This window comes from Streptomyces sp. NPDC017991, from assembly GCF_044328075.1.
GTDB lineage: Bacteria > Actinomycetota > Actinomycetes > Streptomycetales > Streptomycetaceae > Streptomyces.
This window is the reverse complement of the sequence record NZ_JBIRGP010000006.1, coordinates 1-57,671: the sequence shown is the minus strand read 5'-3', so window position 1 is coordinate 57,671 and position 57,671 is coordinate 1. Positions and strand designations below refer to the sequence as shown.

The window sequence follows — 57,671 nt, the reverse complement described above, 5'->3', positions numbered from 1 at the left end:
GATACGACGAAGACCTGCCGACCTCCCGGCCACGACCTGAAGAACCGTGACCGCCGGGCCGACGAGAGGAAACCCTCCCGTGCCTGCCAAGGGCTCCACACTGCTTCGCCGCGGCATCGCCGTGGCCGCCGCGCTGCCGCTCCTGACCCTCGCCGCCTGCGGCTACGGCTCCGACAAGGACGAGGACACCTCGAAGGTCGCCGCCGAGGGCGAGAAGCTCTCCGCCGACACCGTCCGGATCGGTTACTTCCCGAACCTGACGCACGCCACCGCACTCGTGGGTGACCAGGAGGGGCTGCTGCAGAAGGAGCTCGGGGGCACGAAGGCCTCGTACTCCCAGTTCAACGCGGGTCCGTCCGAGATCGAGGCGCTGAACTCCGGTTCGATCGACATCGGCTGGATCGGCCCCTCCCCCGCCATCAACGGCTACAGCACGACCGACGGCAAGGGCCTGCGGATCATCGGCGGCTCCGCCTCCGGCGGTGTGAAGCTGGTGGTGAACCCGGACAGGATCAAGTCCACGAAGGACATCAAGGGCAAGAAGATCGCCACCCCACAGCTGGGCAACACGCAGGACGTGGCCTTCCTCAACTGGATCGCCGAGCAGGGCTGGAAGGTCGACGCCCAGAGCGGCAAGGGCGACGTCTCCGTGGTCCGTACGGACAACAAGATCACGCCGGACGCCTACAAGTCGGGGTCCATCGACGGCGCGTGGGTGCCGGAGCCGACCGCGTCCAAGCTGGTCGCCGAGGGCGCGAAGGTGCTGCTCGACGAGGCCGACCTGTGGCCCGACAAGAAGTTCGTGATCACGAACATCATCGTGTCGCAGAAGTTCCTCAAGGAGCACCCGGACGTCGTCGAGGCCGTGCTGCGCGGCTCGGTGAAGACCAACAAGTGGATCAACGCCAACCCGGACGAGGCGAAGGCCGCCGCCAACACCAAGCTCAAGGCGCTGTCCGGCAAGGAGCTGCCCGCCGAGGTCATCGACCCGGCGTGGAAGTCGATCCAGTTCACCGACGACCCGCTGGCCTCGACCCTCAACGCCGAGGCCGAGCACGCGGTGAAGGCCGGTCTGCTGGAGAAGCCGAAGCTCGACGGGATCTACGACCTCGCGCCGCTGAACAAGGTCCTCAAGGCCGAGGGCGCGAGCGCGGTCGACGACGCCGGTCTCGGCGTCAAGTAGGCCCGGACAGCAAACCCGGACAGCAAGTCCGGACAGCAAGTCCGGACAGCCGAGAGTTCAGGCCCGCACACCCATGAGTTCCCAGGAGGTGACGACCGTGGCAACCGCCCTCGCCAAGACCGCCGACGCCGAAGCCGGTACGTCGGCGGAGTACGCCGCCCGGATCGAGCACGTCTCGAAGTCCTTCGCCGGCCCCGCCGGGCAGCAGCAGCTCGTCCTGGACGACATCACGCTCGATGTCGCGCCCGGCGAGTTCGTCACCCTCCTGGGAGCTTCCGGGTGTGGCAAGTCGACGCTGCTGAATCTGGTCGCGGGGCTCGACAAGCCGTCCGCGGGCGGCATCAGCACCGACGGCCGCCCGGCCCTGATGTTCCAGGAGCACGCCCTCTTCCCGTGGCTGACCGCGGGCAAGAACATCGAACTGGCCCTGAAACTGCGGGGCCTGCCCAAGGCCGACCGCCGTACCAGGGCGGAGGAGCTCCTGGAGCTCGTCCGGCTGAAGGGCGCGTACGGCAAGCGGGTGCATGAGCTGTCGGGCGGTATGCGGCAGCGGGTCGCGCTGGCCCGCGCGCTCGCCCAGGACAGCCGGCTGCTGCTGATGGACGAGCCGTTCGCGGCCCTCGACGCCATCACGCGCGATGTGTTGCACGACGAACTGACCCGTATCTGGCGCGAGACGAACGTGTCGGTGCTGTTCGTGACGCACAACGTGCGCGAGGCGGTGCGGCTCGCCGAGCGCGTGGTGCTGCTGTCCTCGCGCCCGGGGCGTATCGCGCGGGAGTGGACGGTCGACATCCCGCAGCCGCGCCGCATCGAGGACCCCGCCGTGGCGGAACTGTCCGTCGAGATCACCGAACAACTGCGTGGGGAGATCCGCCGTCATGGCCAGCACTGAGACGAGCGCCGTCAAGGACGGTGACGCTTCCGCCGCGAAGGACGGCGGGAGCGATCTCGCCGGACTGGAAGCCGGCCTCGACGCGCTGGACACGGTCCAGACGAAGAGGACGCCCTTCCGCAGGACCTTCGTGGAGAAGATCTTCCCCCCGATCGTCGCCGTGGCCCTGGTACTGGTCGTCTGGCAGGTCCTGGTGTGGGCGGAGGTCACCGACAGCTACAAGCTGCCGGCCCCCTCCGCGGTCTGGGACGAGGTCCAGGAGGCCTGGCTGGAGGGCACGCTCCTCGAATACATCTGGACGAGCGTCTCGCGCGGCCTGCTGGGCTTCCTGATGGCCCTCGTGATCGGCACTCCGCTGGGGCTGCTCGTCGCGCGGGTGAAGTTCGTGCGCGCGGCGATCGGCCCGATCCTGTCCGGACTCCAGTCGCTGCCGTCGGTGGCCTGGGTGCCGCCGGCCGTGCTGTGGCTCGGCCTCAACGACTCGATGATGTACGCGGTCATCCTGCTCGGCGCGGTCCCCTCCATCGCCAACGGGCTCGTCTCCGGCGTCGACCAGGTCCCGCCGCTGTTCCTGCGGGCGGGCCGCACGATGGGCGCGACGGGTCTGCGCGGCACCTGGCACATCGTGATCCCGGCCGCGCTGCCCGGCTATCTCGCAGGGCTCAAGCAGGGCTGGGCGTTCTCCTGGCGTTCGCTGATGGCCGCCGAGATCATCGCGTCCTCGCCGGACCTGGGCGTCGGCCTCGGCCAGTTGCTGGAGAACGGCCGTACGGCCAACAGCATGCCCATGGTGTTCCTCGCCATCCTCCTCATCCTGATCGTCGGTATCGCCATCGACCTGCTGATCTTCAGTCCGCTGGAGCGATGGGTGCTGCGCAGCCGCGGTCTCCTGGTGAAGAGCTGATCTCTCATGACACGGCCGGTACTCCTCGTCATCGCCCACGGCAGCCGCGACCCGCGTCATGCCGCGACCGTGCACGCCCTGGTACGCCGGGTGCGGGCGCGGCGGCCCGGGGTGCGCGTGGAGACCGGCTTCCTGGAGTTCAACCTCCCTTCCGTCGCGGGCAAGCTGAAGTCCCTGGCGGCGGAGGGCGTACGGGACGTCGTGGCCCTCCCCCTGCTCCTGACCCGCGCCTTCCACGCGAAGGCGGACATCCCGTCGGTGCTGAGCGAGGCACCGGCCCGGCTGCGGATCCGGCAGGCCGAGGTCCTCGGCCCGTCACCACTACTGACGGCCGCGCTCGAACGGCGGCTGTACGAGGCGGGGCTGTCCCCCGCCGACAAGTCCTCGACCGGGGTCGTACTGGCCGCGGCGGGGTCCACCGACCCGGAGGCGATCGCAGTGATCGCAGAAATCGCGCGGGAGTGGCGGCGGACCGGTTGGTGCGCCGTGCGGCCTGCGTTCGCCTCCGCCGCATCGCTTCCGCGGACGGAGGAGGTGGTGTCGTCGTTGCGTGCGGCGGGGTGTGCGCGGGTGGTGGTGGCGCCGTACTTCCTCGCGCCGGGGCGGTTGCCGGACCGGGTCGCTCGGGGGGCGGGCGGGGCGGACCTGCTTGCGTCTGTGCTCGGTCCCTCGCCGGAGGTCGCCCGTCTGCTCCTCAGCCGCTACGACGAGGCCGTGACGCCTGCGACGGCCGCGCTGGGGGCTTGAACCGTCGCCCGCGGGCCGGTGGGGGTGCCGCTCAACGATTGCGCAGTTCCCCGCGCCCCTAGGTGCCTAGGGGCGGACCCAGTCCTTCACTTCGGACCCACCCGGCACACACAACCCCTCCCACCTCGCCGGATTCCGAAATCCGCCCCCTCCCACCCCGTGAATCTGATGGGATGTCGGTCGCAGGCACGACCGGGGGAGCGGTACAGGTGGCAGGTCTGGAGTTCGGGCATCATCTCGGCCTGCCCCAAGCGCTGTCCGCACTCCCCCTGTCCCCCCTCACCCCCGGCTACGCCCACCTGCTGGCCACCCAACGCGCCGCCGGCCTGCGCCACCTCGGCGAACTCTTCGGACCCGGCGCCGGACTGCGCGTCCTGGACGGCCTGTTCGTCCCGGTCGGCGCCCGCGGCCAACGACGGGTCGACCACGCGCTGTTGGCCGGCCTGGGCCGTGGTGCGGGCCCGAAGGCCACCCTCGCGAACGCACTCGCCGAACTCCACCGGCAGGACCCGCAGGCCCTGCGCAGAGTCGTGCTGTACCAACTGATCGAACTGCTCCAGGACCATCCGCGCGGCCAACACCCGGACACCGCACGGGCATTGGGCATCCACGCCGAGGAGGCCGCGGGCCTCGCCGCCGCCGTCCGGGTCCGCCCCGTCCTGGACAAGGCGCAGCGTGCCGCCGCCGAGTCACTGGCCGACGCCTGGGCCGAACACCGGCTCCGTCGCGCGCGCAAACTCCTGGAACGGCTGCCGCCCACCGGTCGCGACCCCTCGCTCGGCGCGCTCCGCACCACCCTCTCCCGGCGGCTGGGCCACGCCGACGCCGCGCTGGCGGCGGCCCGTACCGCCGAGCGGGCGGGCGACACCGAGGCCGCGACGGAGGAGTATCTGCGGACCCTGCGCCTCGCCGCGGACGACCGCAAGGCACTGTTCAGCCTGGTACGCATCCACCGGCCCCGCCACGAGGACCGCGCCGAGCGGCTGCGGTGCGAACTCCGCCCGGAGTCGGTGGCGTTGGCCTGGGACGTGACAGAACCCGGCATCACCTGGCGGATCCTGCGGCTTCGGCGGACCGGCCGTGGCAGCACCGAGGTCCGCGAGGTGCGCCAGGTGCCCTCGGACGCGGGCGGCGCGTGCGGCACGGAGGACCGGGCGGTACCGCTCGGCAGCGTGGTGCGGTACGTGGCTCTCCCCGTGCGCGAGGGCCGCGTGGACGGCGTACCCCTCGTCGCGCGGGAACTGCCGGTCACCCCCGAGGTCAGCGATCTCGTGCTGACGGACGGCCGGGGGCGGATCGACGGCACCTGGCGCACACCGCCCGGTGCCACGGAGGTGACGGTCGAGCACACCGGTCCCGACGGGCCGACCGGACCGCTCCCCTGCGAGGGCGACCGGTTCACCGCCACCGGGCTGCGGCCCGGCCCGCACCGGTTCCGGATCGTCTGTCACTACCGCACGCCCGAGGGGCAGACCGCCACCTCCCCGGGTATCGGGGCGACCCGCACGGCGCACCGCTGGCCCGAACCCGTACGGACGCTCACGGCCACGGCCGAGGGTGAGGCGATCCGGTTCGCCTGGACGGGCGGCGAGGGTGCCGAGGACGGCGTACACGAGGAGGGCACGGACGTACGGCTGGTGTGCTGGCCCGGCGAAGCACCCTCGTCCGGCGCCGAGTTGGCCACCGCCGGGCTGCCCGACCCTCTGCCGTGGGCCCGCCCGCACGACGGCGAACCGGTGCTGTGTCCGCCGCCCGGCACCCACGCCGAGGTGGCGGCCGTCGCCGTGCTCGGGGAACGTGCCGTGGCCGGGCCGACCGTCACCGTGGAGGCGCCCGTCGCCGTGACCGGGCTGAGCGCGCGGCGGCAGGCGGACGGTCAGGTGCAGGTGGTCCTGGACTGGCCCGACGGCACCGGCCTGCTGATCGTCAGCTGGACGGAGAACGGTGGGCGTACGGTCGAACAGGCCGTCGCCGCGCACCAGTACCGGCGCCAGGGTCTGCGGCTGCCGGCCGGCAGGGGCGGTGTCCGGGTCAGGGCCGTGCCCGCGCCGCGTGCCTCGGGGTCCGTGGTCGCGCTGCCGTCGGCCGCCGAGACGGTGCTGCCGCCGGACACGTCCGTCGCGTACCGCCTGGTGCCCGCGCCGCGCCGGATGCTGCGGCGCGGCAAGCCCCTGATCCGCGTCACCCTCTCCTCTCCCGACCTCTCTCCCGGCTCCTCTCCCGAGGAGACTGAGCCTCAGTCGGCGGAGCGGCTGCCGGAGTTCGTCTGTGTGGCGCGCAGTGGCACCCTTCGTCCTCGCGGGCCCGCGGACGGCACGACCGTGCTGAGGATCGCCGGCGCCGAACTCCTGGAACTGCGTACCGTCGAGCACGAGTTGGACCCGGTGCCCTGTCCCGTCCCGTACACCCTGCGCGGGTTCCTGCTCGGCGCGCACGCCACGTCCGTACGACTCGAAGAACCGTCCCCCGCGACCCTGGTGGTGCGCTGAACCCATGACGACCGTCATCTGCCCCTACTGCTTCGCCCGTTCGTCGGCCGCCGGGCTGCCCTACCGCTGTCTGATGATCGCGGGCGGGGTGCGCGGTTCACAGCCGTGCGGGCCCGAACGCGACGACGTCTGGGCCGAGTTCATGGGCCCGGGCATCCCGCCGTCGGCCCGGATGCGCGGCCCGGTCTTCACCCGGCCGCGCTCGCCGGTGTCCAGGCTGCGGCCCGGCTCGAACGCGGGCCCCGCCGTCTGTCCGGGCTGTGGCGTGACCACGACGGTACGGGTGTGCGGCGCCTGCCACAGCGATCTGCCCAGTGACTACTGCGAGCAGGACAGCCGGATCATCGCCCTGGTCGGCGCGAAGGCGTCCGGCAAGAGCACCTATGTCGCCGTGCTGGTCAACGAGTTGAACCGGCGGGTCGGCCAGGCCTTCGACGCCTCGCTCGCCGCGATGGGCCAGGGCACGCAGCAGCGCGACAAGGAGATGGCACAGGACCTGTACGAGCGGCTGCGGCTGCCGGACGCCACCCGTCCCGCCGCGCTGGGCTTCAACGATCCGCTGCTGTACCGGCTGAGTCTGCCCCGGCGCGGGCGGCTCGGTACGGGCAGCCGGCACACGACCCTCGTGTTCTTCGACGCGGCGGGCGAGGACCTCGCGGGCGCCGACGCCGTGGACCGCTACACCCGCTATCTCAGCGCGGCCGACGGCATCATCCTGCTCGTCGACCCGCTGCAACTCGGTTCCGTGCGCGACCGGTTGCCGCTCGGCGATGGGCCGCCGCTGCCCGCCGTGGAGACCCCGCCGCAGCAGATCGCGGCGGATCTCGCGACACAGCTGCGGGCGCACGGCCGGGGCGGCTCGCGCGGCCGGGTCAGCACACCGATAGCGGTGGCCGTGACGAAGACGGACATGCTGCGGCCGCTGCTCGACCCGCACTCGCCGCTGCTGAACAGCGCCACCCACGAGGGCGGGAGGCTCGACGAGGACGACCGGCTCGCGGTGCACGAGGAGCTGCGCTCCCAGCTGGCCGACTGGGACTCGGGGGCGCTGTACCGGCAACTGGAGCGGGACTTCGCGGAGTTGTCGCTGTTCGGTCTCTCGGCGCTGGGTGCGCCACCGCCCGCCGACGCCCCGGCGGACGTACCGAAGTCGGGGCCGCAGCCGTTGCGCGTGGAGGATCCGCTGCTGTGGCTGCTGGCCCGGCGCGGGCTGCTGCCGGTGACCGACGCAGGGAAAGGACAGTCCAGGTGACGCTCCCCCAGCTCCACTACACCTCCGCGCCGCCGGGGCCCGGCGGGTCCGGCTTCCGCTTCACGGCGGTCAGCGAGGACGTGCCGCAGGGCGTGCTCAGAGAGGCGGAGCAGCTCATCGGGTACGAGCCGCCGCGAGACTCCCCCGCACGGCCCGACGCCGACGAACTCTCGGACTTCCCGACGGCGTTCAGCTTCAGCGAGCTCTCCGACGGCGGGCGGCTGCTGAGCCGTTCCGTCTACACGGGTGTCGACTACAGCGGGCGGTGGGGCAACTTCCACGCCCATGCCCTCCATCTGCCCGCCGGGGGCAGGCTGCCGGACGGCGCGCTGCCCATCACGGCCTGGGAGTCCCGGCGTTGGGGCCGGACCACACCGGACGGCGGCAGGCCCGAGCCGATCGACCGCTTCGAGCCGTCGGGGCTCATGCAGCACGAGGCACTGGTGGCCTTCGCGGTGTCCCGCGCCGACCGGCTCGCGGCGGTCCTCGCGGATGTCCGGGCGGTCGCGGACGACCCGGGGGCCGGGCAGGTCGTGCTCGTGGAGCGGGACAGTGCCGCCGTGGCCCAGTGGATCGCGCTGGCCTGCGCGGTGCTGCCGCGCGAACAGGCGCACCGGCTGACCTTCACGACGTACACCCGGCGGCCCGTGCAGGCCAGGCAGCAGATCATCGGCGTACTGCCGTCGTCCGAGACCGTGGCGTACGGCCACCGGCACCGGGTCCACGACTGCACCCGGCCGCCCGTTGCCCCCGCTTCCCCCGCTCACGCCCCGTCTGCCGGGGTCGCGGCGGACCCGTGGGCGGAGGTGTGCGCCCGGGTGTGGCGGGCGGGCAGGCCCGATCTGTTCCGGCGTCACGGGCCGGACCTCGGTTCGCTGGCCGCCGCGGCGCTGACAGCTCGCGTTCCGCTCCCCCCGGCCGCGCTCACCGCGGCCACCCACTGGGTCCGCGACCGTGCGGGCAGCCTGCCCGAGGACGAACTGGCCCAGCTCGTCACGGCCTTGTGCGAGGCACTGCCCGCGGACGACACACGGTCGGCGGACGGGACATGGCCGGCGGACGAGGCACGGCCAGCGGACGGGGCGGCAGCCGGCGCGGCCCCGGCGGGGGACTTCGTCGCGGGGCTGACCTCGCTGTTCGAACGCCTCGACGGGCAGGTGCCCGCCTTCGTCTCCGCGCCGCTCGCCGCGCAGGTGCTGACGGCGGCGGTGCGCGGCGACGGGCCCGTCCCCGTCGTCCACGGTGCCTCGTTCACCCCCGAGGCGCGGACACGGCTCGGCGCGGAACTGGGATACGCGATCCGCTCGGGCGTCGCCGACCCGGTGCAGCCGCCGGCCGGGCGCCCGCTGGGTCTGCTGCGCGTCGCCGATCTGCTGGAGGTCGACTGCACCGACCTCCTCCCGGACCTCGCGGCGCGGCTGGCCCAGGCCCTCATGGACCTCCCCGAGGCTCGGGTGCACGCCTCCGCCACGGGCCCGGAACCCCGTACGGACACCGGGTATCCGGGTCGGCGTACCCCGGCGGCGACCGCCGACCGCGACGGGGCGATCCCCTGGTGGAGCACCCGTACGGGCCCGGCGTACCCGGGAGTTGAAGCGGCGGCCGGGGCCGGGTACGAGGCCGGCTTCGGGGCCGGAAGCAGGACCGACACCGGCGCTCGTACCGGCACCCGTGACGGGGCTGATTCCCGTGTGGGCACCTCCACGGGTGTCGGCCGCGACGACAGCGCCGGTGCGCACAGCGCCGCCGGCCGCCTCGGTGTCGTCGGGCCAGTCGGGCCAGTCGGGCCGGAGGATCTCGCCGTGCTGCGCGACGCCGTCGCCGCGCACCCGACCCTCCGGATCGCCCTCTTCGGCGCGCTCGACGCGATCTCCGCCGACCGCCCGGTGTCCGCCGCGCGGATGCTGGCCGTCGCGGATCTCCCCGTACAGGGCCACCCTGGGTTCCCTCATCTGCGGATGTGCGCGTCGAACGCCCTGCCCACCGGCGCGGGCGACCGGATGACCGCGTTCCACGGCGTGGTGCGTACCGCCGGGGTCTCGCCGCACACCGAACCCGCCGTCCTGCGGACCGCGGTCAACCTGGTGTGGCCCGGCGAACTGCCCACGGGACAGGAGGCGAGCCTGCTGCTCAACGGACTCGGCTCCGATCTGCACCGCACAGCCGGCACCCGCGATCTGCTGATCGACGCCGCGCTCGCGGCGCCCGCCGACGATCGCGACATCCCGGCGCTCGCCGCCGACCTGCTGCGCTGCTTCACCACGGAACTGGCACCGGAACAGCGTGCGGCGCTCCTGCTGCTGGAGTTCGCCGGACTGCTCGGCACCGAGGGCGAGGGACTGGACTGGGTACAGCGCGCGGCGGCGCTCGGCGCGAACGCCCGCCCGGTGCCCGCGCCGGTCCTCGAACGGGTCCACCGCGCCCTCGCGCGCCGTCTGCTGCGCGGCTCGGCGCCGCCGGGTGAGCTGTACGCGCTGGCCCTCTCCGGGGACGCGGACCTGCTGGCCGCGTACGAACGGGCGGCGCTGTCGAACCGGGTGGGCGACCGGCTGCGTACCGTCCCCGGCTATGTCGCCGACTGTTTCTGCGACTGGAGTTCGCACGCGGGCGCGCACCCGGCGTGGGACGCGACGTGTGCCGCCCTCCTGTCCAAGGTGCTGCGGCCCATCGTGCGGGCGCTGCCCGCCGAGGATCTCGCGCTGGTGGAGTCGAGCCTCGACCGGGCGGGCCGCGGCAAGCTCGACGCCTTCCTGGCCTGGAACCGGCCCGGGACGCTCGGCCGCCTCGCGGGCCGGTTCACCGGCCGCGGACGCGGCAAGGACGGCGGCAGGGACGGAGGCCGGGACGGCGTCAGAGACAACGACCCGTCCTCGCGGTACGGGGACGTGGCACCCCCTCCGGGCGACGGCCGGGAACACCGGTGAACGCGGTCGCGCAGTACGTCCTCGGCTTCGTGGCGCTGGTCGCGGGCGCCGTCTGCTTCGGCAACGCCCTGTGGCAGCTCCTCGCCCGGGGTGTGCGGGCGGTGTGCTCCACCCTGGGGCCGCGCCAGGAGGGCCTGGCCGACACCCGTATCCCGGTGGTCGGCAGGAGCGGGAGCGGCGGCGGGAGCGGCGAACCGGCCGAACTGGCCTACTGGTGGCGGCAGATGTGGGTGGACGCGGCCACCGCGGGCGGTTTCGGCATCCGGGTGATCTGGCTGCGGTTCACCGGGCAGTGGACCCAGCACACGACCGCGAGGCTGTTCCGCGGCATCCGTTCCGACGGGCGGCCCGAGCGCAACTCATTCATGCAGCTGGGGATGTGGCTCGTCGCGCCCGGCACGTTCCTCGGCGCCCTGGTGGGAGCCACGCTCGCGACCGTGTTCCTCGCGCTCGCGCTGGCGGTCTTCGCCCTGCTCCTCGGCCTCGTGTGGCTGGGCGCCGCCGGGACCGCGCTCGTCCTGCGGGGCGTGGAGCACGGTTGGGCCGCGGTCCTGCGGATCCGCGTCAAGTGCCCCTATCCGGGCTGCTACCGGCCGGTGCCGCTCGCGGTGCACCGCTGCCCCGGCTGCCGGGAGCCGCACGCCCGGCTGCGTCCCGGACGCTACGGGGCGCTGCGGCACATGTGCTCCTGCGGGCAGCGGCTCGGGGCGAGCAGAGTCGCCGGCCGCGGCCGGCTGACCGCCCTGTGCCCGCACTGCGACCAGGTGCTGCCTGATGCCGTGGGCACCACGCGTGTCGTACACGCGCCGCTGGTCGGCGGCACCTCGTCGGGCAAGACGATGCTGATGGCGGCCATGGTCGAGGGGCTGCACGCCTGGTCACGGCGGAGCGACCTGCGCGTCGAGTACGCGTCGACGGACGACCGGCAGACCGCGAACTCCCTCAACCAGGAGCTGACGCGGGCCACTTGGGCGCACGCCACGACCGGCGGCCAGCCCCGCGCCTTCATGCTGACCGTCACGCTCGGGCGGCGCCGCCGGCTGCTCTACCTCTACGACCCGATGGGCGAGTCCCTTGAGGACGCCGAGCGGGTGCGCGCCCAGCACTACCTCGCGCACACCGACGGGGTCGTCCTGGTCGCCGACGTGCTCGCCGAGCCGACGGTACGCACGAAGCTGAACGCCGCCGACGCCGACCGGGCCACCGCCGCACGGCCCTCGCCGCAGGGCCCCTGGGAGACGTACCAGCGGCTGGCGGGCGAGCTGTCGGCGCTCACCGGGCGGCGCGGCAGGATGTCCGTGGCGACGGTCGTCACCAAGCGGGACGTCCTCGACCAGCTCGACTCTCTGCCGGTCGCCGGTGCCCGGATCGACACCTGGCTCACCGAGATCGGCCTCGGCGGGCTCGTCCGCGCCCTCGGCCACGACTTCAGGGCCGACCGCTACTGGGCCGTCAGCGCCCACGCGGCCACCGGCGCGGGCTCGCTGGACAGCGAGCAGCGACGGGCCGCCGAGCCCGTGCTGTGGCTGCTGGCCGCGTCGGGCCTGCGCACGGGCCCTCTGGTCGGCCCCGACCCTGCCGGCAGCCCGAAGGAGAAGAAGCTGGAGACCGCATGAGTACCGTGACGCGGCACATCAGGTGGGGGCGCCGCATGGCCCTCGGCCTGTTCGTCACCGCACTGGTCCTGACGAGCGCGCTCCTCGTCGCGGCCGTCCTGTACGCGGTGCGCTGACCGACGCGCACCGACGGGCGCACACCGACCTCCGATCCGGAACCGACCTCCCACCGACACCCCACGGAAGGACACGCAGTGAGTGACATCCCCGGCGGGCCCATGGCGAACCGTCCGGTCCACTTCATCTGGCTGCTCGACTGCTCGTACTCGATGCAGGGCGAGAAGATCGCCCGGCTCAACTACGCGATCCGGGAGGCCGTCCCGGAGATGCGTGCGGTGGCCCACGACAACCCGGCGGCCCAACTGCTGCTGCGTACGGTCACGTTCTCCACGACGGCCAGATGGCATCACCAGACTCCCGTCCCCGTCGACGACTTCACCTGGCAGGACGTCGAGGTGGACGGCACGACCAACCTGGGCGAGGCGCTGCACCTGGTCTCGCGCGAGCTGCAGAGCCCGCCGATGCCGCAGCGGGCCCTGAAGCCGGTCCTCGCGCTGGTCTCGGACGGTGTGCCGACCGACGACTGGAAGGCGGGCCTCAAGGCGGTCGACGCGACACCCTGGGGGCGCAAGGCCGTCCGGGTCGCGATCGCCATCGGCCACGACGCCGACCGCTCCGTACTCCAGGAGTTCCTCGCCAACCCGGAGCTGCAGCCGCTGGACGCCAACAGTCCCAAGCAGCTGGCGGCGGCGATCCGCTGGGCGTCGACGGCGGCGGTCAAGGCGGCCTCGCAGCCGGTCGCCGGCTCGGGGGACCCGCTGGCGAAGCAGCCGTTCGCGCCGCCGGTCCTCGACGACGACGATGACGACGACGTGTGGTGACGGCACTCGTACGGCGCTGGGCCACCCTCGCCGAAAGCATCCAGGGGACCGGGAAACGCCAGAACCAGGACTGGTACGCGTTCTCCGGGACCGGTTCCGGGGCCGATCCCCTCGTCCTCGCGGTGGCGGACGGCCATGGCTCGGCCGCGCACGCGCGCAGCGCGCTCGGGGCGCGGTTCGCCGTGGACCGGTTCGTCGCGCTCGCGACGGAGTTCGGCCGGGCCGCCGATGCCTGCCACGAGCCGGGCGGGCTCGCCCGGCTGATGAACTACGCCCGTAACGACATGCCGCGCGCCCTCGTCCAGGCCTGGCGCGAGGCGGCCCTCGGGCACTGGGAGCGGCACCGCCCGGTGGCCGACCTGGGCCGGCCCGAGCCCGGCACCGACGAGAAGCTGACGCTGTACGGGACCACGCTGATCGGCGCGGTGGTGACGCCGTGGCTGCTGACGGCCTGGCAGATCGGGGACGGCGATCTGGCGGTGGTGGGGCACGACGGCTCCGTGGACCGGCCCCTGGCCCCGGCCGAGGACGACCTGGGCGACGAGACCGAGTCCCTGTGCGGGCCGCAGGCCTGGCGCGCGGTACGGACGTACTGGGCGCCCGTGTTCGAGGAGGCGCGGATCCCTCGTCTGGTGGTGCTGTCCACGGACGGCCTGTCGAAGAGTTTCGCCTCGGGCGACGGCTTCACGGAGTTCGTCGGGGACATGGACGGGCGGCTCGCGACGGAGGGCTTCGAGGGGGTACGGGCCGCGCTGCCCGACTGGCTGCGGCACGCCTCCCGGTACTCCGGCGACGACACGACCCTGGCCGCGGCCCTCCTGCACTCGTACGCGGCCCGCCCGCAGCCGAAGCCGGACGCGGAGCCCGGCGCGGAGCCCGGCCCCGAACCGGACGCAGGGACCGTGACCGACACGGAAACCGAACGAAGGACGGAGAGCTAGATGACCGGCATGCTCGACAGCGGAACCCGCCTGACCGTGGAGACCGGTGAGGAGGTCCAGGTCGTCGACATGTTGGGGGCGGGCGGCCAGGGCGAGGTCTACCGGGTGAAGACGTCCGCCGGTGAGAGGGCCCTCAAGTGGTACTACCCGACGTGCGCGACGCCGGAGCAGGAGGGGATCGTACGGGAACTGGTGTCCCGCGACTTCGACGACGACCGCTTTCTGTGGCCCGAGGCGTACGTGCCCTGGCACCACGGTTCGTTCGGGTATCTGATGGGGCTGCGGCCCGACCGGTTCAAGGGGCTGCCCGCCCTGTTCCGCCGCCAGCTGCGTACCAGCACGCGCGCGCTGCTGACGGCGTGCCTCTACACCGTCGAGGCGTACCAGGCGCTCCACTCGCGTGGCATCGCCTACCGGGACATCTCCTGGGGCAACGTCTTCTTCGACCCGGACACCGGCGACATCCTCGTCTGCGACAACGACAACGCGGTGGTGGAGGGCGACGCGAGCGGGATCTCCGGGACGATGGAGTTCATGGCGCCCGAGCTGGTGCGGGCCGATCCGGGCGCCCGTCCCGGTACGCAGTCCGATCTGCACTCGCTGGCCGTGCTGCTGTTCATGTTCCTGATGAACCATCATCCGCTCAAGGGCAGGCGGGAGTTGGCAATCCACTGCCTGGACGAGGCCGCCGAGCGGAAGCTCTACGGGAAGAACCCGCTGTTCGTCTTCGACCCGGCGGACGACTCGAACGAGCCCGACCCGATGGAGCACGCGACCGTGCTGGCCACCTGGGACGCCTCGGCGGGCGCCCTCCAGGAGCTGTTCCGGCGCAGCTTCACGGCAGGGCTGCACGATCCGGCGGTCCGGGTGCGGGAGTCCGAGTGGCGCGACGCGCTGCGGGCGGTACGGGACGCGGTGGTGGAGTGCGCCTCCTGCGGGCGGCAGAACATGACGGAGCCGGGTGAGCAGCAGGCGGGGGCGTCCCGCGCGTGCTGGGGTTGCGGGGCGCTGCTGGTGCTGCCGCCGCGTCTGACGGTGACCACTCCCCCGCCGCGTACCGAGCGGCACATCCGGTTGCCGCGCGCGGCCCGTGTGCAGGCCCACCATCTGCTGGCCGAGCCTGCCCGGCACGACTACTCGGACGCGAGCCTGGTGGCCGAACTGGTGGAACACCCCACGAAGCCGGGCCGCTTCGGTATCGCGAACCGATCCAGCCGGACCTGGGCGGGCACCCGCTCGGACGGTACGTCCCAGCAGATCGGCCCCGGCCAGACGGTACCGCTGCGCGCGGGCCTGGAGCTGGACCTGGGCGACGGCACCCGCGCGGTCGTACGGGCGAGGTGACCGCCCCGGATCACCGGTGAGCAGGCTGAGCGGGGTTCACAGGCCGAGGACCCGGCTCAGCTCGGTTGCGAGGGCGAGCCCTCCGCTGCCGGCCGCGACGCCCACGGAGATCGTGTCCAGGGCCGAGCGGACCCGCCCGCGGTCCGGGGCGGCTCCCTCCTGCTCGGCCCGGGCCAACTCGCCGCGTACGACCTCCGCCTGGGCGACGAGGGGCGGGTTCTCGGTGCGCAGCCGCTCCACGAGTTCGGCGGCCAGGCGCAGCGACTGGGCGGCGTCCGCCCCGTGGTTGACCTCGATGCGGCCGTGGTCGCCGAAGTTGGCGGGGCCGTTGATGTCGCCGTGGAAGTTGAAGGTGCTCATGCCTGGCTCCTGGTCGGGGTGCTGTTCGCCGTACACGCGGGTTCGTCGGGGGTGCGGGTGCGGGTCACGGACCGCCGCCCTGCCCCGCGCCCGGGTGGCCGCCACCGCCCTGCCCGGGCTGCGGCTGGCCGCCCGCCATGTTGATCTGACCCTGGTTGCCGATGTTGCTGGGGCCGTTGATGTCCCCGGAGATGTTGTAGGTCTGGGTGCTGATGATCTGCTGCGCCTTGTCGAACGAGCCGGTGTCGACGTTGTGGTCCTGGAGGAAGCGCTCGGTCGCGACGAGCACGCCCTGCTGGAGCCGGAACAGGAAGTCCTGCGCGTCGGTCTTCTCCGAGTACCCGGCCCGTTCCCAGTCGCCCAGGCTCTCGCGCAGGCTGTCGAACGCCCCGTAGTCGTACACCAGGTGGCGTTCCTTGATCTCGCGGCGGGTCCTGGTCAGGGCGCGCTCCGCCTCGCGGTGGAACCGGCGCCGGGCACGCAGACGCCGGGAAGCGCCGCGCAGCTCGGGCCAGACGTGCGTGGTGGCGTACGAGACGAGACTCCACCAGCTCTCGGCGCGGGCGACGGGCAGGTGGTCCACCCGGTGGAAGCGGCCGTGCAGCGGCGGGATCGCGTACGCGGCGACCTCCCAGGTGAGGCTCGGCCGGTGCAGCCGCGCCCGCAGGTACATGGAGACGATGGTCCGGCCGCCCTCGCCGACGCGTTCGAGACAGAGGTACGTACGCATGCCCGCGCCGGGGCTCTGCAGGCCGGCCTGGACGAGCTGCCGGGGGATCTGGGCACGTGGGTGGCGGGTGCGGTCGGGCAGCAGGTCGGGCAGGTGGAGGGCGTTGCTGCCGAGCACGTAGAGACGGTTCCTGGCGCGCAGCCCGTCGAGGCCGGAGACCCCCTCCATCTCGCGGGCCACATAGGTGTGCAGGTCGACGGCGTCGAAGGGGCGGATGGTGAGTTTGCCGCCGGTGGGCGCGTCCGCGGCCCTGCTGACGTCGATCGGCTGCCAGAGCGTTTCCTTGATCTTGTCACCGCTGCCGACGAACGGGTTGGTGCGTTCCGCGGAGTCGGTGTACGGGATCACGTTGGCCCGCTTGAGGTCGTGCAGCCGCGCCTCGGCCTCCTGTTCGACGGCCGGAGCGAGGTTCTCGGCCTTGTCGTGGCTGCGGTAGACGTCCTGGGCCGCGGCCCAGGCACGCGCCTGGTCGTGGTGGACGAGCCACCAGGCGGCGGCCAGGACGGCCACGGGCCCGTACACGGCGGTCATCGCGATCGGTCCGTGGCCCTTGACGAGGGCGACCAGGCCGGCGAGCACCGCGGCCCAGCCGGCGGCGAAGAGCCAGGCGAGTTGGCGGTCGAGCGCGGCGCGGTGCAGGACGGCCACGCGCGCGTGCCGGGCGAGCGCGACGAGGTTGACGCCGAGGGCCGGGCCCATGGCGTTCAGGCCGTCCCCGGTGAGTCTGTGGTCCGCCTCGTGGGCGAAGTCCGCGTCGAGATGCACCGACGCGCACAGCCTGCGTGTGACCGCGTCCTTGCGCATCTTCGGCAACGACGGCAACTGTCTTCCGACCATTCCGGTCCCCCCACCCCGTAATCGCCCCATCACCCTAGGGATACGAGGGGCCGTGTGTCACGGAGTTGCGGCACCGGAGAGCGGGAGGGCCTGCGCGACCGCCTCGTCGGCCAGCCGTACCAGCTCGGCCACCTCCATCGAACCCGCCGCACGCCGCTCGCGCGCGAACTCGTTCGCGAGCCCTCGCAGCAGGTCGTTGAGTGGCGTCGGGACGCCGTGCAGGCGCCCCAGCAGGGCGATCTCCCCGTTCAGGTAGTCCGCCTCGATCGTGCCCGTGCCACGGCTCAGCGACTGCCAGGACGACCCGCCGCCCCGCCCCTGTCCGTCGAGCGGGACGAGGTGCATCTTGTCGGCGCGGGCCTCCTTCTGCTCCTCCTGCGAGGCGTACGGAATGCCCGCGGCGGCGAGCACGGCCTCGCCCTCCGCGCGTACCCGGCCCTGCAGCGCCAAGGCCTCCTCGCTGTCGACGACCCCGCTGACCGCCTCGATGGCGTTGGCGAGGTTGGCGAGCAGCTTGGCGTACTGCCAGCGCGTCACATCGGGTACGACCGGCGCCTCGAAGCGGGACGCGGACAGGTCGGCGGCGACGGCCCGCGCGGTGTCGTCCGTGCCGTGCGGGAAGCGCCCGAGGTGCAGGATGCCGGTCAGCGGCGTACCGGCCGCCGACACCACGCCCGGCTCGACGAAGGTGGCGGGCAGCCACACGCACACCCCGTACACGCGGCGGAAGCGGCGCAGCGCGAGTCGCTGGCTCTCCACGCCGTTCTGCGCGCACAGCAAGGGGAGCCGTTCGGCGGCCGTACCGCCGCCCGCCACCGGGACGGACTCCCATTCCTCCAGCGCCGCCACGCTGTCCTGCGTCTTGACGGCGAGCACGAGGACGTCCGTGGCACGCAGTTCGCCGAGGGCCGACGGGCCGTCGACCGCGGGCAGTCGGTGGGTGCGTGTCCCGTCGGGGGTCACGAGCCGCAGTCCCCGTTCGCGCAAGGCCTCGTGGTGCGCGCCGCGCGCGACGAGCACCACGTCGTGTCCCGACTCGGCGAGACGTCCGCCGACGGCCCCGCCCACGGCCCCTGCTCCGATGATGATGTAGCGCATACGCCCGAGCCTGCCACAGTCGCGTGTACGACCCAACGATGGGTGGACGTGCTCGACGGCCGCCTGTACGGCGTCGTCGGGTCCGGGCTCACCCACCGGTCGACTCGACGAGTTTCACGACCGTGTTCCAGTTGCGCGTGGTGGCGACGACGCCCTTCGTCACCCGGGGCTTCGCCAGGCTCTCCGCCAGTTTGGAGCGGCCGAGGCCGTCGGGGGCGTACAGGTACAGCGCGCGGTCGCCGAGGCGGAACTCCTCGGGCAGGAAGGCCTGTCGGTCGACCGACGCGAAGCGTGCGGCGTCGACCGGCGCCGAGAAGTACGTGACGTGCAGCTGTCTGGCCTCCAGTTCGGCGGCCGGGAACGGGCAGGCGTCGAGGACGGCCCGCAGATACGCGTGGTCGCGCACCAGCACGTCGACCGTGAAACCGAAGCGCTCGGCGAGGGCTCCCGCCAATTCCCCGGCGAGGGAGTCCTCGTCGCCGTGGTCGCTGGTGAACACGGCGTTCCCGCTCTGCAGATACGTGCGTACGCCGCCGTGCCCGAGCCCCTCCAGGAGGGTGCGCAGCTCGGCCATGGGCACCTTCCGGCTGCCGCCCACATTGATCCCGCGCAGCAGTGCCGCGTACGTCGTCGTCCCCGAGGTCATGCCCACACCCTAGGACGGCCGTCGTGCCCCGTGGGGGTGGGCACGACGGCCGCCGGGCCGGGCCGCCCCGGCGAAACGCAGGTTACCGACCGGTCAGCTCGGGCGCGACCCCCGAGGAGCGGCTTTACATGTAAGGGCCTCTCATCCTCCTCAGTGGGGAGGTCACGGGGGCCGGGGGGAGGACTTCCGACCTCCGGACTTCACCGGATAGCACGAGGAGCGGCCCTTATCCGCGCCATACCTTCATATCGGAAGGTGTCGGCAAGGGGTCGGCGCCCAGGACAAGGGGGCATGCCCGTCATGGGGAAGCGAGACACGCGGGTACGGGGGATAGCGGCCCGGGCCGGTGGCTGGAGCGCCCGGCACCGCTGGGCGGCCGTCGGGATCTGGGTGCTGTTCGTCGTTCTGGCGATGGGACTCGGCTCGGCGGCGGGCACGGTCGAGCTCAAGGACAGCGAGCAGCTCGGGGGCGAGACGGGCCGGGCCGCGGCCATCGCGGAGCAGGCGGGGATCGAGGAGCCGGCCGGGGAGACCGTGCTCCTCCAGGCCAAGGACACCGGTCTCAAGGCGACCGACAGCGAGTTCCGTGCCGCCGTCGCCGCCGTGATCAAGGCGGTCGAGGGCACCGGCAAGGTGACCGACGTGACCTCGCCGTACGACACGAAGACGATCTCGAAGGACGGCCGCAGCGCGCTGGTCCAGTTCGACATGCGCGGCGACGCGGACACGGCGGGCGAGCGGGTGGAGCCCGTTCTGAAGGCCGTGGAGAAGGTCCAGAAGGACCATGGGGCGGTGCGGATCGAGGAGATCGGCGGCGCCAGCATGAACAAGACGTTCGACGACGCCTTCGGCGACGACTTCCAGCAGGCCGAGATCTCCGCCGTGCCCGTGGCGCTCGGGATCCTGCTGGTCGCGTTCGGCGCGGTGGTGGCGGCACTGGTGCCGGTACTGCTCGCGATCACCGCGATCATCGCCACCATGGGCCTGATGATGATCGTCAGTCATGTCCAGCCGATGGACGACACGTCCAGCTCCGTGATGCTGCTGGTCGGGCTGGCGGTCGGCGTCGACTACTGCCTGTTCTATCTGCGGCGCGAGCGCGAGGAGCGTGCCGCGGGCCGGGACCCCGAGACCGCGCTGCGCATCGCCGCGGCGACCAGTGGCCGGGCCATCATCGTCTCCGGTGTCACGGTGTGCGTGGCGATGGCGGGCATGCTGTTCACCGGGATCGCCACCTTCAAGGCGATGGGGCTCGCCTCACTGATGGTCGTGGCGGTCGCCATGGTCGGCTCGGTGACGGTGCTGCCCGCGGTCCTCTCGCTGCTCGGCAAGCGGGTCGAGAAGGGGCGGATCCCGTTCCTGCACCCGGACAAGCGCCGCAAGACCAACGGCGGTCCCGGCAACGGCGGTTCCGGCAACGACAGCCGCTTCTGGACGGCCGTCCTGCGCGTGGTGCTGGCCAAGCCCGCGATCTCCCTGGTCGTCGCGGCGGGCGCCCTGGTGGCCATCGCCGCTCCCGCGCTCGGCATGAAGACCCAGAACCTCACGCTGGACCAGGAGTTCGGTGACTCGCTGCCGATCGTGGCGACGTACGAGCGGGTGAACGAGGCCTTCCCCGGTGGTTCCGACCCGGCCGAGGTTGTTGTCAAGGCCGATGACATCAACTCCCCCGAGGTGAAGTCCGCGCTCGCCGACTTCCGTGCTCAGGCGGTCAGTTCGGGCGCCTCGCGCGGCCCGGTCGACGTCAAGGTGCACGACGCGCAGAACATCGCCTTCGTGTACGTACCGCTGGTGGGCGGCTCGAACCTCGACAAGGCCGAGAAGAGCCTGACGATCATCCGCGACGAGGTCCGTCCCGCGACGCTCGGCAAGGTCGACGGGGTAGAGGCCCCGGTGTCCGGTCAGGTGGCGGGTTCGAAGGACTTCAACGACCAGCTCGGCAGCGCGGTGGCCCCGGTCTTCGCCTTCGTCGTGGTCTTCGCCTTCGTGCTGATGCTCCTGTCGTTCCGCTCGCTGACCATCGCGGTCACCTCGATCGTCCTCAACCTCCTGTCGGTCGGAGCGGCGTACGGCATCCTGGTCGCCGTCTTCCAGCACGGCTGGGGCGCGTCGCTGGTGGGCGCCGAGGGTGTGGGCGCGATCATCACCTGGCTGCCGCTGTTCCTCTTCGTGATCCTCTTCGGGCTCTCGATGGACTACCACGTGTTCGTGGTCTCGCGGATCCGTGAGGCGCGGCTGCGCGGGCTGACGACCCGGGACGCCATCCAGCACGGCGTCGTCACCACGGCCGGTGTCATCACCAGCGCCGCCGTCATCATGGTCGCCGTCTTCGCGATCTTCGGCACGCTGTCCATGCAGTCCATGAAGCAGATGGGTGTGGGCCTCGCGGCGGCGGTCCTCATCGACGCCACGATCATCCGCGGTGTGCTGCTCCCGGCGGTCATGGCCCTGCTCGGCGAGCGCAACTGGTACTTCCCGAAGTGGCTGAACCGGCTGCCGGACCTCAGTCACGACGAGTCGTTCGAGGAGCCGTCGACGCAGCCGCAGCCGCCTCATCCTCCGGCGGTCGAGGGTGAGAGGGTCGGCGTCTGACCGGCCGCTTCCGTACCGAGTGGCAACACTGAACGGCAGCGGGGCCGGGGCATGTGCCCCGGCCCCGCTGCCGTTCGCGGTCGGCCGGTCAGGCCGCGGTGGCGACCTCTTCGCGCTCGAAGGAGTCGATCGTGCGCGTGAAGTCCCGGGTGGACAGCAGCAGCTTGTAGATGATGGCCAGCTCGAAGACGAGGAGCAGGGCGCCGGAGACGATGGTCGCCTTGATGACCGAGTCGAACAGCGGGCCCAGGATGAAGACGCCCATCTGGAACTCGATACCGCTCACCAGGTGCGTACGGATGCGGTGGCGCAGGAAGAAGGAGCGGGCGCGGAGATAGACCGGGAAGCGGTGCCTGAACTCCTGGTGCAGGTCGATCACGCGGGCCGGAGCCTTGTTCTGCGCCTCGGCCTCGGTCTCGGCCCCGGCCTCGACCTCAGCAGCCTCCGTCGCGGTCGCGGTCGCGGTCGCTGCCGCTGCCGCCGTCGGCGCCTGCGCGTGCTCGCGCTCCGCGAATTCGGCGACCTCGGCGCTCTCCGCGACCTCCACGGCGCCCACCGGTGTGACCGTGGCCGTCGCCGCCTGGCGGATGTCCTGCTCGATGTCCGCCTCGGGGTTGTTGCGCAGCAGGTCTTCCATGAAGGCGAGCTCCGCGGAGTTCTCCGCGCGCCGGGCCGCCCGCACCCGTGCCTTGATCTGCTTGCGCATGGTGTGGCGGATCTTGAAGATCTCCAGGCCGTTGATGTAGCGCAGCGTGTCGAGGAAGACGACCGCGGCGGCCAGCCAGATGTAGATCGTCTCGCCGGTGCGGTCGTACTGCCCGGCCATCAGCGCGACGCCGCACACCGCCACCCGGATGCGGTCGAAGACGAAGTCCAGCCAGGCGCCGAAGACCGAGCCCTGTCCGGTGAGACGGGCCACCTTCCCGTCCATGCAGTCGAGGATGAAGCTCAGGTGGTAGACGAACGCGCCGGCGATCAGCCACCGCCAGTCACCGAACGCGAAGAACGCCGCCGAGACCAGACCGAGCAGGAACGCGCCCCAGGTGATCTGGTTCGGGGTGATCCGCGTGTACTTCGCGGTCAACCGCACCAGCGGGGTGGCGACCGGGTCGACGAGCAGCACGGTCCACCAGGCGTCCCGCTTCTTCTCGGTGATGCGGCGCACCTCTGCGAGGGGCGGTATGTCACGGCGCATAGGTCAACTTCCCAAAGTTCGTAACGAGTTCACCTCACGCTAAGAACCTGTTCGGGAAAAGAACAAGAAGATGCCCGTGCAACCTTCTGTGGGGGTCAGAGGTCGAACTCAACAACCCGATCCATGACCCGACAGCACAGACCCTGCGTTACCCGAGCGTTACCGAATGACCTTCCTGTTATACAAAGTGCGCCATGGCTTCACCAATTACATGGAACCGTGACCCGGGGGAATTCCGGGTTCGCTGACGGTCACCTGATCAGGCCTTCTGTGTCCTGGTGCGCCTTGTCACGCCCTTCGGGAATTTCCGCCTCGATCAAATCCGCGGCTCGTGAAGTTCCTCCCTCGGCCGCCATCCCGGCCTGGATCACCTTGAGTTTCCGTGCCACTTCCGGATCGTCGGCGATCGCCAGAACTGCTTCGCGCAGGGTGTCGGCGGTGACCTCTTCCATGGGCAGACGGCGGGCGACTCCGAGCGCCTGGAGCACGTCCGCGTTGCCGAACTGGTCGACGGCCTGCGGTACGCAGACCATCGGCGTGGCGGTCCCCATGCCCTCCTGGCTGCCGCCCGCCCCGGCGTGCGTGACGAAGACGTCGGCCTGCCTGAGGATCGCGAACTGCGGGACCCAGTCGCGGACTTCCACGTTCGCCGGGATCTCGCCGAGTTCGGCCGGGTCGACGTGCTTGCCGATCTGGAGCACCAGGTGCCAGCCCGGCAGTGCGGCGAACGCCTGCACGCACGCGCGGTAGAAGGCGGGCTGCTTGGTGAAGGCGGACCCCAGGGACACCAGGGCGACGCGCTCGGCGCCGTCGGGCCGCCGCCACTCCCCCTGGGCGGCGCGGTCGCCCTGACAGGCGCCGACGAAGGTGTACACGGACTCGTCGACCCGGTCGGCGTTCGGCTGGAGGACCTTCGGGATGAGGACCAGGGAACGGTCGGGGCGCCCGCCGAACGAATCCGGGTCCAGGTCGACCCCGTTCTCGTCCAGCCAGGCCTGGAAGCGGGCGTAGTACGCCTGCCCCCGCTCGGTCTTCCTGGGCTCCGCCCACATGGGCTCGGCGACCTCCTCCTCGTACCCCTCCCAGGCGACGAGGTTCGGCGAGAGCGAGACGGCGGGGACGCCCCAGCGGTGGGCGAGGACGCGGGCCGGGTACGAGGTGATGTCGTGCAGTACGAGGTCCGGCTCGTCGCCCTCGTACGCCTCGATGAGCTGCGGGAGCGCCTGAACGGCGTCCGCGAGGAAGGGCTCCACGTTGTCCAGGAGCGTGCTCCCCCAGGCGCTGGGGTCGTCGTCGGGCGACGGCAGGGTCGACGTCCACGGCTTCGGCTCGGCGCCGGTCTCCGCGACCTTGTCGGCGAAGACGGGCGGGATCGCGTACGTGACCCGGTGCCCCCGGGCGACAAGCTCCCGGATCACTTCGAGACTCGGGTTCACATGCCCGTGGGCGGCGATGGAGAACATGGCGATGTGGGCGGGGGCGGCGCGATGCGGCGTGGTCATGCGCCGACCTTAAACAAGACGAGACGTCTCGTACAACCTAGTTTCCCTTCAGGGGCGCGGGGAACGGCGCGACGAGCCCCCCACCGGACCCCACCCGCCAACCGACCCGACCAAGCGCACCGCCCGCTTTCAGGGGCGCGGGGAACTGCGCGACCAGCCCCCCACCGGACCCGCACCCGACAGCCCGCCGGACCACGCCACCCCCGGGGCAACGGCCCGTCACCTCTGGTAGCGGGCCAACACCAGGTTCCCGTCCTTCACCAACCGCCGCCGCAACTCCCCCATCCCGATGGCCCCGCTGTAGTACTCCTGATACGCGGGCGTGGCCACCTTGTCCTTCCACTCCGGATACCCCCGCACGGACTGCGCGGGAGCGGACCGCAGCTCCCCGGCGAGCGCGGCCCCCACGGCCCAGCCGTTCCTCTCGCTCCGCAGCGCCGGATCCCGCAACGCCTCCGTACCGGTCGGCAGCATCCAGTCCCCCAGCGCGAGCCGCACCATGTTCCGCGGCCGGAGCAGGAAGTCGATGAAGGCCGCGGCCTCCTTCTTGTGCGGACTGTCCTCGGCGACGGACAGCGTCTGCGGGCTCACCCCCTGGGTGAGCCCGTCGGCCCCGGCGGGCGCGGGCAGCACCTGCCAGTCGAACCCCTTCGGCGCCTGCTGCACGATCTGCTGCCGGTAGGAGAACCCGAGCGGAACCATCGCGTACTTGCCCCCGAAGAAGCCGGGCAGCGTGTCGGACCCACCGCTGCCGAGCGTCGAGCCCGACGCGCTGTCGTCGACGTTGACCTGGTCGTGGATCGTGCGCGGCACGACCTCGTCGCCCTTGTCGAACCGGATCCGCACCTTGCCGTCGGCACCGCGGTGGAACAGCTGCCCGCCGGTCGACAGCGACAGGTTGAGCGTGGCCGAGACGGGTTCCTTGAGCGGCCAGGCCACCCCGTACTTGCCCTCCCCCGCGCCCAGTCGGTCGGTGATCCGCCTGAACTCGGCCCAGCTCCAGGGCTTTTCGGGCGTGGGGATCCGTACTCCCGACTCCTTGAGCCACTTGGCGTTGGCGATCAGAACCCGCGGCTCCTGGAGGAACGGCACACCATAGACCCCGTCCCCGAAGGTCGTCGTCTGCCAACTCCGCCCCGGAATGTCGGAGGTGAGCCGCTCGGACAGCAGCCCGCGCAGATCCGCGAGATACCCGCCGTACGCGAAGTCCGCGAGGTCGTCCGACGCGTCGTGGATGATGTCCGGCGCCTCACCGCCCTCGAAGGACGTGAGCAGCTGGTCGTGGACGCTGTCCCAGGAGCCCTGCACGTACTCGACCCGGACGTCCGGATGCGCGGCGTTCCACTCCCGCACCAGTTCCTTGCCGGCGTCGACGGACTCCTTCTGCCAGGCCAGCGACTGGAAGCGGAGCGTGATCCGCCCGTCCTCGGAGCCGCTCCCGTCTCCGGAACAGCCGGAGCCCGCGGCCACGAGCAGCCCCGCGACGAGCGCGGCACTCCACCTCCCACGCAACCGCATCCCCATCCCCATCCGCAACCGCAACCGCGACCGCATCCGCATCCGCATCCGCATCCGCATCCGCATCCGCATCAGCTCTTCACCGCCCCGGCGAGCATGCCGCCCGTGATCCGTTTCTGGATGAGTGCGAAGACGACCAGCGAGGGGATGGTCGCCAGGAACGCGGCGGCGGCGAGGGGGCCGAGGTCCGCCACGCCCTCCGCGCCGAGGAAGTGGGTGAGGACGACGGGCAAGGTCTGTTTCTCCGGGGTCTTGAGCAGCACCAGCGCGAAGAAGAACTCGTTCCACGCGCTGATGAACGCGAACAGGGCCGTGGCCACGATGCCCGGCGCGAGGAGCGGCGCGGTGATCGAGACCAGCGTCCGCACCTTGCCGGCTCCGTCCACCGCGGCGGCCTCCTCCATTTCGGCCGGCACCGCCCGTACGTACCCCACCAGCATCCAGAGCGCGAACGGCAGGGCCCACACCACGTAGACCATGACCAGCCCGCCCACGGAGTTGATCAGGTGCAGGTTCTTCAGGACGAGGAACAGCGGGATGATCACCAGGACGAACGGGAAGGCCTGGCTGACGACCACCCAGCCGGTGGCCGCCTTCGCGAGCCGGGTGCGGTGCCGGGCCATGACGTACGCCATCGGGGTGGCGATCAGTACGGCGATCACGGCCGCGCCGAGCGCCGCGACCAGCGAGTTCGACGCGGCCCGCAGCAGCGGCTGTTCGTCGAAGGCCTGCCGGAAGTTGTCGAGGGTCGGGTCCTGGGGCAGCCAGGTCGGATGCAGGCTCGCCAGCTCGCGCGCCGGCTTGAAGGCCGTGGAGACCAGCCACAGGAACGGGAAGGCCAGGAAGACCAGATACGCGAGGAGCGCCGCGTACTGGCCCGCGCGGGCCCTTCTGCTCGTCCTCACGCGTCCTCGCCTCCCCGCAGCCGGCCGACCAGGTGGACGGCGAGGATCACCGAGATCACCGCGACCATCACGCATCCCATCGCCGCCGCGTAGCCGAACTGGCCGTAGCGGAAGGCCTCTTCGTAGGCGAACAGCATCGGCAGCCGGGTACGGCCGCCCGGTCCGCCGTTGGTCAGCACGTAGACCAGGGCGAACGAGTTGAAGTTCCAGATGAAGTTGAGCGCCGTGATGGCGAGCGCGACCGGTTTCAGCGCGGGCCAGGTGACCGTGCGGAAACGCCGCCAGGCGCCCGCGCCGTCCATGGCGGCGGCCTCATGGAGTTCGCGCGGGGTGTTCTGCAGCCCGGCGAGCAGGGCGACCGTCGTCTGGGGCATGCCGGCCCAGATCCCGACGACGATCACGGCGGGCAGCGCGGTGGAGAGGCCCGACAGCCAGTCCCGGCCGTCGCCCAGGCCCAGATCGCGGATCGTCTCGTTGAGGATGCCCGCGTCCGGGTTGTAGACGAGCCGCCACATGATGCCGACCACGACCTCGGGCATCGCCCACGGGATGATCGCCAGCGCCCGCGCCAGCCAGCGCAGCCGCAGTTCCTCGTTGAGCAGCAGGGCGAGCCCCAGCGCGAGCAGGAACTGCGGGACGGTCACGCCGACCGCCCACACCAGGCCGATCCGGAACGACTCCCAGAACAGGGTGTCGTGCAGCAGATCCTGGAAGTTGAGGGTGCCGATCCACCGCGTGGGCTCGGTCCGGCCGGACTGCGCGTCGGTGAACGCCAGGGCGATGCCGTACAGGAGCGGGCCGACGCTGAGCACCAGGATCGGGATCAGCGCGGGCAGCACCAGGAACCAGGCGCCGTGGTCGACGGGGCGGCCCCCGCCGGCCCGCGGCGAGGGCTTCGCTGACCGCTTCCTTGCGGTCGCCAATGTCACGGAATCGGCTCCTCTGAGCGGTTCGTGTAGATCTGGCCGTCCCGGTGGCCCCCGTCATCGTCGTGATCCGGCGACACGGCGTCAAGACAGCACGCGCGCCCGGCCCGCGGCCCCCACCAGTGCGGATGGGACGCCCGGCGACGCACGGCGTGCTGTCGTGTCCACGGCCCGGGGCAGAATGGCGTGCGAGGGCGTGCGACGCCGTGCGCGGGAACTGCGGGAGCCGAGGGCTTGGCCACAGGCTTGGCCAGAGGCTTCATGGAAGGCGAGTGATGGACGAGGCACAGGCGCGGGACGTACTCGCCGAGGCGCGGATCGGCCCGGCCGGGCGGGACGGCCGGGACGCGGTGCTGCTCGCGCTGGGCGAGAACGCCGTCTTCGCCCTCGGTGACCTGGTGGTCAAGGTGGGCCGCGACACCGAACTCCTCGACCGGGCGCGGCGGGAGCTGGCCGTCGCCCTCTGGCTCGCCGAGGCGGGCGTCCCGGCGGTGCGGCCCGCCGAGCCCGAGGCACGGTTCGTCGACGGTCACCCGGTGACGCTGTGGCACCGGCTGTCCGACCCCGTCCGCCCGGCCGAACCGCGCGATCTGGCCGAACTGCTGCGGGTGGTGCACGCCCTGCCCTCCCCCGCGTTCGCGCTGCCGCCCCGTGAGCTGCTGGGCGGGGTGGAGCGGTGGTTGCGGCTCGCGGGGGACGTGATCGATCCGGCGGACGCGGCGTTCCTGCGGGACCGGCGGGACGGGTTCGCCACGGCCGCCGCCGCGCTCACACCGGAGTTGCCGCCGGGGCCGATCCACGGTGACGCGCTGCCCCGCAATGTGCATGTCGGCCCCGACGGGCCCGTCCTGGTCGACCTGGAGACGTTCTCCGCGGACCTGCGGGAGCACGACCTGGTGGTGCTGGCCCTGTCCCGCGACCGGTACGGGCTGTCCGCCGAGGCGTACGAGACGTTCACGGGGACGTACGGGTGGGATGTGCGGGAGTGGGAGGGGTGCGGGGTGTTGCGCGGGGCGCGGGAGACTGCGAGCTGTGCGTGGGTTGCGCAGCATGCGCCGAGCAATCCTCGGGCGCTCGCCGAGTTCGAGCGGCGGGTGGCGTCCCTGCGGGATGGCGACGACGCGGTGCGGTGGTTTCCGTTCTGAGCGCTCCGTAGCCGAGCCGGTGGGTTGCCTGCGGGCGCGTCGTGGCCGGCCGCGCCGTTCCCCGCGCCCCTGAAAGCGGGGCCGCGCCCCAGCTTTTGCCCCTTCAGGGGCGCGGGGAACGGCGCAGTCCTTCGCCTTTAGGGGCGCGGGGAACGGCGCAGTCCTTTGCCTTTAGGGGCGCGGGGAACTGCGCAGTCTTTTGTCTTGAGGGGCTCGGGGGACTGCCCTGGGGCGGGGCTTCTCAGCCCTGTGTGCGGATCGTGTCGGCCGCCCGGTGCAACTCGGCGAGAACCGTGCGTACCGCCTTGCGGGCTGTGCGTTCGGGGCGGTGGAGGGCGTCGATCTGGCGGCGGGCCCGGACGCCGCTGAGGGGTTTGAGGACCAGGGCGGGGTGCGGGCGCATCGTCCAGCGGGGCATCAGGGCGAGGCCCCCACCCGCGGCGACCGCCTCGGCGACCACCGCGAACTCGTTGATGCGGTGGGCCAGCCGCAGCCGGCGCCCCGCGGCCGTGGCGATCGCGTCGATGGTGGCCACCACCGGGAAGCCGTCGTGCGCGGTGATCCAGGGCTCGTCGGCCACGTCGAGCGGGGTGAGCCGCCGCTTGACCGCCAGCGGATGGTCGGCGGGCATGGCCACGTCGAGCGGTTCGCGCAGCAGGGTCGTGGCGGTGACGGTGCTCGGCCAGCCGGGGGTGTGTTCGAGGCGGTGGGCGAGCACCAGGTCGTACTCCCGGGTCAGCGGCGGGAAGTCGTCCTGCGTCACGTCCGCGTCGGCCAGGCAGAGGCCGGGGCTGCCGGGTGCGGCCAGCGCCCGCAGCAGCAGGGGGAAGAACGCCGAAGCCCCGCTGTGGAAGGCGGCCACCGACACCTCGCCGTCCGGCCGGTCCACGAACTCCTCGACGGTGTGCCGGGCGCGCTCCAGCGCCGTCTCGACCTCGATCGCCGCGCCGGCCAGGGCCTGTCCGGCGTCCGTGAGGGCCAGCCGCCGCCCCTGGCGCTCGGTGAGCGGTACGGGAATCGCGCGCTGCAGCAGCCGCAGTTGCTGGGAGATCGCCGAGGGCGTCACCAGCAGCGCCTCGGCGACCGCCGTCACACTGCCCAGTTCGCCCAGCTCACGCAGGATCCTCAGTTGTCGTTCGTCCATGTCCTCGACCCTCCTCGACCCTCCTCGGCTCCGACCGGCCCTCCCCGGCGCTCCCTCCGAATGCGGTGATGCGCCGATGTAGTGATGCTAAAGGATCGTTTTAGAAGTTGGCTCTGTGCTTCAGAGTCGCGACAGGGCAGGGTGAGCGCGTGCCCGATGCCCGCCGTACCGATGCGGTACTCCTCCTCGTCGCCCTCGTCTGGGGCTCCAGTTATCTGGCCGCCCAGACGGCGACCGCCGTGCTGCCTGTCCTGGTGGTGCTGTTCGCGCGGTACGCCCTGTCCGCGCTCGCCTGTCTCGGCCTGGTCGCCGCCGACCGGAAGTCCGGTCCGTGGACCCGTGACGAGATCCGGCTCGGGCTGCCCCTGGGAGTCACCCAGGCGGCCGTCCTGGTCGTGGAGACGTACGGCGTCGCACATACCAGTGCCGCCAACGCGGGACTCATCATCAGCCTGACCATCGTGATCACTCCTCTCCTGGACCGCACCGGCCGCAGCGGCGGCCTCCCTCCGGCCTTCTACGCCGCCGCGGGCGTCTGTCTGCTGGCCGTCGGCCTCCTCATGTCGGGCAACGGTTTCCACGCGCCCCGGCTCGGCGACCTGCTGATGCTCGCCGCCGCGGTGATACGCGCCGGGCATGTCGCGCTCGTCGGCCGGCTCGCCGTCGGCCGCGCTGTCCGGCCGCTGCGGCTGACCACCGTGCAGACCCTCGTCGGCACCGTGCTGTTCCTGATCCCCGCGTCGGGCGACCTGCCCACCCTCGTGCACGTCGGCGCGGCGGGCTGGGCCCAACTGGTCTATCTCGCCCTGTTCTGCAGCGTGTTCGCCTTCCTCGCCCAGACCTGGGCCGTCCAGCGCACCTCGGCCAGCCGGGCCAGCCTCCTGCTGGGCACCGAGCCGATCTGGGCCGCGGCGGTGGGAATCGCCCTGGCCGGCGACCACTTCACCCCCCTGACGGGCCTGGGCGCGACCCTGCTGGTCGCCGGAACCTACTGGGGCCAGGCGATAGAACGCGCCCACCGGGCCCGCTCGACGAAGGCCGCCTCGCCACGGGCCCCGTCAGGGGCGCGGGGAACTGCGCGGCCGACCACAGCGGACCCGCACGTCACGACCGCGCCCACCCCGCCGGCTCTCACAGAGGACCCCGCATGTCCGAGCACGACAACCACGACACCTACGAGCGTCTGATCACCCTGCTGGACAGCGCCTCCGTCGAGTACGAGCTCATCGACCATGAGCCGGAGGGCAGCACCGAGGCGGTCTGCGCCCTGCGGGGCCACCCGGAGTCCGAGGCCGCGAAGTGCATCGTGCTGCGGGTCAAGCTGGACCGTAGAACGACCCGCAACGTCCTCGCCGTCGTCCCCGGCGACCGCCGCGTGGACCTGGACGCGGTCAAGGCGCTCTACTCGGCGCGCTACGCCGGTTTCAGTGACGCGGCCACCGCGGAACGGCTCGCCCGCTCCGTGCCCGGCACCGTCCTCCCCTTCAGCTTCGACGCGGACCTCGACGTCGTCGCCGACCCGGACGTCGTGGCCCAGCCGCGCCTCTACTTCAACGCGGCCCGTCTCGACCGCTCCCTGGTCGTCTCCGGCGCCGACTACGCCCGGCTCGCCGGACCGCGCGTCGAGCGCATCGCCGGCCCCGGCCCCGCCGGCTGACCCCGGCTCAGACCCGCTCGTCCGTAAGGTCCCGGACGGGCCAGACGCCGTCCACCACGGCCTCCGCGTCCCCCTTGCGGCGCAGGAAGCTCTGGAAGTCCGCCGCCCACTCCGCGTACCACTCGATCTGGCGGCGGTGCAGTTCGGCGGGGCCGAGCGCGGCCACCTTCGGGTGGCGGACGGCTATCGCGGCGGCCAGCCGGCCCGCGGCCAGGGCGTCGGCCGTGGCGTCGTGGGCGGATTCCAGCGAGACGCCGTACTCCGAGCAGACCGCTTCGAGATTCCGCTTGCCCCGGCGGTAGCGGTCCACCGAGCGGTCGATCGTGTAGGGGTCGATGACCGGCCCCGGGTCGATCCCGCCGAGCCGCTCGCGCAGTGACGGCAGTCCGTACCTGCGCAGTTCGGCGGAGAGCAGGGTCAGGTCGAAGGCCGCGTTGTACGCCACGACCGGGACACCCGCCTGCCAGTACGAGACGAGCACCGAGGCGATCGCGTCGGCCACCTGGTCGGCGGGCCTGCCCTCGGCCGCCGCTCTCTCGTTGCTGATCCCGTGCACCGCGACCGCGTCCGCCGGGATCTCGACCCCCGGGTCGGCCAGCCACTCCCGGCGCCCGGCGGGCTCCCCGCCGCGGACCTCTATCACCGCTCCGGTGACGATACGCGCCTCGCGCGGATCGGTCCCGGTCGTCTCCAGGTCGAAGCCGATCAGCAGCTCCCCGTGCCAAGCCATGCCGGCCCCCTTCTTCGTGGTGCGTTCCCCCAGTGATCTCCACGATGCCACGGGCCACTGACAATCCGAGGACCGCGTTCCGCTTACCGGCCACCGCGCCACCGCGTCACCGCGTCACCGCGTCACCCGGGGGAACGGGACCGGTCAGGACACAGGCCGCGAATCCGCCCAGGCCACCTCGAACTCCTCGCGGTACGTTCCGAAAAGCCCTTCTTCGCCCATCTCGTCCGGCTTCAGCAGTCGGCCGCCGCCCCGCAGAACGAGTACCGGCGCCTCCATCCCGCGGGTGCGGCGCAGATACGACTGCACGACCGCCACACCGTCCGAGCCGTCCCCGTCCACGAGGTACGCCGTGAAGCGGGGCGTCTCGTCGTAGACCTGGATCTCGAAGGCGCCGGGATCGCGCAGCCGGGCCCGCACCCGGCGCATGTGCAGGATGTTCATCTCCACGGAACGGCTCAACTCGCCGCGCTTTATGCCCAGTTCTCGTTCGCGCCGCTTCACCGCGCTGGAGGCGGGGTTCAGGAACAGCAGCCGGGTCCGGCAGCCGGACTCGGCCAGCCGCACGAGCCGCCGCCCCGAGAAGTTCTGCACGAGGAGGTTCAGGCCGATACCGATCGCGTCCAGGCGCCGGGAGCCGCCGAAGAAGTCCTCGGCGGGGAACTGCCGCAGCAGCCGTACCCGGTCCGAGTGCACGGCCACCACGTCGGCGTACCGGTCGCCGACCAGGTTCTCGACGGCGTCGACGGGCAGCCGGCGGCCGGACGGCACGTCGCTGCCCGCGCCGAGGATCTCCAGGAGCTTCGCGGAGGCGCGCTCGGCCTGGGCCAGGACGGCCTCGGACAGGGCCCGGTTCCGCGAGACGACGTTACGGGTGACTTCCAGTTCGTCCAGGGCCAGTTCGACGTCCCGGCGCTCGTCGAAGTACGGCTCGAAGCACGGCCAGTGCTGCACCATCAGCTCGCGCAGTTGCGGCAGGGTGAGGAAGCTCAAGACGTTGTCGTCGGCGGGGTCGAGCAGGTAACCCTTGCGGCGGCTGACCTCGCGGACGGCGACGGCCCGCTGGACCCATTCCTGTCCTGCGGGTCCGGCGGCGGCGACCACCCAGTCGTCCTCGCCGTGCACGGGCTCGTAGATCGGGCGCAGAACAGCGGCCACGACCGCGCGCAGCCGCTGTTCGACGAGGTTCAGCCAGATGTAGGCGCGCCCGGCCCGCTGCGCGCGGGTGCGCACCTCACGCCAGGCGTCGGCGCCCCAGTCCAGCTCCGCGCCGATCTCCATCGGCCGGGCGAGGGACACCGCTCCCGGTGGGGCATCTGCGGAGCTCCCCTCGTGACCGCCGTCACCAGGGGGCAACTCCAGCCCTCCGGACCCCACCCGCACACCGCCTTCCGCTCCCCCGAGCACTCCCCCAGCCAACGATCAAGGAAGGGTACTCCGGGAGCGGCGGGCGGTGCAGCCGGATGGACAGGTCGTTTCTCAACTACCGCGTTCCACTTGCCCGTTCTGGTCGGCCAGCTCCGGCGGAGTGAGCGGATTCATAGCGGTGACGTCCCGCGGGGCCAGCGAGAAGCCCTGCCAGTGGACCGGCATGGGCTGCTGGTCCTCGTCCCGGGCGACATGGTGGAAGCCGACGTTCACCCAGGCCACGGGGTGGGTGAGGGTCTGTCCGTTGACCCACTTGTCGACGGACTTACCGCCTCCGGTACCGCAGTTGCGGATGTTGTTGCTGGCGAACTGTTCGCACTTCTTGTACTCGGTGAAGTAGATGTCGCGCTTGGTGAAGCTGCGGCCCGGGTACTTGGAGGTGGCGCCCGGGACGAACTCGTACGAACGGGCGTGTTCGTCCTTGTTCTTTCCGGTCGTGCTGACCACGCGCCACCAGCGCATGTTCTTGGCGTCGCCCGCGAGTTCCTTGGTGACCTTCGTGCGAGTGGTCTTGTTGCGCGGGGCCTCGCCGCCCGCGGCCGGCGGGCTGACCACGGAGTCGTACTGCTCGACCTTGTTCTTGGAGCTGCCGTCGAGGCCGAAGTTGAGCCGCCAGAAGACGTTGTGGCTGTGGCTGGTGGCGTACGCCTTGGCGCCCTTGCCTATCGGCCAGCCGCGGCCGTCGCCGGCGTCGTAGTCGGCGGGCGAGAGGCTGCCGGTGGCGCCGACGTTCATGTTGATCGTGCCGTCGTCCTGGAAGCGCCACTCGGTCATGTACTCGTACCAGCCGACCTGGTTGACCGTGTAGACGAGCAGGTCCTTGCCCTGCTTCTGCCAGACCTTGCCCGCCGTGTCGCCCTGCATGCGGTAGGCGTGGCCGCGCGAACGGGTCGTGGTGCACAGGCCCTTGACGTTCGGGTGCTCCGGGTCCCAGGCGTCCGGGACCTTGACGGTCTTGATGGTGCCGCCGGGGCACTCGCCGGGGGCCATCTCCATCAGGCCCTGCCCGAAGCCGAAGCCCGTGAGGTCGTCGTACTCGACCGAGCCGTCGTCGTAGGGGACGTGGATCTGGGCGAGCTTCGCGCTGGTGAGGACCCGTATCGGCTTGGTCTCGCCCTTGGGCTGGTACGAGACGTTCTCCAGGACGAGCCCGGCCTCGCTCTCGTAGTGCCAGCACATCGTCCAGGTGGTGCCGGTGGCGAGCTTCTGCTCGATCTTGTACGCCGCGCTGCAGTCGGCGGCGGCAGCCGCGGGGGCGGTGCGGGTCTCGGCGGCGGCCGGTCCCGCGGCCGTCGTGACGCCTGCGGTGAGGGCGACCGCCGAGAGGCCGACCGCCGTCCGCCTGCGGGCGCGGCTGATTCTGTTCACGCGCATGAAGAAATTACTCCCTTGCACAAGCAGGAAAGTGGGAAAGGTGAAGTGGGGCCGTTGAACCGATGGACGGAGGCAGGTGGACCGAAGAGACTCAGCCGACCTTGGCGACCTTGCGGGTGCTCAGGTCGACCACCAGGTCACGGCTGTCGATCCAGGACCCGTTCTTCACCTTCACGAAGAGCCGCGTGCAGCGGTGCTTGCCGCAGTCCGCGACGGAGGCCGGCGTTCCCGGGACCGCCCGGAAGACCATGCTGTTGAGCATCAACTGGTCGGGAGTGGTCAGCTCGTTGCCGGTCGCGTCCTTGTAGTCGGCCCTCAGTCCGGCGCCCAGCGGGGCGGCGATCAGGAGCCGCGCGGCCTCGACGGTCTCGTCACGGCTGAGCGGCGGCTGGACGCCGTGCTGGGTGTCGGTCGACTCGACCTTGCCGGTGTCGAGGTTCACCGTCCTGGTGACGAGCGAGTCGTCCTTGTAGTCGTAGAACGACACCTCGGCGCGGCGCGGCGCGTTCGGGTCGTCCAGTTCGCTCGCCTCGGGCTCGGAGAGGTCGACGGTGATCCGCTGCGGCCCCTTGTCTCCCTCGACGTTCTCGCTGCTGCGCGAGAGCCCGCGGTCCAGGGCGAGGTTCTGAACCCGTTCGGTCTCGTCGTCGGTGAGCGGGTCGCGCCCCTTGCCCCGGTCGCCCTCGGCCGGAGCCTGCTCGACGACGCCCGGCTGCACGGCGCCCTGCCCCTGGCCCTGCTCCTGGGCCTGGCCCGCCGTCTGCGCGGTCCGTCCCGTCCCCTGGCCGCCGGAGTCGTCCGCACCCGCCGAGCCCGGCAGGGTGATTCCGACCATCACGGCGGTCCCGGCGACCGCTATGGCCGCGCCCGCCACCACCTTGCCCAGATGGCGGTGCACTATTGTGCGCACATTTCCCCCTACTTCCCCTGTATCCCTAGGAGTCGATCGAGTCCCACTGGTTCGGCATACCGCGTATGCACTGGTCGACCGGTAAGAGGGAGGTAAGTCCTAGGTGGTTCCATCAGTTTCGGGGACACTCGGGCGGGAGTCGCCCTCTGCGACGTCGCACAACTGGAAGAGTTGCATCCATGCAGGTCTGGCCTGGACAGGCGTACCCACTCGGTGCCACGTACGACGGCGCCGGCACGAATTTCGCGGTCTTCTCGGAGGCCGCGGACCGGATCGAGCTGTGTCTGCTGCACGACGACGGCTCGGAAACGGCGATAGAGCTGCGCGAGACCGACGCGTTCGTCCGGCACGCGTACCTGCCCGGCGTGATGCCGGGCCAGCGGTACGGCTTCCGCGTGCACGGTCCCTACGAGCCGGAGCGGGGGCAGCGCTGCAATTCGGCGAAGCTGCTGCTCGACCCGTACGCGAAGGCCATAAGCGGCAGCATCGACTGGGGCGAGGAGGTGTACGGCTACCACTTCAAGTCGCCCGGCAGGCGCAATGACCTGGACTCGGCACCCCACACGATGAGCTCCGTGGTGGTCAATCCGTACTTCGACTGGGGCGACGACCGGCGCCCGCGCACGGAGTACCACCACACCGTGCTGTACGAGGCCCATGTGAAGGGTCTGACGATGCGGCACCCCGGGCTGCCCGACGAGCTGCGCGGCACGTACGCGGCGCTCGCCCATCCGGCCGTCATCGAACACCTGACCGAACTGGGCGTCACAGCCCTCGAACTGATGCCCGTTCACCAATTCGTGAACGACCACCGTCTGGTCGACATGAGTCTCAACAACTACTGGGGCTACAACACGATCGGCTTCTTCGCCCCCCACAACGCGTACGCGTCCTGGGGCGACCGCGGACAGCAGGTCCTGGAGTTCAAGTCGGCCGTCCGCGCGCTGCACGAGGCGGGTATCGAGGTCATCCTCGACGTGGTCTACAACCACACCGCCGAGGGCAACCACCTGGGCCCGACCCTGTCCTTCAAGGGCCTCGACAACGCCTCGTACTACCGCCTCACCGACGACCCCACCTACTACATGGACACCACGGGCACGGGCAACTCGCTGCTCATGCGCTCCCCGCACGTGCTCCAGCTGATCATGGACTCGCTGCGGTACTGGGTCACCGAGATGCACGTCGACGGGTTCCGCTTCGACCTGGCGGCGACCCTGGCGCGGCAGTTCCACGAGGTGGACCGGCTGTCGTCGTTCTTCGACCTGGTCCAGCAGGACCCGGTGGTCTCCCAGGTGAAGCTGATCGCCGAGCCCTGGGACGTCGGCGAGGGCGGCTACCAGGTGGGCAACTTCCCGCCGCTGTGGACCGAGTGGAACGGAAAGTACCGCGACACCGTACGGGACATGTGGCGGGGCGAGCCGCAGACGCTCGCCGAGTTCGCGTCCCGGCTGACGGGGTCCTCGGACCTCTACCAGGACGACGGGCGGCGCCCGCTGGCCTCCATCAACTTCGTCACCTGCCACGACGGCTTCACGATGCACGACCTGGTGTCGTACAACGAGAAGCACAACGACGCGAACGGCGAGGACAACAACGACGGCGAGAGCCACAACCGCTCGTGGAACTGCGGGGCCGAGGGCGACACCGACGACCCGGGGGTCCTGGAGCTGCGCGGGCGCCAGATGCGCAACTTCACCGCGACGCTGCTGCTCTCGCAGGGCGTGCCGATGCTCAGCCACGGCGACGAGTTCGCTCGTACGCAGCACGGCAACAACAACGCGTACTGCCAGGACACCGAGCTGTCGTGGGTGCCGTGGCCCGAGGACGGCAGCGAGCTGCTGGAGTTCACGCGCGCGATGGTGCGGCTGCGGCGCGAGCATCCGGTGTTCCGGCGGCGCCGCTTCTTCCACGGGCGGCCCGTGGAGGGCACCCACGACGAGCTGTCGGACATCGCCTGGTTCACCCCGGCCGGCGAGGAGATGACCCAGGACGACTGGGACTCCACGCAGTCGCGGGCGCTGTCGGTGTTCCTCAACGGCAACGCGATCTCCGAACCGGGGCCACGCGGGGAGCGCATCAGCGACGACTCGTTCCTGATGCTGTTCAACGCCTCGCCGAAGACGCTGGAGTTCGTGGTGCCGGTGAATCACGGGCGGCAGTGGCAGGTGGTCGTGGATACGGGCCGGTCCGCGGGGGTCGCCCCCGGGGCCGGGGCGAAGGTGAAGGCGGGCGACCGCCTGTCGCTGGTGGACCGCAGCATGGTGGTGCTGCAGCGACCTGCCTGAGCGTGCTGGGTCGGCTGCGGGCCGGTGGGGGTGACCCGCGCCGTTCCCCGCGCCCCTGATGGGGCGCGGCCCCTCCTAGGGGCGCGGGGAACGGCGCGAACGGCCCCCGCCGGGCCCGCAGACGGGAACGTGACACGAAACGGCGTGGGACGGGTACGTAAGGTCCCATGACTCCTGTCGTGCCGACCGCCACCTACCGTCTCCAGCTCCAGCCGGACTTCCCCTTCGCCGCAGCCGCGCAGGCGATCCCGTACCTGGCCGGGCTGGGCGTCTCCCATCTGCACCTGTCCCCCGTCCTGGAGGCCGTCCCCGGTTCGGGACACGGCTACGACGTCGTGGACCCCGCGCGCGTACGCGACGAACTCGGCGGCGAGCAGGGTCTGCGCGACCTCTCCCGCACCGCCCGCGAGCACGGCCTCGGGCTCGTGCTCGACATCGTGCCGAACCACATGGCGATGTCCCCCCGGCACAACCGCCCTCTGTGGGAGGTGCTGCGCGAGGGCCCCGACTCGCCGTACGCGCGCTGGTTCGACATCGACTGGGCGGCCCAGGGCGGACGGGTCCTGCTGCCGGTGCTCGGGCAGCCCGTGGGCGCGGAGACGGGCGACCTCGTGGTCGACGGGGACGTCCTGCGCTACCACGACCACGCGTTCCCGCTGCGGGCCGGCACCGCGGAGCTGCCGCTGCCGGAGCTGCTGGACGCCCAGTGGTACCGCCTCGCGTGGTGGCGCCTCGCCCGCACCGAGCTGAACTACCGGCGGTTCTTCAGCATCTCGGAGCTGATCGGGGTGCGGGTCGAGGACCCGGAGGTCTTCGACGCGACCCACGGGAAGATCCTCCAGCTGCTGGACGAGGAGGTCGTCGACGGGCTGCGCATCGACCACCCGGACGGCCTCGCCGACCCGGACGCGTATCTGCGCCGGCTCCACGAGGCGACGGGCGGGCGCTGGACGGTGGTGGAGAAGATCCTCGCGGACGGCGAGCCGCTGCCCGCCGCCTGGCCGGTCGCCGGCACCACCGGCTACGACGCGCTGCGGCACATCGACGGCGTCCTCACGGACCCGGCGGGCGCCGGGGAACTCCTCGGCCAGTACCGGCGGTTCGCGGCCCCCCAGGCAGACCGCGGGGGCGTCTGGGAGGCGACGGTACGGCGGGCCGCGTACAAGGTGGTCCATCACGAGCTGGCCGCCGAGGTCGACCGGCTCACCCGCGAGGCGGACCGGCTGTGCCGCACGTCCGCGGACCCCGTCCTGCGCGACCGCGCCCCCTGGGCCCTGCGCACCGCGCTGCGGGAACTCCTCGTCCGGCTGGAGGTCTACCGGCCGTACACCTCCGGGGACGCCGCGTCCGTCCTCACCGAGCAGGCCGCGCAGGAGGCGAAGCAGGCCTTCAAGGTCCCCGAGGAGGCGCAGGTCGTCGATCTCGTACGGGACCTGGTGCTGGGGCGTGTCGGCGAGGGACCGGACTTCGCGGCGTTCCGGGCCCGGTTCGCCCAGCTCGCGTCGGCCCTGCGGGCCAAGTCGGTGGAGGACACGGCGTTCTACCGGTACGTACCGCTGCTGTCGGCCACCGAGGTGGGCGGCGAGCCGGGGTCCCCCGCGGTGTCCCCGGAGGACTTCCACGCGTACTGCGCGCGCGTGCAGCGCGACTGGCCCGCGACCGGCACCGCGCTGTCCACGCACGACACGAAGCGCAGCGCCGACGTACGGGCCGCGATCTCCGTGCTCACCCAGACCCCCTCGCGCTGGGCCGACCTGCTCGCCGAGGTGACCGGGCGGACGGCCGCCGAGGGCGTGGCCGCGCCGGACCCGCAGGTGGCCTGGGCCGCCTGGCAGACCGCCGTCGGGCTCGGCCCTGCGAACGGCGAACGGCTGCGCGGGGCACTGCTGAAGCACATCAGGGAGGCGGGCCTCGGCACGGCGTGGACCGAGCAGGATCCCGCGTACGAGGAGGCCGTGGCGGACTTCCTGAAGGCGGGCCCGTGCGGGGCGCCCGGAGAGCGTGTCGCCGAGTTCAGGACGTCGCTGGAGCCGTACGTGCGGGCGAACGTCCTCGGGGCCGCCCTGATCCATCTGACGATGCCGGGGGTGCCTGACCTGTACCAGGGCACGGAGGCCGAGTACCGGGCCCTGGTGGACCCGGACAACCGGCGGCCCGCGCACTTCCCGCCGGACGAGAAGGGCCCTCTGTCCGCCGAGAAGGCCGCGCTCACGACAGCCGCACTGCGGCTGCGACAGCGGCGCCCCGCCGTTTTCGGCGAGTCCGCCACGTACGAGCCGCTGCCCGCCCGGGGCCCGGGAGCCGCGCACTGTCTGGCGTTCACGCGCTCCTCCGAGGTGGTCACGGCCGTCTCCCGGCTGTCGCTGCGCCTGGAGGAGGAGGGCGGCTGGCGCGACACCGAACTGCCGCTGCCCGCCGGGCGCTGGACCGATCTGCTCGCGCCCGGACGTGAGTTCACGGGGCACGCACGCGTGGAGGCGCTTTTCGGACGGTCGCCCGTGGTGCTGCTGGAGCGGGTGGGAGACGATCCGGTGCCCGCCGGCTGACGGGCGGCGCCGGGGCGCCGATGTCACCCGCGTCCGCCGTCCGGGTGACATCGGCGCCCCGGGCACCCGTACGTGCTGCTGGGCGCTCCCCGGCGGCGCCCCTCCATGTACTTGACGGTTCGTCCGGGCCGTGGAGTACTGCGGATTGCGACGCCGGGCGGACCAGGTCGGGGGTGAGTCTCCTGCCGGAGCTGCGCTACCCCAGTGTGACCGAACTCGAACGCTCGGCCCGGGCCCTGGCGGCCCACCGGCCGGGCCTGTGCACTCTGCGGCGGGTCGGCGCCTCGCGGGCCGGCCGGCCGCTGTGCCTACTGTCCGTGGGCCGCGCCGAGCGCGCGGTGCTGGTCGTCGCGGGCGCTCACGCGAACGAGCCCGTCGGCGGCGCCACCCTGCTGGCGCTGGCCGAACGGGTCGTGCGCGAGCGGCGGCTGCGGGACGACACCTCCTGGCACTTCCTGCTCTGCGCGGACCCCGACGGCGCCGGCCTCCATGTGACCCCGGCGCCGCGCACCCTGCTCGACTACCACCACGGCTTCTTCCGCCCCGCCGGGCCCGAGCAGCCCGAGTGGTCGCCCTCGGTGCTGCCGCCCGACCGTTGGCCGCCCGAGACCCTGGCCCTCATCCGGGTCGTCGACGAGCTGCGCCCCTACCTCCAGGTGACGCTCCACGGCACCGACCTCGGCGGCAGCTGGGTGCAGCTCACCCGGGACATCCCGGGCCTGGCCGAACCGTTCGGCAAGTCCGCGGCGGAACTGAACATCCCGGTCGAGACGGGCGCCTCGGACGCCGCCGGCTGGCCGGCCTCCGGACCCGGGGTGCATGTGATGCCCGCGCCCGGCACGGACCCGGCGTACCTGAGCATGCCGGACGACGCCCGGGAGAGCACCTGGTACCGCGCCCATCTGTACGGCGGTCTGACCGCCGTCGTCGAGGTGCCGATGTGGGCGAGCGACCTGGTGGACGATCCCACGCCGCACCCCGCGCCCGCGGCGGCGATGGACCGCCTGGCACGCCGGCTCCGCCAGGACGCCCACCAGGTCGAGAGCGTCCTCACCGACGCGCTGCCGCGTCTGCCCGGCCCCGCCGGACCGCTGCTGCGTGCCGCCCGGTGGGCGCTGGAGCTGGTTCCCGGGCTGGCCGGCGACTGGGTCCGGCCGCCGCCGGCGGACACCACGATGGCGCACGTGGGCAGCGTCGACGCGTTCGGCCGTCGGCTCCCGCTGCGGGCCGCGGCGATGCTCCTGCGGGTCCTGCGGGAGGCCGACGACCGTGCCGCGCCCGCCCTGGAACACCTCGTCGGGTCCTGGAGCGAGGCCTTCGCCCAGCGGTTCCGGGCGCGCTGGGTGCCTCTGGAGCAGCAGGTCGAGCACCAGAGCCGCACGGTGGTGGCCGCGGCACGGCACGCCCGGGACGGAGCCCCGTGAGACCGCCTCGGGCGCGGTGTCAGTGCGGCAGGGCGAACACCGCTCCCGTCCGCGCCGCCAGCACACAGGCGTTGGCGAACGTCTCCTCGTACGTGATCGCGTGGCCGCCCCACTCGCCGCGCGCGGAGACGGACACCGGCGCGTAGACCATCGGACAGAAGGTGTCCTTGAGCGGGATCCGGCCGACGTCGCCGTGCGCGGCCCGCAGTTCCTCGCAGGCGCGCACGGCCTGCTCGTGTCCCCGGGGCGGGTCGCAGAGCAGCAGCGTGCCGCGGAGGTCGCCGGAGCGGGGCTCACCGCGGGCGACCGTCACGTAGAGCCAGTCGCCCGACGGCGACTCCGGGAGCGCCGCCGCCCGGGCCGGCACCGGTCCCGCCACGAGGAGTGCGCAGGCGGCCAGCAGGAAGGCCCGTACCGCCGCGGTCGCTTTCTGGTTGTTCGTCATTGCCTGTGCATCGGCACGCGGGGCCCGCGGGCCCACCCCGGCCCACCCCGACTCACTCGAACGGCACTTCGGTCCTCGTCGCGGGCCTGCCGGACGGACGCGCCCCAGCACTGCGGTGGCGGGCCAGGTCGAACGCGGCGAGCACCACCCGCGCCTGGTACTCGGCCTGCCGCGCGACCGGGATCCAGCGCGCCCCGTGGCCGTCGTGGTAGTCCGCGCACCAGCCGTCGATGAGCCGTTCGAGGTCGTCCGCCGCGCCGTACGGGTCCTGTCCGGCGGCGGTCGCCAGCTGATGCAGCAGGCCCGCAGTGCGCAGCGCTATCCGGCGGGCGGAGATGCGCAGCGCGGTCAGCCCGGACGTGGTGAGCTGCGGCAGCGGGCGGACGGCACCGGCGGCGTCCGTACCCGGGCCGGTGTCGGGGTCCCAGGAGTCGGCGAGGCCGGGGCAGACCAGTACGTAGTCGTCGACGGGCGCGAGGAGCCGGTCGACGTCCCCGGCCGCGTTCCCCGCCGTGCCCAGGTGGGGGCGGATCCGGGCCAGCAGCTCCTGGAGCAGGGCCGTGTCGCGGCGCAGGGTCCGGGCGACGTCCCTCAGCGTGCTCTCGCTGTCGACGGGCGCCGAGGGGTCCTGCACGGCCGCCACGCCCCACATGGGCGCCTCGACGACCGCGGTCACCGTTCCGTACGGGTGCGGGTGGAACCAGGTGGACTCGACGGCCGCCTCCGTGATGGCCGCGGCGAGGTCGCCGCGCGTCGGGGGCGGGATGCGGTAGACCGCCGGCCCGAGGACGGGCCAGTACAGCGTGTCGTACGGGGCGAGTTCGAGCGGGATGTCCAGGCGTGCCGCGATGTGCGCGAGCCGGGGTGCCATGCCGGGCAGGTCGCGCGTCAGCTCGACGAAGCCGCCGCCCACGTCGACGCCGTGCAGGGAGCACTGGAAGAAGGGCCGCAGCTCGTCCTGGAGGGCGAGCAGGGCGCGGGTCTCCGGCAGCGCGGCCCCCGCCGCGCCGTCGGGCAGCCATTCCGGCTGTTCCATGAAGCCGGGGCGGAAGAAGTTCCGGAAGTGGTGGCCGAGTGTGTACGGGCCCGCCAGCCAGCCCTCGTTGCGGCGGGAGCCGTCGGGGTCCAGGCACAGCAGGAGGTTCCAGGTCACGTCGGCGCCGTCGCACAGCCGGGGGTCGGCCAGGGCCCGTTCGGCCAGGCGCAGGACGGTCGCGCCGCCCACCGGTTCGTTGGCGTGGGGGCCCGCGACGACGAGGACCTGGCGGCTGCCGTGTCCGACGGACAGCAGCCGCAACGGAAGTCCGGCCCGGGAGGTGCCCACCTGGCGCAGCCGGGCGTCCCTCGGGCGGCGGTTGACGAGCGCGGCAGCCCGGACGCCCAGTTCGTCGACGGAGGGATAGCGGAGGAGTGGCGGCAGGGTCTTACCTCCGCAACGAGTTACCACCGGTTCACTTGGTGTGCATGGTGTACGCACAGTGAGTCACGGCGGCGGAGGTGGCGTCAACACCGGTGCGGATAGAAATATGCAGAGTGCCGACGCCCTAGTCCGCCGCGAGCCGGAAGATCATCCGGCCGAAGCTGACCTGGTCGCCGACCTGGACGACGGCGGCGCCGATCACCCGCCGTCCGTTCACGGCCGTGCCGTTGGTCGAGCCGAGGTCGCGCAGCACCCACAGACCGCCCTGGCGGGTGAGTTCGGCGTGCACCCGGGACACCGTCTCGTGGCTGAGCCGCAGGCCGCTGGCCGGGTCACGGCCTATCCGCAGCGGGTACCGGTTCTCCGGCCGGGGCAGCAGCAGTTTGGGGAGCCGCTCGGCCTGCCACGCCCGTCGCAGTCGCACGGTGAAACCGGAGGCCGCCTCGACCGTGCCGAACAGCAGCCGCGACCACCGGTTCTCGGTGCGCAGATCCGCGGTGAGCGCGGCGAGTTCGTCCGCGGTGCGGGCGGCGAACGCGAGTTCCATCCGCAGGAGGAACGTGTCGTGCGAGAGCCTCCCCAGGGCGGCACCCTCCCGCAGCGCCTTGAGCGTCCTGTCCCGCTCGGCGTCCGACAGCCTCGCGGGAGCGGGATAGGTGTGGAACTCCGAGGACGACGTCACGCAGCCGATTGTCTGGCAGCGCGGCCGGAGTGTCCAGAATGCACAGCACTTCAGGGGAGTACGCACTCCGGGCACGGCCGTTTCGCGTCGCCCGATCGAGGGGATCCGAAGGTGAATTGATCTCGTTTGACGCACCATGGGACCGGCGAGGTCACGGTGAGCAGACGAGGGAGAACCGTCCGTGCAGTTCGAGGTGTGGGCACCACAGGCCGGTCGCATGACGCTCCACTGCGCGGGCACCACGCGCGCGTTGGAGCCCGATCCGCAGCGCCCGGGGTGGTGGACGGGAGAGGCCGAGGCGCAGGACGGCACGCGGTACGGGTTCGCGGTGGACGACGGTCCGGTGCTGCCGGATCCGCGTTCGTACCGGCAGCCGGACGGACCGGACGGCCTGAGCGCGGTCGTCGACCAGGAGCGGTACGCCTGGCGCGCCGACTGGGCGGGGCGCGGGCTGCCGGGCGCCGTGCTGTACGAGCTGCACGTGGGCACGTACACGCGTGAGGGCACGCTGGACGCGGCGGCCGAGCGGCTCGGGCATCTGGTGGAACTGGGCGTGACGCACGTCGAGTTGATGCCGCTGTGCCCGTTCCCGGGCCGGCACGGGTGGGGGTACGAGGGGGTGTCGCTGTGGGCCGTGCACGAACCGTACGGCGGCCCCGAGGCGCTGAAGCGTTTCGTCGACCGGGCTCACGAGCTGGGTCTCGGGGTCGTCCTGGACGTCGTGCACAACCATCTGGGGCCGTCCGGCAACTATCTGCCCGCCTTCGGGCCGTACTTCACGGACACGCACCACACTCCCTGGGGTTCGGCAGTGAACCTGGACGCGCCCGGTTCGGACGAGATGCGCGCGTTCCTGCTGGGCAGCGCGCTCTCCTGGCTGCGCGACTACCGGTTCGACGGGCTGCGCCTGGACGCGGTGCACGCGCTGTACGACACGCGCGCGTGCCACTTCCTGGAGGAGCTGTCGGCGGCCGTGGACGGACTCTCCGGGGAGCTGGGCCGGCCGCTGTTCCTCATCGCCGAGTCGGACCTGGGCGACCCGCGGCTGATCACGCCCCGCAAGGAGAACGGGCTCGGGCTGCACGCGCAGTGGAACGACGACTTCCATCACGCGCTGCACACCGCGCTGACCGGTGAGGCGCAGGGCTACTACGCGGACTTCGGCCGGGCCCCGCTCGCGGCGGTGGCGAAGACGCTGACGGCGGGTTACTTCCACGACGGCACGTATTCGAGCTTCCGGGGCCGGCGGCACGGCCGTCCGCTCGACCGCACGCGGGTCGCGGGGCACCGGCTGCTCGGTTACTCGCAGACCCACGACCAGATCGGCAACCGTGCCCTCGGCGACCGGCTCGCGGCCTCCCTCTCCCCCGGTCTGCTCGCCTGCGCGGCGGCGCTGACCCTCACCGGGCCGTTCACGCCGATGCTGTTCATGGGCGAGGAGTGGGCCGCGGGCACGCCCTGGCAGTTCTTCACGGACCACACGGATCCCGAGCTGGCGGAGGCCGTGCGGCGGGGCAGGCGGCGGGAGTTCGGGTCCCACGGGTGGGCCGAGGAGGACATCCCCGATCCGCAGGACCCTGCCACCCGCGACCGGTCCTGTCTCGACTGGTCCGAGCCGGAGAAGGGGGTCCACGCGCGCGTGCTCGCCTGGTACCGCGAGCTGATCGCCCTCCGGCACGCCCAGGCCGACCTCACGGACCCCGACCTCGCGGACGTCAAGGTCGCGTTCGACGAGGGCGCCCGCTGGCTCGCCTTCCGGCGGGGTGACGTCCGGGTGGCCGTGAACCTCGGCGCGGAGCGGGCGGCGATTCCTCTCGGTGGCCGGCAGGCGCGGGTGCTGGCCGCGTGGGAGCCGGTGGATGTCCCCGGCGGGGACGGGCTGTTGGGGTTGCCCGGGGAGTCGTGCGTGGTGCTGCTGCAGGGGTGATCCACCTGCGGGCCGGTGGGGGCCGGTCGCGCCGTTCCCCGCGCCCCTGGGAGAGCGGGGTCGGGCGCCGCGTTCCCTGTGCGCCTCAAGGCGAAAAGATTGCGCAGTTCCCCGCGCCCCTGGGGGGCTGCGCCCCATCAGGGGCGCGGGGAACTGCGCAATCTTTTAGGGGCGCGGGGAACGGCGCGAACGGCCCCCACCGGGCCGCACGGAATCACCACGTCTCGTTCGTGACCCGTTCCAGCAGGATCGCCTCCCAGGAGCGGGCCAGCTGCGTACGCAACAGCGGCAGCGACAGCGCGCTGCCGGAGCGGTCGCGGAGCCGGTCCGCGAGCCGGATCAGCGTGTCGCAGCGGGCGAGCCACAGGCCGCGCAGACACGGCCGGGCCCCATAACCGGCCAGGGTCGCCGCCCGGACCGCCGCGGGCGCGCCCACGGCCAGGGCGAGGCCCGCGATGTCCTCGGTGGGATCGCCGACAGCCGCGTCGGTCCAGTCCAGGACACCACGGACACGCCCGTCGCCGCTGACCACGAGGTGCTCGCCCCTGAGGTCGTGGTGGACGAGGAAGGCGGCGCCCGGCTGCGGGGCGAGCTGCCCGACGCCGGCCGCGGTGAGCTGCTGGAGCCGGGCGGGGTCGAACTCGTCGGCGGCGGCGAGCTGTTCGGCGGCCCGCCCGGCGGCGGTACGCAGCGTTTCGAGGGACCGGGGCGCCGCGCGGGGCACGCCGAGCGACTCGGCCTGGTGTCCCGGCACCTCGCGCAGTCCGCTGAGCAGCCCCGCCAGATCGGCCTCCCCGACCGCGGAGACGTCCCGCTGCTCACCGGATCCGCCGGGGATCAGCGTGTCGAGGGTGTACGTCAGCCCGCTCGCCCATTCGCCGTGGGCGACGCTCACCGGGACGGCGACGCCGATGTGGGGGCGTACCAGCTCACGCAGTCGCAGTTCGCGCCGCTGGCGCCGGGACGCCTCGCGGTCCGGGGCGAGCCGCAGCACATGACGGGCGCCCACGAACCAGGTGGAGTGCCCGCCGCCCTCGGCGACGGGCGCGATCCGGGGCCCGCCGCCGCCCGGGAGCTGAGGGTCCGGGAGCGGGGAGTCCTGGAGCGGGGAGTCCTGGAGCAGGGAGCGGACGACGCGTCGCACGGTGTCCGCGGTGGGTGTCGCTGCCTGGGTCATGGTCGCGCCGTCCGCCGTTGGGGAGTCCGGGGTGCGGGCGCCGCCGTCCGGCGCCCGCCGGGCGTGGTCAGTTCACGACGGCCATCTCCCGGGGGGTGTCGTTGAGACGGCGTCCGCCGTCCTCGGTGACCGTCACGATGTCCTCGATGCGTACCCCGAAGCGGCCCGGCAGATAGATGCCGGGCTCCACGGAGAAGCACATCCCGGGCACGAGGGGCTGTTCCTCGCCCTCGATCATGTACGGCGGTTCGTGGGTGGTGACGCCGATGCCGTGCCCGGTGCGGTGGATGAAACGCTCGCCGTACCCGGCCTCGGTGATGTGGGCGCGTGCGGCCCGGTCGACGTCCTGGCAGGCGGCACCGGGCCGCACGGCCTCGAACGCGGCCTGCTGGGCGGCGCGGACGATGTCGTGGACCCGCTGCTCCTCGGCGCCGGGCTCGCCGACGTGCACCGTACGGGAGGTGTCGGAGCCGTAGCCGTGCTTCAGTCCGCCGAAGTCGAGGACGACCGTGTCGCCGTGCTCGATGACGCGGGAGCCGGCCTCGTGGTGCGGGTTGGCACCGTTCGGACCCGACCCCACGACCGTGAAGTCCACCTGCTCGTGCCCGAAGTGCCGCAGCAGGTCGGCGAGGTCACCCGCGACGTCCGACTCGCGGCGCCCCGCGAAGGCGACCTTCAGGATCTCCTCGTACGTGTCGTCGGCGGCGGCGCCCGCGGCCGCGAGCCGCTCCAGTTCGGCACTGTCCTTGACGGCCCGGAGCATCGGCAGTCCCTCGCTGAGGGAGACGTACGACGTGCCGGGCAGCTCCCTCTGGAGGCCCAGCAGGTGCAGCGCCCAGGCGTTGTCGCTGACGCCGAACCGGCCCGAGGCGTCCAGGAGCGGGGCCGTGGTGGTGTATGGGTCCTTGCCGTCGGTCCAGTCGCGCAGTGTCAGCGCGGGCGCGCCCACGGCCCTCTCGGCGTCCGGGGCCTCCAGGGTGGGCACGACGAGCACGGGGTCCTGCCCCGCGGCGAGTACCAGCAGGGTGAGCCGCTCGGTGGCCGCGGGCGGCGCGTAGCCGGTGAGCCAGACGAGGTCGGGCCCGGGGGCGACGAGCACCCCGGCGAGCCCCGCCTCGTCGGCGGCCCGGGCGGCGCGCTCCATCCGGGCCCGGTAGTCGTCGGCGGTGAAGGGCGCGGGCGTACCGGTCATCCGGTCCTCCGTGGGTCGATCCCCGGGGTGGGGTGCGGGGTGAGCCGCGGGTCGAAAGGGGCCACGGGCAGCATCCTGCCCGGACAGCGGGGGTGACGCGAGCCGGTCGGGAGCTCTTCTTTCGAAGGCGTCGGTCGTCCGGGGCCGGGCGAGGCGGCTGTCAGGGCGCAGGCGCCCGGATCTCGTGCTCGGACGACAACGATCCGTCGGACGCGTCGGCGGCTTCCACGCCGAGGGCCGGCCGCGCTCCGGTCCGGCCGGCGGGCGAGGGCGCCGGACGCTCGGACGGCTTCGCGAGCGCGGCCGAGCTCCCGCCGCCCGGACCGGACGAGCGGCCGCCGGCCGATGCCCGGCCGGCCGGGCATCGGCTCGGGACGCAGCGCTGTCTGTTCCATGGATCGCCTTCGGCCAGAGCCCTACGCTCCGCACCTGCACGCGACGATCCCCCGACGGGTGGCAGCGCCCGCGCCTCCCCTGCCCGGGGTCAGGGGGCAGGGGCCGTGGCGGTCCGCCAGACACTGCCGAACGGCAGCTCCGGGAGCTGCCCCGGCACGAAGCCGTGGGCCCGGCGGGCCAGGTCGGCGGCTCCGTAACGCCTGCAGTCGTAGTGCCACTTCAGGATGCCGGCCATCCAGTTCTGCAGCTCCACGACATAGCCCTCCATGATCCCGCGGGCCTCGTCGGAGAGGTCGAAGTCCTCGTACAGGACGGGGAACTCGTGGGCGGCGACATGCTCGAACTGCCGCATGCGCTGGGTCATGAGGTCGTGGACGATGCCGAGCGCCTTCGGGTAGTCGCAGCCGAAGAAGTTCTGCACGACGAGGATGAGGTTGTGCACCTCGCCCTCGTACTCGATCTCCTTCTGGTAGGAGAAGACGTCGTTGATGAGCATCCCGTAGTCGATCGCCGCGTTCTCCAGTGCCCGGACGGGGCCGCTGCGGTAGACCTCCGGCGGTACCGCGGGGCCGTGGCCCAGCCGGCACAGGCTCATGGTGAGGTCGGAGCCGAAGGTCGCGCGGCGCATCTCCAGATAGTCGACGGGGTCGGGGATGCGGTTCTGCAGCTGGTTGGACAGCTCCCACACCCAGCTCTCCGTCATGACCTCCACGGAGGCCCGCATGGTGCGGCGCGCGTCCGTCGTCATCGTGGCCGTGGTCCGCAGCCACAGATCGGCGAGGCCGCGCTCCATGGCGTTGGCCGGGGGCGGGATCTCCTCGCCCTCCACGGGCATGCAGGCGGACAGCCGCGCCGTGCACAGTTTCGCAGCGGCCAGATCCCTGCGGTTCCCGAACACCATCGGGTAGTAGTCGTCGCCGTACGTCCCCCACACGAGCCACTGCGCGCTGAGGTCCAGCGCCTCGGGGGTGCCGTCGGGATCGAGTCCTGCCGAGCACAGCGGCAGGTCGTAGGCGGATAGCTTGTCCTCGTCCCAGACGCCCTCCTGAAGGATGCCCATGCTGTGCGCCCAGGGGGTGATGCGCCGGCGGGCCCCTTCCAGGTCGGCGTTGAGCCGGACCTGGAACGGCATGTAGAAGTCGGGCAGCCGCGAGGGACCCACCTTCTGGAACGGCACGTGCGTGTACGCGCGCAGCCGCTCGGCGCCGGCCGCGGCGAGCAGCGCCCCGACGTCGGCGGCGGAGGTGCCGGGGCCGGTGAGGCCCTTCAGGGGGGAGGTCTCCAAGGCCCCCTCGTTCATGTACCGGCTGGACCGCATGTGCCACTCGTGGCCGCCCGACTGCCAGTCCTGCAGCCCTTGCGTGTACGCGGTGACGGCACGGACCTCGTCCGGTGTGAGGCCCTTCTCCAGGGCCAGCGCGGGCACTTCGGTGAGCGCCGTGTGGTCGAACAGGTACAGGCGTGAGGAGAGGACGTCGTTGACGGTGTCGGCGGCCTGCTGCGTCGTACAGCCGAAGAACGTCTCCAGGACGAGCACGCCGTTGCTCAGCTCGCCCTCCTCCTCGACCTCCCGCTGGTACGAGAAGAGGTCGTTGCGCAGGTGGACCGCGTCGGAGAAGGTCTCCATCAGTACGCGCATCGGCCGTGTGCGGGCGACCTTGTCGGGAACCTCCGCGGTCGCGTACTCCACGAGCCCGGCCGACCACGGGGCGCCGCCCACCTTGCGGCGCATCTCGATGTACTCGACGGGGTTCGCGATCCGCCCTTCGTTGATGTTGGACAGCTCCCACATCGACTCGTTGAGCAGATGCTCGGTGGACTCGGCGAAGCGCCTGCGCCATCCCATGGACATCGAGGGGACCGTACGGGCCCACAGGTCGGCGAGGCCGGCCTCGACCGGGTTCTGCGGCTCGGGCACGGGGGTCGCGAGGTCGAGCGGCATGAAGAGCGGCAGGCGGTCCAGGTAGGCCTTGCCGCCCGCGCGGTCCTGGCTGCGCTTGAAGGTCTCCAGAAAGTGGTCGTCGAAGAAGAAGACCCACACGTACCAGTCGGTGATGAGGGAGAGGGCGGGCCCGTCGCACTCGGGATGCGTGTACGCGCACAGCAGTCCGTAGTCGTGGGCGTCGAGGTCTGCCTGCTCCCAGATGCCGGAGCCCTCCAGCATGCCCATGCCGCGGGCCCACTCGGTGGTGTGGGTGCGGGCCTCGTCGACATGCGGGTTCAGCCGTGCGGGGTACGGCGTGTAGAAGTGGGGGAGTTCGAACGGCTGCGTCATGGGCCGGGGCCTACCCGGGGTTGTCCGGGGGCATCCGTGCGGGGGTGGATGATCGCACCATCGCGTGAACGGATGAGTGAACGGGGTCCCGCCGGGGAAGGGGTGGGGGCGTTTTCCGCCCCCGCCGCCCCTACCCGTTCCCGTCCACGCATGGGGCTGCGCCCCTCGCCCCCTTTGTCCTCAAACGCCGGACGGGCTGAAAGGCATCTTTCAGCCCGTCCGGCGTTTGAGGACCGGGGGTTCGGGGGCGGAGCCCCCGAGTACGTGAGGGGGCCCCGTTTCAGGCGCGTACCGCTCGTCCCACCTCCGCGCGCAGCGCGACGAACTCCGGCAGCACCCGCGTAGCGATCTGGTCCCGCTTGCCGGGGAGCACGACCGGCAGGTCGAGGATCACCCGGGCCCCGGGCCCGGCGGACAGGACGACCACCCGATCCCCCACGTACACGCTCTCGTCGATGTCGTGCGTGACGAACACGATCGTCGTGCCCTCGCCCTGATGCACCTCCAGCAGCAGATCCTCCAGATCCTCACGGGTCTGCGCGTCGAGGGAGCCGAAGGGCTCGTCCATGAGCAGCAGGGCCGGTCGGCAGACCAGCGCGCGGGCGATGGCGACCCGTTGCTGCATACCGCCGGACAACTGCCAGGGATGCCGCCGCCCCGCCCCGCGCAGCCCCACCCGTTCCAGCATCCGCTCGGCCTCCTCCCGCCGCTCCGGACGCCCGAGTCCCCGCCGCCGCAGTGGAAGCGCGACGTTCTCGCGGACCGAGAGCCAGGGGTAGAGCGACCGCCCGTAGTCCTGGAAGACGACGGCCAGCCGGTCCGGCACACCGCTGACGGGCGCCCCGTCGACGGAGACGGTTCCCTCCCGGACCGGGAGCAGCCCCGCGACGGTCCGCAGGAGCGTCGACTTGCCGCAGCCGGACGGCCCGACGACACACAGGAGTTGTCCGTCGGGCACGGTGAGCGTGATGTCGCGCAGGACGGGGTGATCGCCGTACCACTGACCGAGCGAGTCGAGACGCAGCATGCGGTCCTGTCACCTGTCCCCTCTGCCCGGCAGTCGCTTCTCGACCGCCAGCAGGCCGGTGTTGAGTACGTATCCGAGTGCGCCGAGCAGCACCAGCGCGGCCCAGACCGTGAGCAGGTCCGAGCGTGACTGGGCGTCGGTGAGGGTGAAGCCGATGCCGTTGGCCGTGCCGGGCAGCAGTTCCGAGAACACCATGAGGACGAGGCAGAGCGAAAGGCTCAGGCGCAGGCCCGCGAAGATACGGGGCAGCGCCGAGGGCAGGAGGAGGAACCGGAGCCGTTCGGTCCTGGTCAGCCGCAGGACCGCGGCCACTTCGAGGCGCAGGGGGTCGGTGTTGCGGACGCCGTCCGCCGTGTTGATGAGGATGGGCCAGACGGCGCTGAAGACGATCGACGCGACCTGCATCCGGGTGCCGAAGTCGAGGAGCACGACGAAGACGGGGACCAGGGCGGGCGGCGGGACGGCCCGGGCGAACTGCAGGACCGGGTTGCACAGGGCGTGCGCGCGGCGGGAGCGCCCCAGGGCCGTACCGAGGGCGACACCGGCGACCGCGGCGAGGGCGAAGCCGGTGGTCATGCGGGCGAGGCTGGGGAGGATGTTCCCGGTCGCGGCGGGGGTGAGGAAGGCGTGGGCGGGCGGGCCAGAGAACCACAGGGTGTGGGTGTGGCGGGCGATGTCGCCGGGTGGCGGGAAATAGACGCTGTCGTGTGTGCGGGTGGCGAGTTGCCAGGCGGCGACCGCGGTGGCGAGTACGGTCCAGCGCAGGAGTGCGCCGCGAGTCGCTGCCGCCGGCGCTCCGGCGCGCCTCATCGCTCACCCCGGTGTTCCGGCGTCCAGGGGAACAACCGCCCCTCCCCCCACACCAGCACGCTGTTGACGACCAGCCCGAGGGCCCCCGCCCACACCACCCCCGCGAGCACGTCCCGCGTACCGTCCGTCGCCAGACCCGCCTGGGCGATGAAGATGCCGAGTCCCTCCCCGAACCCCGCCAGGATCTCCGTGGCGACGGCCAGGACGAGGGCGACGGCCGCGGAGATGCGCAGGCCTGCGGCGATGAAGGGCGCGGTGGCGGGGAGTTCGACGCGCAGGAGGACCGACAGGCGGCCGAAGCCGAAGGCGCGCAGGGTGTCCTTGGCGAGCGGGTCGGTCTCGCCGAGGCCGTAGACGGTGTTGAAGAGGATCGGCCAGACGGACGCGTAGGTGATGAGCGCGACCTTCGTCTCCGTACCGGAGCCCAGCAGCAGGGACACCAGCGGGATCAGCGCGACGGACGGCAGCGGGCGCAGGAACTCGACGACGGCGCGCACGGCCTCGTCGACGACGGGCACGCTGCCGAGGAGCAGGCCCAGCGGTACGGCGATCGCGCAGGCGAGGCCCAGACCGAGGGCCCAGGCCCGCACGGTGGCGCCGACCCCCGCCAGGAAGAGCGGGTCGCCCGCCAACTCCACCGCGCGCGCCAGCACTTCGGAGGCGGGCGGCAGGTAGTCGCGCCGCACGAGACCCGCCCTGCCGACCGCCTCGCACAGGCCGAGGGCGAGCAGCACACCGAGTGTGCCCAGGAGCAGTTCCTGTCGACGTCCCAAGTGCCTCGCGCCGCGGTCGGCGCCGCCTCCACCCCCGCCGCGCCTCACTCGACCAGCAACGTTCCCGGGTCGATCGTCTTCTTCAACAGGCCCTGTTCCTTCATGAGTTCGGTGAGGCGGCGCAGCTCGGACGCGTCCGAGGTCACCGGATAGGCGGGCAGCCGGATCGACTCGGCCTGGTCCGCGGTCACCTTGGTGTACTTGGGCAGTTCCGCGCGCACGGCGTCCTGGTCCCGGCCGGCGATCTCCGCCGCCGCGGCGATCGCCCGCCGGAAGGCCGCCGCGGTCCTGGGGTTCTCGGACGCGTAGTCGCCGGTCGTGACGTATCCGCTGATCGGTATGTTCTCCACGGGGGCGGATCCGCCGTCGACGAGCACGCGGGCGTTCAGCTGCTTGCGGATGGCGCTGTTGAAGGGCTCCACGGCGTGGACCGCGTCGACCTGGCCCTTCTCCAGGGCCACTCCCATCTGGGGAAAGGCGATCTGCCGGTACTCGGGGCGGCCCGCGCCCTGGCGGCCGAGGATCGCGTTCAGGGTCAGCGACTGGATGTTGTTGAGGATGTTGACGGCGACCTTCTTGCCCTTGAGGTCGGCGACACTGCGGATGTCCGAGTCCTCGGGCACGAGTACGTCCATCATGTGCGGCGCGACGCGGGCCCCCTCGGCGAGGATGCGCAGGTCCAGCGTGCCTTTCTCGTGGGCCTGGAGGAAGGTGACGTAGTTCGCGCTCGCGATCACGTCGACCTGGCCCTTCGACAGGGCGGGCAGCGCCTGGATGGACTGCTGGACGGGCTGGATGCGTACGTCCAGGCCCTCCTTCTCGAACAGCCCCCGGTCCCGCGCGAGGTAAAGAGGCGCGTCGTCCGCGAGGGGCAGCGCGGCGACGGTGACACTCGCCCGCTCCAGCCCTTTTCCGCCCCCGCCCCCGCCCTTGCCGTCGTCCGCGTCGTCGGACTCGCCGCCGCACGCCACGACAGTCATCACCAGGGCGACGGTGAAGGCGATCAGCTTGCCCGTGCTTCCCGCACGGGAACGGTCTCGGGGCGTCGGCATGGACGCATGATGACCTGCGATTGACATGATCACTACATACCTTTGCGCCGTTCCCGACGCATGCGGCCCACGAAGACGCGGGTTGACGATCCATTGACCTTCAACTTAGGTTTGCCTTACCTAAGTGGCTCTCGCCTCCGAAAGGCCAACTACCCATGAGATCCGCCCTGTTCTCCCGTGCTGCCCGTATCACCGCCGTCGGCGCCACCGCCGCCGCGCTGACGGTCGGGCTCGCCACCTCCGCCTCGGCCGCCACCGCGACGCGGTCCGTCACGGTGAGCGGCACGACGTACAACCTGTCACTGACGGCCCCCGACAGCCTGTCGGCAGCCGGGCAGAACGTCACCGTCTCCGGCAGCGGCTACAACACGCTCCAGGGCGTCTACGTCGGCCTCTGTGTGATCCCCGAGGGGGTCGAGCCGGGGAACCCGTCGACGTACACCTCCCGGCCCACCCCCTGCCTGGGCGGCGCCGACCAGTCCGGCACGACGGGTGCCTCGCACTGGGTGTCCGACCTGGGCGGCGGCACGGTCGCGAACAGTTCCGCCTACGGCACCGGCGGCTCGTTCAGCGTGAGCGTGCACGTGAACCCGAACATCGCCGCCGGCAAAGTCTGCGGCACGGACGTCGACTGCGCCCTCGTGACGCGCGCCGACCACACCGGCAGCAGCAACCGCTCGTACGACGTCTACCTCCCGGTCACCTTCTCGTGACCGCGCCCCTCAGAACCCGGGGGCGGAGCGATGTGCTCCGCCCCCGGGCGGTGGGCGCCCTGGTCGGCGTCAGCGCGCTGGTCCTGACCGCCGTCGCCGTCGGCGCGCCCGCCGCCGGTGCCGACGACCCACAGGCGACCGAGGGGTACGAGCGGACGGCCCGCCTCACGACCGTCGGCAAACCGCTCGACCTGCTGCTGCATCCCGAGTCGGGCAAGCTGTACATCGGCTCCGACACCGTCGCCGGTACGCCGGACGGCAGCCTGGCCGGTGTCTACGCCGTCGACCCGGCCGCCGGGAACGTACTGAGCTGGGTGAAGACGTCTCCCGGCAGTACGGGCGCGCCCGCCCAGCTGCCGGGCAAACGGCTCGCCGGACCGCTGCCGGGTGACGGAGTGCACTATCTCGTCGGACTGCGCGGGGTCGCGGCCGCCAAGGACGGATCCGCCACGGGCAGCGGCGGCTGGCTCACCGGTACGTCGATCACGCAGGCCAAGTCCGGTGCGAAACCCGGCACGGTCGTGGTCGTACGCGGGACGAAACTGGAGGAGGTCGCCGTCGGTGAGACGTCGGTGACCGTGGAGCGTTCCCTCACCCTGCCGGCCACCGGCGGTCCGCTCGCCGTCGACACCGCGGCCGGGCAGATCTGGGTGACGGACAACACCAACGGCGTGTTGCGCAGGGTCGGTTCGGCCGACTTCGCGCCGGACGGCAAGGAGATCGCGCTCGGCGCCGGAGCCGCCGTGTCCTTCCTGGAGTGGGACACCGAACGCGGAGTCCTGTGGGCGGGACGCGGCACCGTACTGGAGGCGTACGACATCGCCTCCGGGAAACCGGCCGCCTCCTTCGACGCGCGACCGGGCGACACCGTCGCCGATGTCGCCGTGGACCCGCGCTCCGACCGGGCGTTCGCGGTGTGGCAGGACTGGGGCAACCCGCCGGAGGAGGGGGACGGCGTCGGGCAGCTCTCGGTGTACGACACGGCGACCCTCAAGGATCTCGACATGGGCGCCGAACTGCCGGGCGTGCACGGCCAGTTGGGCAGCTCGTCCGTCGCGGTGACACCGGGCGGGGACGCGGTGTTCGTCGCGAGTCCCTCGGATGCCTCGCTCACCGTGTTCAGAGCCCCGGTGCCGCCGACACCCTCGCCGACACCGACACCGACGGACTCCGGGTCGCCGCCGCCGTCGCCCGATCCGTCACCCGGCGCTACGGACCCGGACCCGGACCCGGACCCGGACCCGAGTGGCGAACCGACCGACCCGACCGACTCGACCGACTCGGGGACCACGGTTCCCGTCGGCGGTCCCGCGGACGACGGGAACGGTGCGGGCGGTACGGCCGACAGCGGCGACACGAGTGGCGGGCCGGGTACGACCGGTGGCTCGGTGGGCGGTGGCCCGGTGGCCGGCGGCTCGCTCGGCACCACCGGTGACGGCTCACTCGCCTCGACCGGCTCCGACCTGCTCCTGCCCGCCACCGCGGGCACCGCGGCACTGCTCGCCGCCGGCACCACCGCGATTCTGTGGCGCCGACGGACGAACGGACGGCTGGAGCCCTAGGAGTTGTCTTCAAATGTCACGCCCACATCAGGAGCGAGGCGAGTGTGACGGCTGCTTGGTAGGACTCGGCGGTCTTGTCGTAGCGGGTC

Annotated in this window: 45 protein-coding genes; 21 read left to right on the top strand and 24 right to left on the bottom strand. The window is 72.1% G+C overall.

Translation table 11 applies throughout. From position 1 onward, the window contains the following. Positions 1 to 79: 79 nt before the first annotated feature. The 11 genes from ACH4DZ_RS19215 to ACH4DZ_RS19165 all read left to right on the top strand — a co-directional run bounded on the left by ACH4DZ_RS19215 (position 80) and on the right by ACH4DZ_RS19165 (position 15,176). Positions 80 to 1,183 (top strand): aliphatic sulfonate ABC transporter substrate-binding protein, encoded by a 1,104-nt coding sequence (locus ACH4DZ_RS19215; RefSeq protein WP_398288362.1) that lies wholly within the window; start codon positions 80 to 82, stop codon positions 1,181 to 1,183. Positions 1,184 to 1,256: 73 nt separating this feature from the next. After that, positions 1,257 to 2,078 carry an ABC transporter ATP-binding protein gene (locus ACH4DZ_RS19210; protein ID WP_398288361.1) on the top strand — a complete coding sequence of 274 codons (822 nt, stop codon included), beginning with the start codon at positions 1,257 to 1,259 and terminating at the stop codon, positions 2,076 to 2,078. Continuing rightward, on the top strand, positions 2,065 to 2,982 hold the full coding sequence (locus ACH4DZ_RS19205; RefSeq protein ID WP_398288360.1) for an ABC transporter permease: 918 nt from the start codon (positions 2,065 to 2,067) through the stop codon (positions 2,980 to 2,982). The genes ACH4DZ_RS19210 and ACH4DZ_RS19205 overlap by 14 nt, the downstream gene beginning before the upstream one ends. A 6-nt stretch (positions 2,983 to 2,988) precedes the next feature. After that, positions 2,989 to 3,729 (top strand): sirohydrochlorin chelatase, encoded by a 741-nt coding sequence (locus tag ACH4DZ_RS19200; RefSeq protein WP_398288359.1) that lies wholly within the window; start codon positions 2,989 to 2,991, stop codon positions 3,727 to 3,729. Between the two features lie 173 nt (positions 3,730 to 3,902). Continuing rightward, positions 3,903 to 6,218, top strand: coding sequence for a hypothetical protein (locus ACH4DZ_RS19195; protein ID WP_398288358.1), 2,316 nt, complete (start codon positions 3,903 to 3,905; stop codon positions 6,216 to 6,218). Positions 6,219 to 6,222: 4 nt separating this feature from the next. Beyond that, entirely contained in the window at positions 6,223 to 7,470 is a 1,248-nt protein-coding gene (locus tag ACH4DZ_RS19190) for a hypothetical protein (RefSeq protein WP_398288357.1), read from the top strand. Beyond that, the gene (locus ACH4DZ_RS19185) at positions 7,467 to 10,394 is read left to right on the top strand and encodes a GTPase-associated protein 1-related protein (protein WP_398288356.1); all 2,928 of its coding nucleotides are present in this window, start codon (positions 7,467 to 7,469) and stop codon (positions 10,392 to 10,394) included. The genes ACH4DZ_RS19190 and ACH4DZ_RS19185 overlap by 4 nt, the downstream gene beginning before the upstream one ends. Then, positions 10,391 to 12,010 (top strand): hypothetical protein, encoded by a 1,620-nt coding sequence (locus ACH4DZ_RS19180; protein ID WP_398288355.1) that lies wholly within the window; start codon positions 10,391 to 10,393, stop codon positions 12,008 to 12,010. The genes ACH4DZ_RS19185 and ACH4DZ_RS19180 overlap by 4 nt, the downstream gene beginning before the upstream one ends. Before the next feature lie 218 nt (positions 12,011 to 12,228). Beyond that, entirely contained in the window at positions 12,229 to 12,891 is a 663-nt protein-coding gene (locus ACH4DZ_RS19175; protein WP_398288735.1) for a tellurium resistance protein, read from the top strand. Continuing rightward, the gene (locus ACH4DZ_RS19170) at positions 12,885 to 13,832 is read left to right on the top strand and encodes a PP2C family serine/threonine-protein phosphatase (protein ID WP_398288354.1); all 948 of its coding nucleotides are present in this window, start codon (positions 12,885 to 12,887) and stop codon (positions 13,830 to 13,832) included. Before ACH4DZ_RS19175 ends, ACH4DZ_RS19170 begins: the two co-directional genes overlap by 7 nt. After that, positions 13,833 to 15,176, top strand: coding sequence for a protein kinase (locus ACH4DZ_RS19165; RefSeq protein ID WP_398288353.1), 1,344 nt, complete (start codon positions 13,833 to 13,835; stop codon positions 15,174 to 15,176). It begins immediately after the preceding gene. A 36-nt stretch (positions 15,177 to 15,212) separates the two neighbouring features. Here ACH4DZ_RS19165 and ACH4DZ_RS19160 read toward each other — a convergent pair whose 3' ends face one another. The 4 genes from ACH4DZ_RS19160 to ACH4DZ_RS19145 all read right to left on the bottom strand — a co-directional run bounded on the left by ACH4DZ_RS19160 (position 15,213) and on the right by ACH4DZ_RS19145 (position 18,847). After that, entirely contained in the window at positions 15,213 to 15,536 is a 324-nt protein-coding gene (locus ACH4DZ_RS19160; RefSeq protein WP_398288352.1) for a hypothetical protein, read from the bottom strand. Positions 15,537 to 15,600: 64 nt separating this feature from the next. Further along, positions 15,601 to 17,103, bottom strand: a complete 1,503-nt coding sequence (locus tag ACH4DZ_RS19155; protein WP_398288351.1) for a hypothetical protein — start codon at positions 17,101 to 17,103, stop codon at positions 15,601 to 15,603. Between the two features lie 57 nt (positions 17,104 to 17,160). Next, positions 17,161 to 18,201: a ketopantoate reductase family protein gene (locus ACH4DZ_RS19150; RefSeq protein ID WP_398288350.1), complete on the bottom strand. Its 1,041-nt coding sequence runs from the start codon at positions 18,199 to 18,201 to the stop codon at positions 17,161 to 17,163. A gap of 88 nt (positions 18,202 to 18,289) precedes the next feature. Continuing rightward, the gene (locus ACH4DZ_RS19145) at positions 18,290 to 18,847 is read right to left on the bottom strand and encodes a DUF1697 domain-containing protein (RefSeq protein ID WP_398288349.1); all 558 of its coding nucleotides are present in this window, start codon (positions 18,845 to 18,847) and stop codon (positions 18,290 to 18,292) included. 300 nt (positions 18,848 to 19,147) lie between these two features. Here ACH4DZ_RS19145 and ACH4DZ_RS19140 point away from each other — a divergent pair, with 300 nt between their 5' ends. Then, positions 19,148 to 21,439, top strand: a complete 2,292-nt coding sequence (locus tag ACH4DZ_RS19140) for an MMPL family transporter (RefSeq protein ID WP_398288348.1) — start codon at positions 19,148 to 19,150, stop codon at positions 21,437 to 21,439. An 88-nt stretch (positions 21,440 to 21,527) separates the two neighbouring features. Here ACH4DZ_RS19140 and ACH4DZ_RS19135 read toward each other — a convergent pair whose 3' ends face one another. The 5 genes from ACH4DZ_RS19135 to ACH4DZ_RS19115 all read right to left on the bottom strand — a co-directional run bounded on the left by ACH4DZ_RS19135 (position 21,528) and on the right by ACH4DZ_RS19115 (position 27,488). Continuing rightward, positions 21,528 to 22,634, bottom strand: coding sequence for a CDP-alcohol phosphatidyltransferase family protein (locus tag ACH4DZ_RS19135; protein WP_398288347.1), 1,107 nt, complete (start codon positions 22,632 to 22,634; stop codon positions 21,528 to 21,530). Between the two features lie 251 nt (positions 22,635 to 22,885). Beyond that, the gene (gene mgt, locus ACH4DZ_RS19130) at positions 22,886 to 24,136 is read right to left on the bottom strand and encodes a macrolide-inactivating glycosyltransferase (RefSeq protein WP_398288346.1); all 1,251 of its coding nucleotides are present in this window, start codon (positions 24,134 to 24,136) and stop codon (positions 22,886 to 22,888) included. A gap of 219 nt (positions 24,137 to 24,355) precedes the next feature. Beyond that, a complete protein-coding gene (locus tag ACH4DZ_RS19125; RefSeq protein WP_398288734.1) occupies positions 24,356 to 25,648 on the bottom strand; it encodes an ABC transporter substrate-binding protein in 1,293 nt (430 codons plus the stop codon). A gap of 77 nt (positions 25,649 to 25,725) precedes the next feature. Beyond that, on the bottom strand, positions 25,726 to 26,559 hold the full coding sequence (locus tag ACH4DZ_RS19120; RefSeq protein ID WP_398288345.1) for a carbohydrate ABC transporter permease: 834 nt from the start codon (positions 26,557 to 26,559) through the stop codon (positions 25,726 to 25,728). Continuing rightward, positions 26,556 to 27,488, bottom strand: coding sequence for a carbohydrate ABC transporter permease (locus ACH4DZ_RS19115; protein ID WP_398288343.1), 933 nt, complete (start codon positions 27,486 to 27,488; stop codon positions 26,556 to 26,558). The genes ACH4DZ_RS19120 and ACH4DZ_RS19115 overlap by 4 nt, the downstream gene beginning before the upstream one ends. A gap of 272 nt (positions 27,489 to 27,760) precedes the next feature. Between ACH4DZ_RS19115 and ACH4DZ_RS19110 the strand changes: the two genes are divergently transcribed. Beyond that, positions 27,761 to 28,630, top strand: coding sequence for a phosphotransferase enzyme family protein (locus ACH4DZ_RS19110; protein ID WP_398288342.1), 870 nt, complete (start codon positions 27,761 to 27,763; stop codon positions 28,628 to 28,630). Positions 28,631 to 28,871: 241 nt separating this feature from the next. Here ACH4DZ_RS19110 and ACH4DZ_RS19105 read toward each other — a convergent pair whose 3' ends face one another. After that, on the bottom strand, positions 28,872 to 29,774 hold the full coding sequence (locus ACH4DZ_RS19105) for a LysR family transcriptional regulator (RefSeq protein ID WP_398288341.1): 903 nt from the start codon (positions 29,772 to 29,774) through the stop codon (positions 28,872 to 28,874). Positions 29,775 to 29,923: 149 nt separating this feature from the next. Here ACH4DZ_RS19105 and ACH4DZ_RS19100 point away from each other — a divergent pair, with 149 nt between their 5' ends. Further along, entirely contained in the window at positions 29,924 to 30,961 is a 1,038-nt protein-coding gene (locus tag ACH4DZ_RS19100) for a DMT family transporter (protein ID WP_398288340.1), read from the top strand. Beyond that, positions 30,922 to 31,431, top strand: coding sequence for a YbaK/EbsC family protein (locus tag ACH4DZ_RS19095; RefSeq protein ID WP_398288339.1), 510 nt, complete (start codon positions 30,922 to 30,924; stop codon positions 31,429 to 31,431). Before ACH4DZ_RS19100 ends, ACH4DZ_RS19095 begins: the two co-directional genes overlap by 40 nt. A gap of 7 nt (positions 31,432 to 31,438) precedes the next feature. Here the strand turns inward: ACH4DZ_RS19095 and ACH4DZ_RS19090 are convergent, their stop codons facing one another. The 4 genes from ACH4DZ_RS19090 to ACH4DZ_RS19075 all read right to left on the bottom strand — a co-directional run bounded on the left by ACH4DZ_RS19090 (position 31,439) and on the right by ACH4DZ_RS19075 (position 35,873). Then, entirely contained in the window at positions 31,439 to 32,161 is a 723-nt protein-coding gene (locus ACH4DZ_RS19090; protein WP_398288338.1) for a 3'-5' exonuclease, read from the bottom strand. A 144-nt stretch (positions 32,162 to 32,305) separates the two neighbouring features. Next, positions 32,306 to 33,538: an SAV2148 family HEPN domain-containing protein gene (locus ACH4DZ_RS19085; RefSeq protein WP_398288337.1), complete on the bottom strand. Its 1,233-nt coding sequence runs from the start codon at positions 33,536 to 33,538 to the stop codon at positions 32,306 to 32,308. Positions 33,539 to 33,640: 102 nt separating this feature from the next. Next, complete coding sequence (locus ACH4DZ_RS19080; RefSeq protein ID WP_398288336.1) at positions 33,641 to 34,963, bottom strand: copper amine oxidase; 1,323 nt, start codon at positions 34,961 to 34,963, stop codon at positions 33,641 to 33,643. 91 nt (positions 34,964 to 35,054) lie between these two features. Next, on the bottom strand, positions 35,055 to 35,873 hold the full coding sequence (locus ACH4DZ_RS19075; RefSeq protein WP_398288335.1) for a Tat pathway signal sequence domain protein: 819 nt from the start codon (positions 35,871 to 35,873) through the stop codon (positions 35,055 to 35,057). 179 nt (positions 35,874 to 36,052) lie between these two features. Here ACH4DZ_RS19075 and glgX point away from each other — a divergent pair, with 179 nt between their 5' ends. The 3 genes from glgX to ACH4DZ_RS19060 all read left to right on the top strand — a co-directional run bounded on the left by glgX (position 36,053) and on the right by ACH4DZ_RS19060 (position 42,131). Further along, complete coding sequence (gene glgX / locus ACH4DZ_RS19070) at positions 36,053 to 38,161, top strand: glycogen debranching protein GlgX (RefSeq protein ID WP_398288334.1); 2,109 nt, start codon at positions 36,053 to 36,055, stop codon at positions 38,159 to 38,161. 167 nt (positions 38,162 to 38,328) lie between these two features. Next, complete coding sequence (treY, locus tag ACH4DZ_RS19065; RefSeq protein WP_398288333.1) at positions 38,329 to 40,707, top strand: malto-oligosyltrehalose synthase; 2,379 nt, start codon at positions 38,329 to 38,331, stop codon at positions 40,705 to 40,707. Between the two features lie 173 nt (positions 40,708 to 40,880). After that, positions 40,881 to 42,131, top strand: a complete 1,251-nt coding sequence (locus ACH4DZ_RS19060; RefSeq protein WP_398288332.1) for a M14 family zinc carboxypeptidase — start codon at positions 40,881 to 40,883, stop codon at positions 42,129 to 42,131. A 19-nt stretch (positions 42,132 to 42,150) separates the two neighbouring features. Here the strand turns inward: ACH4DZ_RS19060 and ACH4DZ_RS19055 are convergent, their stop codons facing one another. The 3 genes from ACH4DZ_RS19055 to ACH4DZ_RS19045 all read right to left on the bottom strand — a co-directional run bounded on the left by ACH4DZ_RS19055 (position 42,151) and on the right by ACH4DZ_RS19045 (position 44,678). Continuing rightward, on the bottom strand, positions 42,151 to 42,576 hold the full coding sequence (locus ACH4DZ_RS19055; protein WP_398288331.1) for an SSI family serine proteinase inhibitor: 426 nt from the start codon (positions 42,574 to 42,576) through the stop codon (positions 42,151 to 42,153). A gap of 52 nt (positions 42,577 to 42,628) precedes the next feature. Continuing rightward, positions 42,629 to 44,023 (bottom strand): M14 family zinc carboxypeptidase, encoded by a 1,395-nt coding sequence (locus ACH4DZ_RS19050; protein WP_398288330.1) that lies wholly within the window; start codon positions 44,021 to 44,023, stop codon positions 42,629 to 42,631. A 97-nt stretch (positions 44,024 to 44,120) separates the two neighbouring features. Then, on the bottom strand, positions 44,121 to 44,678 hold the full coding sequence (locus tag ACH4DZ_RS19045; RefSeq protein WP_398288329.1) for an FHA domain-containing protein: 558 nt from the start codon (positions 44,676 to 44,678) through the stop codon (positions 44,121 to 44,123). A gap of 181 nt (positions 44,679 to 44,859) precedes the next feature. Here ACH4DZ_RS19045 and treZ point away from each other — a divergent pair, with 181 nt between their 5' ends. Then, complete coding sequence (treZ, locus tag ACH4DZ_RS19040; RefSeq protein WP_398288328.1) at positions 44,860 to 46,605, top strand: malto-oligosyltrehalose trehalohydrolase; 1,746 nt, start codon at positions 44,860 to 44,862, stop codon at positions 46,603 to 46,605. A 214-nt stretch (positions 46,606 to 46,819) separates the two neighbouring features. On the opposite strand, the gene ACH4DZ_RS19035 is transcribed toward treZ, so the two are convergent. The 7 genes from ACH4DZ_RS19035 to ACH4DZ_RS19005 all read right to left on the bottom strand — a co-directional run bounded on the left by ACH4DZ_RS19035 (position 46,820) and on the right by ACH4DZ_RS19005 (position 55,307). Then, positions 46,820 to 47,782: an aminoglycoside phosphotransferase family protein gene (locus tag ACH4DZ_RS19035; RefSeq protein WP_398288327.1), complete on the bottom strand. Its 963-nt coding sequence runs from the start codon at positions 47,780 to 47,782 to the stop codon at positions 46,820 to 46,822. Between the two features lie 67 nt (positions 47,783 to 47,849). Then, a complete protein-coding gene (locus tag ACH4DZ_RS19030; RefSeq protein WP_398288326.1) occupies positions 47,850 to 48,974 on the bottom strand; it encodes an aminopeptidase P family protein in 1,125 nt (374 codons plus the stop codon). Between the two features lie 484 nt (positions 48,975 to 49,458). After that, entirely contained in the window at positions 49,459 to 51,645 is a 2,187-nt protein-coding gene (gene cyc2 / locus ACH4DZ_RS19025; RefSeq protein WP_398288325.1) for a germacradienol/geosmin synthase Cyc2, read from the bottom strand. A gap of 280 nt (positions 51,646 to 51,925) precedes the next feature. Further along, complete coding sequence (locus tag ACH4DZ_RS19020) at positions 51,926 to 52,672, bottom strand: ABC transporter ATP-binding protein (RefSeq protein ID WP_398288324.1); 747 nt, start codon at positions 52,670 to 52,672, stop codon at positions 51,926 to 51,928. Positions 52,673 to 52,681: 9 nt separating this feature from the next. Beyond that, positions 52,682 to 53,482, bottom strand: coding sequence for an ABC transporter permease (locus ACH4DZ_RS19015; RefSeq protein ID WP_398288323.1), 801 nt, complete (start codon positions 53,480 to 53,482; stop codon positions 52,682 to 52,684). Continuing rightward, entirely contained in the window at positions 53,479 to 54,255 is a 777-nt protein-coding gene (locus ACH4DZ_RS19010; RefSeq protein WP_398288322.1) for an ABC transporter permease, read from the bottom strand. Before ACH4DZ_RS19010 ends, ACH4DZ_RS19015 begins: the two co-directional genes overlap by 4 nt. Positions 54,256 to 54,299: 44 nt before the next feature. After that, positions 54,300 to 55,307, bottom strand: coding sequence for an ABC transporter substrate-binding protein (locus ACH4DZ_RS19005; protein ID WP_398288321.1), 1,008 nt, complete (start codon positions 55,305 to 55,307; stop codon positions 54,300 to 54,302). A gap of 155 nt (positions 55,308 to 55,462) precedes the next feature. On the opposite strand from ACH4DZ_RS19005, the gene ACH4DZ_RS19000 reads away from it, so the two are divergent. Both ACH4DZ_RS19000 and ACH4DZ_RS18995 read left to right on the top strand, forming a co-directional pair. Next, a complete protein-coding gene (locus ACH4DZ_RS19000) occupies positions 55,463 to 56,020 on the top strand; it encodes a hypothetical protein (protein WP_398288320.1) in 558 nt (185 codons plus the stop codon). Positions 56,021 to 56,052: 32 nt separating this feature from the next. Beyond that, the gene (locus ACH4DZ_RS18995) at positions 56,053 to 57,582 is read left to right on the top strand and encodes a hypothetical protein (protein ID WP_398288319.1); all 1,530 of its coding nucleotides are present in this window, start codon (positions 56,053 to 56,055) and stop codon (positions 57,580 to 57,582) included. Positions 57,583 to 57,671 lie beyond the last annotated feature (89 nt).

Excerpts from the sequence above, each read along its gene's own strand:
- ACH4DZ_RS19175 (WP_398288735.1), top strand. The coding sequence starts at position 12,229 with ATGGCGAACCGTCCGGTCCACTTCATCTGGCTGCTCGACTGCTCGTAC.
- ACH4DZ_RS19145 (WP_398288349.1), bottom strand. The coding sequence starts at position 18,847 with ATGACCTCGGGGACGACGACGTACGCGGCACTGCTGCGCGGGATCAAT.
- mgt (WP_398288346.1), bottom strand. The coding sequence starts at position 24,136 with ATGACCACGCCGCATCGCGCCGCCCCCGCCCACATCGCCATGTTCTCC.
- ACH4DZ_RS19210 (WP_398288361.1), top strand. The coding sequence starts at position 1,257 with ATGAGTTCCCAGGAGGTGACGACCGTGGCAACCGCCCTCGCCAAGACC.
- ACH4DZ_RS19135 (WP_398288347.1), bottom strand. The coding sequence starts at position 22,634 with ATGCGCCGTGACATACCGCCCCTCGCAGAGGTGCGCCGCATCACCGAG.
- ACH4DZ_RS19150 (WP_398288350.1), bottom strand. The coding sequence starts at position 18,201 with ATGCGCTACATCATCATCGGAGCAGGGGCCGTGGGCGGGGCCGTCGGC.
- ACH4DZ_RS19200 (WP_398288359.1), top strand. The coding sequence starts at position 2,989 with ATGACACGGCCGGTACTCCTCGTCATCGCCCACGGCAGCCGCGACCCG.
- ACH4DZ_RS19160 (WP_398288352.1), bottom strand. The coding sequence starts at position 15,536 with ATGAGCACCTTCAACTTCCACGGCGACATCAACGGCCCCGCCAACTTC.
- ACH4DZ_RS19110 (WP_398288342.1), top strand. The coding sequence starts at position 27,761 with ATGGACGAGGCACAGGCGCGGGACGTACTCGCCGAGGCGCGGATCGGC.
- ACH4DZ_RS19140 (WP_398288348.1), top strand. The coding sequence starts at position 19,148 with ATGGGGAAGCGAGACACGCGGGTACGGGGGATAGCGGCCCGGGCCGGT.
- ACH4DZ_RS19005 (WP_398288321.1), bottom strand. The coding sequence starts at position 55,307 with ATGCCGACGCCCCGAGACCGTTCCCGTGCGGGAAGCACGGGCAAGCTG.
- ACH4DZ_RS19090 (WP_398288338.1), bottom strand. The coding sequence starts at position 32,161 with ATGGCTTGGCACGGGGAGCTGCTGATCGGCTTCGACCTGGAGACGACC.
- ACH4DZ_RS19165 (WP_398288353.1), top strand. The coding sequence starts at position 13,833 with ATGACCGGCATGCTCGACAGCGGAACCCGCCTGACCGTGGAGACCGGT.
- ACH4DZ_RS19035 (WP_398288327.1), bottom strand. The coding sequence starts at position 47,782 with ATGACCCAGGCAGCGACACCCACCGCGGACACCGTGCGACGCGTCGTC.
- cyc2 (WP_398288325.1), bottom strand. The coding sequence starts at position 51,645 with ATGACGCAGCCGTTCGAACTCCCCCACTTCTACACGCCGTACCCCGCA.
- ACH4DZ_RS19195 (WP_398288358.1), top strand. The coding sequence starts at position 3,903 with ATGTCGGTCGCAGGCACGACCGGGGGAGCGGTACAGGTGGCAGGTCTG.
- ACH4DZ_RS19030 (WP_398288326.1), bottom strand. The coding sequence starts at position 48,974 with ATGACCGGTACGCCCGCGCCCTTCACCGCCGACGACTACCGGGCCCGG.
- glgX (WP_398288334.1), top strand. The coding sequence starts at position 36,053 with ATGCAGGTCTGGCCTGGACAGGCGTACCCACTCGGTGCCACGTACGAC.
- treY (WP_398288333.1), top strand. The coding sequence starts at position 38,329 with ATGACTCCTGTCGTGCCGACCGCCACCTACCGTCTCCAGCTCCAGCCG.
- ACH4DZ_RS19190 (WP_398288357.1), top strand. The coding sequence starts at position 6,223 with ATGACGACCGTCATCTGCCCCTACTGCTTCGCCCGTTCGTCGGCCGCC.
- ACH4DZ_RS19020 (WP_398288324.1), bottom strand. The coding sequence starts at position 52,672 with ATGCTGCGTCTCGACTCGCTCGGTCAGTGGTACGGCGATCACCCCGTC.
- ACH4DZ_RS19095 (WP_398288339.1), top strand. The coding sequence starts at position 30,922 with ATGTCCGAGCACGACAACCACGACACCTACGAGCGTCTGATCACCCTG.
- ACH4DZ_RS19015 (WP_398288323.1), bottom strand. The coding sequence starts at position 53,482 with ATGAGGCGCGCCGGAGCGCCGGCGGCAGCGACTCGCGGCGCACTCCTG.
- ACH4DZ_RS19000 (WP_398288320.1), top strand. The coding sequence starts at position 55,463 with ATGAGATCCGCCCTGTTCTCCCGTGCTGCCCGTATCACCGCCGTCGGC.
- ACH4DZ_RS19205 (WP_398288360.1), top strand. The coding sequence starts at position 2,065 with ATGGCCAGCACTGAGACGAGCGCCGTCAAGGACGGTGACGCTTCCGCC.
- ACH4DZ_RS19155 (WP_398288351.1), bottom strand. The coding sequence starts at position 17,103 with ATGGTCGGAAGACAGTTGCCGTCGTTGCCGAAGATGCGCAAGGACGCG.
- ACH4DZ_RS19055 (WP_398288331.1), bottom strand. The coding sequence starts at position 42,576 with ATGACGAACAACCAGAAAGCGACCGCGGCGGTACGGGCCTTCCTGCTG.
- ACH4DZ_RS19105 (WP_398288341.1), bottom strand. The coding sequence starts at position 29,774 with ATGGACGAACGACAACTGAGGATCCTGCGTGAGCTGGGCGAACTGGGC.
- ACH4DZ_RS19080 (WP_398288336.1), bottom strand. The coding sequence starts at position 34,963 with ATGCGCGTGAACAGAATCAGCCGCGCCCGCAGGCGGACGGCGGTCGGC.